Here is a 55,222-nt window from a genome sequence, read left to right as displayed (position 1 = left end):
TCGCGCACCGATCGGCACGATCGAGTTCGCGCGGTACTCCGGCATCATCCTCGCGGGAAGCCCGTTCACCGTCAGCGAGCCGGAAGATCGCAAGTCGGCGACGGAACGACGCGTCGAACGCGAGCTGGCCGCCCTGCTCGACGACGTCGTCCGTCGCGATTTCCCGTTCCTCGGAGTCTGCTACGGCGTCGGCACCATCGGATCCCACCAGGGAGCCCGCGTCGACCGGACGTATGGCGAACCCTCCCAAGCGGTCCGCATCAGCCTGACGGCGGCAGGACGCACCGACGCGCTTCTGCACGAGCTCCCGCCCTCGTTCGATGCCTTCGTCGGGCATAAGGAGGCCATCAGCGAGGTGCCTCCGAGCATCACGGTCCTGGCCAGTTCGCCGACCTGCCCCGTACAGGCGTTTCGTGTGGGCGAGAACGTGTATGCGACGCAATTCCACCCCGAACTCGACACCGCCGCGTTCACCTCGCGGGTGCGCTCGTACGCCGGGCACGGCTATTTCGAACCGTCCCAGGTCGACACCATCATCGCGACCGCTGAGGCCGCGGACGTTCGCGCGTCGCACATGGTGCTCGGCCGGTTCGTCGAGGAGTATCTGGACTCCCGTCGGGGGCATCGCGGGGCGATGCCCCCCGAACCCCCTGCTGGCGCACCGACCTACTCGAAGAGCGCCTGAGCCAGGTACTCACCCCGCCGTACACCTCTCGGCACCGCCCAGAGACCCGAGCCGATGTGCCTGATGTACTCGTTCAGGAGATCGGACTTCAGCGACCGCTGGACGCGCACGAACGCTGCAGGATCGCGCTGGTAGGAAATGAAGAAGAGCCCGGCACCCAACTGTCCGAGAGTATTCGATCCGTCTACGTAGTTGTATCCGCGACGCAGCAAGCGCACCCCAGCATTGTTCGTCGGATGCGCCAGGCGCAGGTGCGAGGCCATGTCGATGGCAGGAGACGCGGTATCCACCGCATCCGCAGCGGTGAAGTCCGCTGCGGCAAATTCATCGCCGCCAGAGAGCGGGCCTCCAGCGAGCTTGGTGCGGCCGATGATCCGCTCCTGCTCCCCCAGCGACGCTCGGTCCCAGGTCTCGATCGTCATCTGGATCTTCCGTGCAACGAGGTAGCTCCCGCCGTTCATCCACGCGGGCGCTTCGCTCCCCGCCCAGACGAACTCGTCGAGCGCCTCCCGCTCCTCCGACATGACGTTCGCCGTGCCGTCTTTGAAGCCGAACAGATTGCGCGGGGTGTCTTGCGCTCGGGTGGTCGACGACGTTCGCCCGAACCCGAGTTGACTCCAGACCAGGTGCGCACTGCCCGCTGCGATGCGGGCGAGGTTGCGAATCGCGTGTACGGCGACCTGCGGGTCGTCTGCGCAGGCCTGCACGCACAGATCACCGTCACTCTGGTCCGGCTCGAGCAAGTCGAAGGCGAAGGACGGCAGCGGCTCGAACGCCTGCGGCAGCCGTGCACGGATACCGTACGGATCGTCGATCCCGTCGCGCGGGTCGAAGAGCGCGCGCCCCACACCGAAGGTGAGCGTCAGATGCGCCGCATGCAGCCCCTCGGCCTCGCCGGTATCGTCAGGAGGCAGCAGCGCATTGTCTGGTTCGCTCCCAGTCCCGATCGAGCGCCCGCTCGTGAGCGACGCAGCGGCCGTCGTCCACTCCTGCAGCAGCGCGACGAGGTCGTCCCTCGTGGTGCCCGAGAGCATGCGGAAGGCCGCGAAGTGCAGGCGATCCTGAGCTGGAGTGGTGATGCCAGCTTGGTGCGCCCCGAAGAACGGGACGACGCTCCCGCCTCCGCCTGCCGCGCCTCCGCCGGTATGCGCGATCGACGCGGCGACCCCACCTGCGGCAGCCCCCGCGGCGAGCCCGGCGACGCCCGCCCCGACGAACCCGAGGAGGTTTCGGCGGGACGGGCGGAGGGGCTCCGCACCGGGCGATGCTTCAGTCATCGTGTCAACTCGCCACGACCGCCGCGGTGAGCTGCGAGAGGGGCTCGCTGAGCGCGTTCAGCTGCGCGGCGAGCTCATTGCGCTCCGACTGCGGCACCGTGTCGTAGAAGACGAAGCCGTCGTCGTAGTCGCCATAGGTGGCGAGCAGGGCGAACATATCCTCGAAGCGCTGGTCCAGTTCGTCGACGAGGTCGGCATGACCATTGGCCACCGCCGTCTCGCGCACGGTATCGAAAGCGACCTGCGCGCCCTCGACGTTCGCCGTGAAGTCGTAGAGGTCGGTATGCGAGAACTCGTTCTCTTCACCGGGCAGTTTGCCATCAGGCGCCGCGATCTCGTCGAGCAGACCTTTGGCGCCCTCGGTGATATCGGCGATGGTCAACGTGAAGTCGGGTGACGAGACCTTCTCCTTCAGCTCCGTGACGTCGGCCACGAGCTTCTCGCCCAGCTCCGCGCGTTCCTCGGGGGTGAGCGGCGTCAAGTCGGGGTCGCCCGGGTAGTCGCCGTTCGCCACAGCGGCATCATTCCAGAGGTCCATCTCGATGCGGTGGAAGCCGGTGAACTCGATTCCCTCCTCGTCGGCGCCTGGCTTGCGGTAGTCGATCTTGGGGTCCAGGTCGCCGAACTGCTCGGCGGTCGGTTCGATGCGTTCGTAGTTGATGCGCGCCAGCGGGAAGAGACGCTTCGCCTCCGCATCGTCCCCCGCAGCGTACGCATCGACGAAGGCTTGCACCTGGGGCAGCAGCTCTTCGCTCTGAGCTTTGACGTACCCCACGTACTGCGCGACGACGGCCTCGTTCTCCGGCGTCGTCTCGAGGGCGTCCCCCGTGACCGTGAACGCGGCCTGCCCAACGCCAGCGCCGATCATCCCGGGCTTGCAACTGGTGTAGTAGTCGCCCGGACCCACCTGCACCGTGAGATCGCGACTCGATCCGGGGGCGATGTTCTCGACCTCTCCGACGATCGTGAGCTGGTTGCTGCCCAGCACGTAGAACTCGTTGACCTTCGATCCGTCGTTCTGCACGCTGAAGGTGACCGTCCCGCTGGCCGCTTCGGCTGCATCGACACTGCAACCGGAGTCGCTCGCCGTAACGGCGATCGCGTCGGCACTCGGCGCGGCGTTCGGCACGCAGCCCGTGAGCAGGAGAGCGCCGGCTGCGACGGCGAGCAGTCCGCCGGAGGCGCGTCGGAGGGTGAGAACGTGTGTCACGGAGTTCCTTTCGAGAGCACAGGCGCCGTTGCGGCGGCCGCGCGAAGCTGACGGGAATGGCGATCCTGGGCGAAGGACGCGCGCAGGAAGAGCGTGAGTGTCGGAACGAGGTACGCGAACCAAGCGATCACCTCGAGTTTGGTCATCTCGGGAGAGAATCCGAAGATCCCCTTGAGCAGCGCGCGGAGGAAACCGTCGGGAGCGATGATGTGCGGAATGCGGAAAGCCCACGCGGCATCACCGAACCATGCGGCGGCGAACGCACCGGCTCCCGGAGGCGCCTCCGCGAACGGCCCGGGCAGCACGCCGGCCTCCTGCAAGTCGTGCACTCCGTACGCGAGCACGCCGGCCGCGAACACGATGAGCAGGATTCCGGACCATCTGAAGAACCTCGTGAGATTGATCCGGATCATCCCCCGGAACAGCGCCCAGCCGAGTACTACGGCGACGACGATTCCGGAGACGGCGATCGCGAATCCCAGCAGCGGTGTGAGCTGACTCGCGCGAGTCGTGGCCCAGATGAACAACGCAGTCTCCAGGCCCTCGCGGCCGACGGAGACGAAGGCGAGCACTGCGACGCTCCAGCCTCCCCCGACAATGGCGCGATCCAGCTGCCCACGGAGCTCCGCGCTCAGGCCGCGCGCGGCCCGCAACATCCAGAACACCATCCAGGTGACCATGACGACGGCGAGGATCGAGAGCGATCCCCCGATGATCTCCTGCGCCTGGAACGACAGACCATAGGCACCGAACGTCAGCACACCGCCGACGATGAAGGACAGCAGGATCGCCGCAGCGACTCCCCACCAGATCTTGCGGGCGACATCCCGCCGACCGAGCTGCGTGACGTACGCGAGCAGCACGCTGACGACGAGCGCCGCTTCGAGCCCCTCACGGAGCCCGATCATCAACGTTCCGACCATCGGCTACGAACCTTCCTCAAAGATAGGACTTGAGTAAGGCTCCCCTTACACGGGGAATTTACCACACATTCATCTGATGTGATGACACGAAAAACGGGCGCGGCCCCAAAGGACCACGCCCGCTCCTAGAGGACGCCGCAACCGGCGACCGCGAACTACTCTGCGAAGTGCGACGACAGGAACCAGCGATCCTTGTCGAGTTCCTGCGCGATCGCGATCACCACATCCTGGCTCACGAGGTCGACGTCGTCGAGCCCCTTCACCGCGGCGTACACCGTTGCGAGCGTCGCATCGATCTGGGCGACGACCTCGCGCACGGTGACCTTCGACTGCTGGAAACCGTCGCTCAACTCGGGGGTGGTCGCGCGCGCCGCGACCGTGCCGAGGCGTGCGTCGACGGGGAGGCCCAGAGCGACGATGCGCTCAGCGACGGTGTCCGCCGCGTTCTGCGCATTCGACACCACGGTGTCGAGGTACTCGTGCACGCCGATGAAGTTCTCGCCTCGAACGTGCCAGTGAGCCTGCTTGCCATTCACGGCGAGCGCGATGAGGTCGTGCACGACGGGGGTCAGGTACTGAGCCACACCGGAGGGACGGTGGAGGTCGCCCTGAGCTGCGGGAACAGTGATCTGCTTAGTAGACATCGAGTGGATCCCTTTCGTTCGTGTGACTGATTACCTTCACATTACGCCGATTTCTCACGTGCGCAAGGAAGGCAAGGCTCCCTTAATACGCCCGGATTTCCCAGATGAAGCGCGGGATTGTCAGCCGATGACGCGGCCGAGCAGCAGCTCCGCGGATCGGCGCGGGCCGGTGAAGAACGGCGTCTCCTCGATCACGTGACGCCGCGCCTCGGTGGCACGCAGCTCGCGCATCAAGTCGACGATGCGCACCAGGTCATCCGCCTCGAACGCGAGCAACCACTCGTAATCGCCCAGAGCGAACGACGCGACCGTATTGGCGAGCACGTCGCCGTAATCCCGTGCTGCCATGCCGTGCTCCCGGAGCATTTTGCCACGATCGGCGTCGGGAAGGAGATACCAGTCGCGGCCGCGCACGAAGGGGTACACGCACAAGAACTCCTTCGGCGCGTCACCGGCGAGGAACGCCGGCACGTGGCCGCGATTGAACTCTGCTGCTCGGTGCACGCCGATGTTCGACCACACAGGAGAGAGGCGCCCCCGGCTCCACTCCCAGAGCGTTCGGTACGCGAGTTGCAGCGCGTCCGTCGTCGGCGCATACCACCAGACGAGCAGGTCGGCGTCGGCCCGGAAGCCGGAGATGTCGTACCAGCCGCGGGTGACGAGCCCGTCGATGCGTTCAAGGGCCGCCAGCACCTCCGGCACGCTGCCCGGCGCTGCCCCCGTGCTCCCTGAAACCCGCCCGTCTGCATGGGTGCGGTGCTCCTTGAACACGGCGTACATCGTGAAGTTCGTCGCTGCATTGATCTCCTCGGCGACGTGCCGGTGGTCGACCTGCGGCCGGGCTCCCTCGTTCATGCGGCTTCCCTTCTGACGTGAGCACTGAGTGCTCGTACTCCTGATCGCTTCCGCCGAACGCCAGGCGCGAGGCTTGGACGCGCGGTATCAGCAGCACGCTATCACTCGGCGCCCTGTACATCTGATGTGGCCACCCGTCCATCGAGACGCGAAACGTTCCACCGCCACGCATATCGGCGCACTCCTCTCCCATTCCGCGTCCGATAGCATTGACCCACCATCCATCCCCTGGTTCCAGAGGTTCGCTATGACCACTCCCGTGCGGGGCTCGCAGAAGGCGCGAGACACCCTCGACTACTTGCGCGAGAAAATCTCGTCGAGCGCGTGGGCCGTCGGCGACCTCATCCCCAGAGAGCCCGAGCTGATGGAGCTCATCGGCGTCGGCAAATCGACCGTGCGCGAAGCGGTTCGCTCGCTCGCCGCCTTTGGAATGCTGGAGACCGTGCCCGGCGTCGGCACGTTCGTGCGTTCGCGAACTCCCGTGAGCACGCTGCTCACCGAATTCCTCGGAGACCACGACCTCGAAGAGGTGCTCGTCTACCGGCGCTCCCTCGAGATCGAGGCCGCTCAGCACGCTGCTGTGCACCGGAGCGAAACGCAGCTCGAGGTGCTGCGCGCCGCGGTCCTCCGCGACGAGCACGCGGAACGAGACGAAGTCATCACGTGCGAGCAAAGCACGACCCCCGGCTCATTCCACCTGCTGGTCGTCGAGGCGAGCGGCAGCAAACTGCTGCTCGACCTGTATCTCGGCGTCATCTCCGTTCTGCAGCGCGCGCGCACGCAGGGCCGGGTGATCCTGGGCACCACGATCGAAACCATGCATCTCGACCACGGCGCCGTACTCCGAGCGATCGAAGCGCGAGACGTGCGCAACGCGGCGCACTCCATGGCCCTGCACGTCGACCGAGACCTCGGACTTCGCACGGACATGCTCGACTTCAGTCAGCACACGGAGCGCGCCGCCTCCCTCATCGGGGCGGGCTACGACCCCGGTGAGATCCCTGCACCCGTGCAGAATCCGCAGGCGGCCGCCGAGCTCGAAATCGATGCGCGCCGCGGCTAAGATGAAACGGTTGCCCAGGGGGCGTTAGCTCAGTTGGTTAGAGCACTGGACTCATAATCCATCGGTCGCGGGTTCAAGTCCCGCACGCCCTACTCCTTCGGCTCCCACTGCGATCGCGGTGGGAGCCTTTACTTGAAGAGGTCGAGACATCTCGGTCCGCTGTTTGCCGATCAGGTCGTAGATCCTCACCTCAAACAGGTCAGACCGAACATTAACCTTCTCGAGTGTCCATCGATTCCCTCCTCCGGCCTTTTTCGCGAGACCTGACCGTGAGCGGGGACCACCACAAAGGTCTCCCCGCCGCGACTTGAATGCGACGAAAATGATGAGGCCAAAGCTCAATCGGCTTCTCGGGCGGCGCGGCGCCTGGCGTTGGAGAGCCAGAAGAACCAGGCGAGCAGCTTCGAGCCGCGTGGAATCGTGTAGTCCTTTTCGATGACGAGCACCATGAACCCGGGGGTGAGCAGGCGCGTGTGGGCAAGGCCGTGCTGCGTGAACGGACCCTCAGGCAAACGAGCAGAGAGTGACATCTGCGTGCTCAAATGAGGCCCGTTTCCTGGGCGAGATGGACCGCGCGGGAGCGGCTGTCGACGTCGAGCTTGGTGAAGATGTGCGCGATGTGGCTTTTCACGGTCGCCTCGGTGACGAACAGGGTGCGGGCAATGTCCTTGTTCGCCGCGCCCGTTGACATCAGGCGCAGCACCTCGAGCTCCCGGTCGGTGAGGCGCGGCAGCGGGTTCCGCATGCCCTGCAGGACTCGCCCTGCGAGATCGGGGGCGAGGAACATGTCACCCTTGGTAGCGCGGTGGATGCCTTCGATGATCACTTCGGGTGCGACGTCTTTGAGGAGGTAGCCCGCGGCGCCCGCCTCGATTGCGCCGAGGACCTCGGCGTCGCGGTCGAAGGTGGTGAGGATGAGCACGGCAGGGGCCGGGTCGAGGGCGCGAAGTGCGGCGGTGGTCTGTACGCCGTCGATGCCGGCGCCGAGGCGGAGGTCGCACAGCACCACGTCGGGGTGGAGGTGGGCGGCGAGGGTGAGGGCTTCTTCACCGGTGGCGGCTTCGCCGACAACTTGCACCGTGTCGGTGTCAAGGACGGCGCGGAGTCCGCTGCGGACGACGGGGTGGTCGTCGACGAGCAGTACGGTCGTGGTCATGGCGTCTCCTCTGCGGTCGGCTCACTGCCGGAAGCCTGCGTCGTGGTGATGTGGTGGATCGGGAGGTGCACCGAGATTGCGGTGCCTTCCCCTGGGGAACTTTCGATGTCGAGGCCGCCACCGAGTTCACGGAGCCGGGCGCGCATGAATCTGAGCCCATAGCTCGACGCCTCCGGTCCGGGTTCGATGCCCTGTTCCCATGCGTGGACGTCGAACCCGGCACCATCGTCGATGAGGTCGAGTCGCACCGTGGAGCCCGAATCGATCAGGCTCATCACGACCCGGCTGGCGTCAGCGTGCAGGCGCACGTTCGCGAGCGCGGACTGTGCGGTACGAAGCAGTGCGACCTCAACCTCGGTGGAGAGGGCGGGGAGTGCTTCATCGACGTGCAACTCGGTGCGGAGGCCTGTTTCGTCCTCTGCGCGGTCGAGCATACGGCGGAGCGCCGCCGCGAGAGCGTTGTCCTCGAGCTCGGCAGGCGCGAGTGCGGCTACGATGCGCCGAACATCGGCGAGGCTGTCGCCGGCGAGTGTCTCGACCTGTTCGAGGGTCCTTGCAGCGTCAACATCCTCTGTGCGGTTTGCGCCGGCGTGGGCGAGGAGCCGGATTGAGGAGAGCGCCTGCGCGATGGTGTCGTGGATATCGCGGGAGATGCGGGTGCGCTCGGCGACCGCGCCCGATTCGCGTTGGACGAGGGCGAGTTCATCTTGAAGATCGGCCATTTCCCGCTGCGCTCTCGTGAGGGAGGCCAGCAGGCGCTCGCGTTCGGCCGCATCCCGGAGGAGTTGGAGGTAGCCGCGGGAAATCCCGAACGCGAAGATCCCGCCGATGAGCGGCCCGAACACGTTCGCGTAGCTCGTGGTGCCGTGATGCAAGACCGGGGCGACGATGACCACCGCGAGCACCAGCCCGGAGAACAGCAACCCCCACGGGACGGGAAGCAAGTGCCCGGCGAGCAACCAGAGCAAGAATGCGATCCACACGAACTCCGCCGACACCGCGACGGACGCGACCCAGATCAATGCGAACCCCACGAGCCACCACACGACGATCTGCCGGGAGCGAGCGCGGGACGGCAGGATCGTGCCGGCCGTGTGCCAGGCGAGAGTCGCGAGCCCCGCGACGACTGCAGCTGGGACCGGCGTGCCGTCGCCGATTGCGCGGATCGCTCCAATCAAGGTGAGGACGGCGGCGATGAGGTGCTGGCCGATCTCCATCGCCCGCATGGTGGGACCGGCCGCTCCCATCGGGTCAGTACGCGTCAGTGACGCGTTCACGAGGTTCATGCGTCAATTCTCCCTGGCCCGGTTTCCTAGGCCACCAGATGCGGTCGCCGACGAGCGTGAAGATCGCCGGAACGATCACCGTGCGCACGACCAGGGTGTCGACGATCACGCCTACCCCGACGATCAGGCCGAGCTGTCCGAGCGTGACCAACGGCAGCACGCCGAGAGCTGCGAACACAGCCGCGAGAACGATGCCCGCACTCGTGATCACGCTGCCGGTATGGGCGATCGCCTCGACCATCCCCTCCCGCGTTCCTCGGACCGCAGCCTCGGAGCGGGCGCGATGCACGAGGAAGATCGTGTAGTCAATGCCGAGGGCGACGAGGAACAGGAACGCCAGCAGCGGCACCTGCAGATCGAGCGCGTGCTGACCGAACAGCACCCGGCTCAGCCACGCACCGGCGCCGATCGCGGCGACCGCGCTGGCAAGATTCACCAGGAGCAACAGCACCGGGGCGACAATCGAACGCAGCAGGATCAGGAGCACGAGGAAACTCACCGCGAGTACGAGCGGTGCGATCAGCCACAGGTCCCTCTGACTCCCAGCGCGTGCATCGAGATCGGTGGCGACCGCGCCGCCCACGACTGCATCCGCTCCCGGCAGCTCGTGCACCGCGACGCGCAGTTCCCGAATCTGGGTGAGGCTCTTCTCGGTGCTCGGTGCGTATTCGCTGGTCACCATGATCTTCGTGAGCGCCGTATCGTCCGTGACGCCGACCGGGTGGGCGCGAACCACACCCTCCACGTCGTTCGTCGCCGTAACCACGGCGACGGCCTCCGCGCTGTTCGCGACGATGAAGATCGGCTGCGCCTCACCAGGAGGGAAATGATCCGACAGAACCTCCAGCCCCGCCGCAGACTCGGACTGCACCCGGAACTTCTCGATCTGATCGAGCCCGACCGAGGTCCCGAACAAGCCGGTTGCCATCACCGCGAGCAGCGCGACCCCGGCAAGGAGACTCGCTACCGGACGCTTCACGACACTCGTCGCGATCTTCCGCCACGCGCCACCCTGTTTGCGGGTGTCGCCCGGATTGGGCACGAACGGCCAGAACACCTTCCGACCGCACACCGCCAGCAGCGGCGGCAGCAAGAACAGGACCGAGGCGAGAGCGATCAGCAGCCCGATTGCGGATGAAATCCCGAGCCCGTGCGTGCCGGGGATCACCGCTAGCACGAGCGTCAGCAAGGCGAGCACGACCGTCACGTTCGACGCCAGGATCGCAGGAACTGTCTTCCGCCATGCCGTGCTGAGCGCTTGCCGGTGGTTCTGCGTCGACTGGAGTTCCTCTCGGTAACGGGAGATCAGCAGCAGCGCGTAGTTGGTGCCTGCGCCGAACACGAGCACGCTGATGATGCCCGCGTCGAACTGCAGGTTCCATGCCGCGCCTGCCGCGGCGGTCAGGCGGCCCGCGAGCCCGTCCGCGAGCCCGACCGCGACGAGCGGGATCAGCCATAGCACTGGCGACCGGTAGGTGACGATGAGGAGGATCGCGACGATCAGGATCGTCACGAGCAGCATCGTGAAGTCAGCGCCCTCGAACGCGGCCGCCACATCCGCGCCGAACGCCGGCCCGCCAGTCACCAGCAGCGACATGCCTACCGGCGTATGGTCGACAATATCCTCGCGCAGTTCTTTGATCACCGCCGCCGTGTCCGTGTTCGTCTCACCGACTTTGATCGGTGTGATCAGGACTGCGGCTTTCCAGTCATCGCTCACCATTGGCCCGGTCGACTCCGCGTCGACATCGGCGTTGGCGTCGAGTACTGGGAGGAGATTCTTGAGATCCTCGACCTCGCCCTCGGAGAACTTCGCGCCGTCATCGCGGGCCGCGACGACGAGCACGGACTGACGGTCCGCGTTCGGGAACTTAGCCATCAACTCACTCGCGCGCGTGGACTCCGCCCCCGCCGGCGCTAGAGCGTTCTGCGCCGGTGCCTTCGCTGATCCAAATACACCGAATAGAGCGACCATGATTAATAGGACAAGGCCGAGCGACACCCACGCCCCTCCCCGCGAGGTTAACCGGTCGGAAAATGATCCATGCGCACGAGAAACTGCCATGCCACCAACTCCACCAGGCACCGTCCGTTACGGCATCGCGAGCAGTATTGAACTAAATCTCAACCTTTTGGATGATGCCTACGACCCCACGAGCCAAGCCTTCGACGATCACCCGAGGCGGTCTCAGCAACTCAATCCTTGCTGAGACCTGAGTGAGCTGCGACGGTGGAGGCACCGTCGCACCGTCCGAGGGGAAGATGAACCAATGCACCTCTACGAATTCATCCTGCCGCACTCATGGCAGGTGTGGGCCAAAAACAAAGAAAACGAGTTCTACAAATTGCGCGACGTCACTCACGCTTGAATCATCGATTCTCGTATACAGTCAGGTGAATGACCATTATTGAGTCGTTCCCGAATGTATCCACTCGTAATTGCTGACCCAGAGGCCAGGGATCGCCTCACTGTCATCAATGTGCGTGAACCCCAGCCCCTCATAGAGCGCTCGAGCTCCCTGGTTCTGACGACCGGTGGAAACAGTGGTTCGAAGAGCGATCGTCAGGACCTTCCGCACGAGCTCTGTACCGATCCCCCGGCGATGACACTCCGGGTCTACGATCAACCGGTGAATGACGACCTCGCCATGGTCGGCGCGAAAACCGAGCGCGCCTCGTATCGTCCCATTGTCGTCACGATCGAAGATCCAGAGAAGGTCCGCAGTTCGGAGCTCAGCTTCCGTCTCGCGAAGAACCGGAATACGATCGTCTCCGATGAGCTCGGCCTCAACGAGATAGGCGATCCGCTGAAGACGCATGAGAGCAGTGACGTCAGAGTCTGCCAACGGCAATCCGGGCTGTTCCATGACACCAATCCTTGCGAACATTGAGCGAGCAGCGAATCCAACCGTATGCGGACAATTTCTGGATCGACCTCGCCCGAAGCCTCACCTGCTGACAAGAGCATCCACGAGCAAGTAGAGAAGAGCGGCCGTGGTGACGGCGAGTGGCGCCATCGCCACTGCTTTACGCGATGGACTCCAGTTACGCCTTCTCAGCATCATCGCGAGCAACGCACACGCGCAGATGGCGCCCCATGCGGATACGTTCAGCTGCAGCGAGCCGTTGCTCGGGTTACGCATCCATCTGAACAGCAACTCAGTGGCCAGCACCAACACCCAGCCAGCGAACATCACAGTAGTGAAGGTGACCCACCAACGAGGTTTGCTCGTTGGGCCGCCGACTTCTTGCGGATCATCAGTCATGAGTCCACGATACGCGTGGCGCGAACGAGCGTCATTCACCACCATTCTCGAACCCTGCATCAGGCGTCATGGTTCGCGTCGCATCTCCATTGGATCGTCCCCTATGCGCGACCCCAAGAGATTCATGTTGAAACGCTATCGTCCACGACCGGCCACTCTCAAAGAGACCGCAAACCACCATTGTGGGTCAGAGCGATAGCTGCGCCTCACGCACGAACTTGCGGTGCCAGGGGGTTTTGCCTGCATTGTGCCGAGAGGCAGCGCGGATAGCGAGCTCGACGGTTCTGGGCAGACGAACGTCCGGCCACGCAACCGACTCCGACTGCCGGCTCTCCCAGTGCGGTCGCGACGTGAGATATAGCGCGAAGTCCGGTGCGGCAGCGTCGTCGACGGGGCCGCTTCTCAGCCCGCGCCGACGTACCAGTCGACCGCATGACAGAGTGGTCAGGTCGCTCAACCCAGCCGCCCACGGTTTCATAGGCACGTCGTCGCATCGACGTTCACTATCCGGCCGCCCCCGCGTAGCGGAGATCGCGGGCATAGTCCTGCTGGCGCAGATCGAGGGCCTGCCGAACCTGCTCGGGAGCGTCATCACCGATGAGCACCCGAAGTCTGCGGTCATCGGTTGCGGACGCCCGTTCGAGGATTGCCATCGCGGCATCGCGTGGGGCCGTTCCGCCGGCCGGCTCTCCCCCTGATGGCCAGGGAACCTCTGCCGTCCCGAACGTCTCGATCCGCTGCGCCTCGTAGGCGTCCAACGGTGCGCTGAATCGCATGCTGGCGCCAGCCCAGTCGGTATCGAGGGCTCCTGGCTCGATCAGTGAGACGCGGATGCCGAAGCGTCCAACCTCGCCGGCCATTGCCTCGCTGAACGCTTCCAGTCCCCACTTGGTGGAGTTGTAGAGCCCGAGCATCGGCATCGTGCCGACCGCGCCCACGCTGGAAATCTGGACGATGTGCCCGACACCCTGGCGTCGCATGACGGGGATCACAGCCTGGCTCAGCCAGAGCGGGCCAAGGAGATTCGTGTCGACGATCGCGCGGGCGTCGTCCTCGGTCGCCTCTTCGATCGCGCCAATCAGGCCATAACCGGCGTTGTTCACGAGCACGTCGATTCTTCCGAGCATGTCGGCGGCGCGCAGCACTGTGGCGCGTGCCGCCGAACGATCCCGCACATCGAGGTTCAGCACCGTCATGCGGTCGTGTTCGGGTAGCGCGCTCTCTCCCCTGACGGTCGCGACGACGGCGTGCCCGGCTTCCAGGGCAGCGTCGACGAGGGCGCGGCCTAGGTGTAGTGTCCGGGGAGGTTGCTCGATAACCGCGTGGCTGGCGGGAGCTTCCCGATGGCTGAGTGTGGCCGGTGTTGATTGTAGTAGTGCAGCCACGCCGGTAGCGCTTTCCTGCGTACTCGTTCGGATGAGTAGTGGCGACTGTAGGCCCACCCGTCCGCGAGCGTGCGATGAAACCGCTCGATCTTCCCGTTGGTCTGCGGCCGGTAGGGGCGGGTTCGTTTCGGGGTGATGCCCATGTCGTTGCATGCTGTCCGCCACGCATGCGACCGGTAGGCGGATCCGTTGTCAGAGAGCACCCGTTCCACCCGGACGCTTCGGTCCTTGAACCAAGACACGGCCCGTTGCAGCACCCCGATCGCGGTGACTGCACGCTCGTCATCATGGATCTCCGCATACGCGACACGAGAGTGGTCATCGATCACGGTATGCACGTAGGCGTGCCGCATCAGTACGTCACGAGAACGACTTCGGTCTTTTCCGGGCGTCGCGGCCCGGTTTCTGCCGCCCTGCACCCGTCCGACCGTGCGCCAACCACCACCGTCGGGGATGTTGCCCAGTTTCTTTACATCGACATGGATCAGTGAGCCCGGATACGCGTGCTCGTATCTCCTTGCTGGTTCCCCGGTTCTGCGGTCGATGTGGGAGAGCCGGTTCAAGCATTCTCGCACGAGTACTGCGTGGACGGTCGAGGACGGCACGCCGGTGAGCGCGCAGATCTCGACTGGGCCGAGCCGGCGCGTGGTCCGCAGATGAATGATCCTTCGCACGAGGGGTCGTGCAGTCTGATTTGGGTGCGTGAGGGGACGTGAAGAACGATCAGCCATACCGGTCTCGCCAAGTTCGATGTAGCGGCGAGCCCATTTCTGGGCGGTCGGCCAGGCGACATGGAAGTAGTCAGCGGCGTGAGCGATCGCCCAACCGTCGTCCACGATGAGTTGGGCGATGTGTAGTCGTTGGCGCGGAGTGAGGGCTGCATTAGCGTGGGACACGAGAACCTCCGGGGGTTAGAGCGGCAGTGGTAGCAGCTCCACTCTGCCCGGAGGTTCTCGTCTGTGTCACGGGGTCCAGATCACACAACCTCCCCGGACACTACACCTAGACCGCGATTGGCTCCGGTAATCATCCAGGTCTGCAATGAAGTCATGCGCCGAGCGTACCGCGGAACTGGACGCACCGTCTCGTTAGCTCGAGTATCGTATGGGCATGGCCCGCGATCGAACCCGCACGAAGGTGCATGCTGCCGCGCTGTCGCTGGCTCTCGACGAGAGCGCGGCCGGGGCGCTCACGATGGAGGGAATTGCTGGTCGAGCGGGCGTCAGCAAGCAGACCGTGTACCGGTCGTGGCCGTCGACCGGGGCAGTCCTGTTCGATGCACTCCTAGCGCGCAGCGCCGACGAAAGCGGCCGCGTGTCGGTGCCGAACTCTGGTGACCTAGCGAGCGACCTCCTGGGGCTGGCTACCGGCATGATCGCAGCGCTGACCGATCCGATCGAGGAGGCTTTACTGCGCGCCGTCACGGCCGACTTGCAATCGGATGCTGCACTTGCCGGGCAGTACCGAGAGCTGCTGTTGGGGCCTCAACTGAGCGCTATCTCCGCTCGGATTGACGAGGCCGGGGTGCCGGCATCGGGCGACGTCGCGGAGCTGTTCGTCGGCCCGATCTTCTACCGCTGGTTGCTTCGCACTCGGCCGTTCGATTCGGAATGGGTCAGTGCTCACGTAAGGCGCATCCTTCGGAGCTGTGAACCGTAGCGGGCATCTGGCCACCATTTGCGGGACGCGGCGGCAGCCTCGTATGATCGAGAGGTGCATTTGTTGTTCCTCTGACGGCTGAGATAGGCCCACCGCGCTCGTTGAGTATTCCGAGCCTGCGGCGGCCGCTCGTTCTCGACCCTCCGTGGGTCGCCGTCATCAGCGTGCCCTGACAGCCCTTCGTGGGCTGGCTGGTGCGTCGTCTCGAAGGATTCGAATGCTCACCTCAACCAATCATCTATCGGCGCGCCAGCGCGCCCAACTCATCGCCACCGACATATCGGTGATGCGCGGAGCGACCCGCGTTCTCAACCACGTCGACCTCACCGTGACGCCTGCCTCTCGGCTCGCGATCGTCGGGGAGAACGGGCGCGGGAAATCCACGCTGCTCCATGTGCTCGACGGCACGCTGACCCCTGATGCCGGCACGGTGCACCGCACCGGCACGCTCGCGGTCGCGGAACAGCAAATGTCCGCGGACGTTGACCGCACCGTTGGCCAGGCCATCGCGGAAGCGATCGCCGAACCACTCGCGGCTCTGGCGTCCCTCGACGACGCCGCTCGTGCGCTCTCGGCCGGTGGAGTCGGCGATGATGAGCGTTACGCGGCCGCGTTGGAGCATGCCGAAGTGCTCGATGCCTGGGACGCCGAGCGGCGTGTGCGAATAGCGCTCGACGCCCTCGATGCCGAAACCGATTCGGCCAGACTGCTCGCTGACCTCTCTGTGGGGCAGCGGTATCGGGTGCGTCTGGCGTGCCTGCTCGGCGCTGATCATGATTTCCTGCTGCTCGACGAGCCGACGAATCACCTCGACCGATCCGGCCTCGAGTTTTTAAGCTCGCAGCTCCGAGCCCGTGCGGGCGGGGTCGTCATTGTCACGCATGATCGCGCGCTGCTCTCAGACGTGGCAGAAACCATCGTCGACCTCGACCCCACTCCCGACGATCGAATGCGGGTGTACGGCAATGGGTACGCCGGGTATCGCGAGGGCCGACAGGCTGAGCGCGAAAGATGGGAACAGGAATACGGGCGGCAACAAGCCGAGCACGTCCGACTGCAGGACAGTCTCAGCTCCGCACAGAACCGCCTCGTTTCCGGGTGGCGGCCCGAAAAGGGCACCAACAAGCACGGCCGCGCGACCCGTGCCGGCGGGCTCGTGCAGAGCGTTCACCGCCGGCAAGAACAGCTCGAAGCGCACGCCATCACGGTGCCGCACCCGCCCCTGCACTTCCGGTTCCCCGACCTGCCGACCAGGACGGGCGCGGTGCTGCTGAGCGCAGAGCGCGTCAGCGTCGCCGGCCGCCTGGCGCATCCGGTGTCGTTCTCGCTCTCGCACCGCGGCCGCCTCGTCGTGACCGGTTCGAACGGGGCCGGTAAATCGACCCTGCTCGCCATGATCGCAGGCGAGCTGCGTCCCGATACGGGTGCGGTGCGGATACCACAGAGCGTCCGTCTCGGCTTCCTCCGACAGGAAACGGATCTGCCGCTGCAACGGCGGGCGAGCGAGGTCTACTCCGTCCACGTCGATGCTCTCGTTGCGGCGGGGACCCTGGCCGCCACCGAAGCGGTCGGGCTCTCGCAGCTTGGCCTCCTACGCGCTCGGGAGTCGAGCAAACGCATCGGTGAGCTGTCGATGGGGCAGCAACGCCGGCTCGACCTGGCGTTGGTGCTCGCGACGAAACCACACGTCCTCCTGCTGGATGAGCCCACCAACCATCTGTCGATCGCGCTCGTCGACGAACTCACCGACGCCCTCGGAGCGACGCAAGCGGCTGTGGTGCTCTCCACCCATGACCGGCAGCTCCTCCGCGACGTCGTCGACTGGCCCCCGCTGCGCCTTCGCGCGATGACTGAGAGTGAGGCACGCGCATGAGCCGAAAGAACCCTGGCGCCCTCCGTGCGCTGCGACCCCTCGCGACCCACGACTACCGGCTGTTGTTCGCAGCCGTCGGGATCGAGGTATTCGGCACCGGCCTGCGGATGATCGTCATCGTGCTCCAGGTGCTCGCCCTCAACGACAGCCCGTCGGCGTTGTCCGCCGTCGCCACGGGGATGAGTCTCGGGCTGTTCGCGTTCTCGATTCTCGGCGGGGTCGTCGCTGACAAGTTCTCGAAACGGCGCATCATCATCACCCTGCAGGGGTGCTCCGTCGTGGTGATGGCCGCCGTCGCAGCCCTGTCCCTCACCGGAACGATCGAGCTGTGGCACGGCCTCGAAGGCGCGCTGCGCCCCTCGAGCGGACGAGGGATCGGCCGAGCGCTCGGAGGGATCATCGTCGGCGCGTTCTTCCACGTGATCGGAGCGGCGATCGTAGCCGCGTCCTACGCGGTCGCCTTCGTCATCGTGCTCTTCCTGAGCCGGCACGACGAGATGGCTGACCCCGCGACGCCTGCCGAGAAAACGAACGTGTGGGGCGACCTGCGCGCAGGCGTCCGGTACGTCGCCGCACTCGGTGGCTGCTCTGGACACTCATCTTCGGATCATCGCTCGCACTCATCATCCAAGGGCAGATCGAAGTGCTCCTGCCGTTCCTCACCCGCGACCGATTCGAGGACGTGGAGGCGACGTTCGGGATTCTCCTGGCAGCGCTCGGGATCGGCGGCGCGTTCGGCTCGCTCGTCGTCTCCTCGCTGAAACTGCCACGCCGCTACCTGAGTTTCATGATCCTCTGCCGGGGCGGCGGCACCCTCCCCCTCGCCCTACACGGAACGTCCGACAACCTCTGGATCATGCTGGCAGCACTATTCATCGTCGGCGCAGCAACCGGCGCGCGTGTTGTCATCTGGGGCACGCTGCTGCAACGCCTCGTGCCCCCCGACATGATCGGTCGAGTCGCGAGCCTCGACTTCTTCGTCTCAATCGCGTTCATGCCCGTCTCCATTGCCCCCGGCGAGGAGCGCAGAACTCGACGCCGGATAACCGGTCGCATCGTCGAAATCAAGGCGAGTGGATTCGGCCCGTGCAGACCGTACACTCGAAGCCCAGCCGCATCGGAATCCGGCGTTGGACAGCCGTCACATCGGACGCTCCGCTGCGCGAACGACACCCTGCAATGAAATGCCGAACGAAGGAGCCCGAGAATGAATGACCAGCAACCGGCGGAAGACAGCGCGCCCGAGCTCGATGAGTCGAGTGCATCCGACGTCGATGCGATCGCGGGCATCGCCGTGGAGGTGCGCGACACCGCGGGCGCGTCTCACGCCGATGACATCGAAGCGATGCTGCGACGGCGACTCGCGGAGTCGTCCGTCGAGGTGAGCGAAGACGATGTCCAGAACCTCGTACAGCAGATCCGCGAGGGCGACTGACGCGACTGCCCACCTCGGGCTCGGCTGGGCGCGCGTTGATAGGGTGACGGCATGGCTTCTGCGCGTACTCGAATCTGGTCCATCAGTGCTGCGGCACTCGTTCTCGGGCTCAGCGCCTGCTCCTCAGGAGCCCCGTCATCGAGCGAACAGCCCGCGGATGGCGGGGTCGATCCGATCGAGATCGTGTCGCAGCCTGAAACAGTCGGTGAGCCGATCAGCCTCGACCTGCCTCTCGACAACTCGGGAGCGTTCGCGTTCGATCAGTGGCCGTCGGCATGCGCATTCGCTGACGAGACGACGCTCTCGGCGATCTTCCCGCAATCCGATGAGATCGCGCAGTCGGGCACCGATCGGTCGCTGTCGATCCTGCAGGTCGGTGCGGCGGGCACGCGGGAGGTCACCGTACCCGAGGCCGACTGCACCACAAAGGTCGGCTTCCCCGTGGACGAGCTCAGGGCTTCCGACCAGAGCGTCGTGTTCTTGCTCACCGCGAATGTCGAGGCGGCTGGCGATGCCGAATTCGTGGAGCGGAACGCGACCCCGAAGAGCGGTGACGAGGTGCAGGTCGGTGACGCGACCTGCGTCGTAGCTCCGAGCGGGCTCCGGTACGACTGCGCAACGCCGCAGATCGCATTCAGCGTGACGCTCGACGCGCGCCCGTACGGCCAGTACTTCGGTGAGAGCGAGAGCAGCTACGTGGTCGACGGCGAGGAGCAGGTGTACTCCGACGACGTGGATGCGTTCCTCACCATGGCTCAGGAGAAGATCCTGCTGCCAGTGGTGACGGCGAACGTCAACCGGCTGGCCTGATCGAGACCTCGCACCGTTCCGCATCGCGGTTTCGCCGGACGGGCACCCCAGCCGGACGATGATTGCAGTTCGCGAGAGGAAGATGCCGTGAAGATCACCGTGAGTCTCCAAGTCACGCTCGACGGCGTCGCGAAGGCGAATGGCGGGAACAACGAGGTTGTCGATCCTGGTTTCACGCGCGGCGGCTGGGCGCTCCCGCTCGGTGATGCAGAGAGCACTCGATCCATTCTCGAGACATGGAGACGTCCCGACGCGTTTCTCCTGGGCCGCAAGACATTCGACATGTTTTCGGCTTACTGGGGTGTACGCGCGGACGACGGTGGATTCGGTGAGGCGATCTGCTCGACGCCCAAGTACGTCGCCTCGAACACGCTGGTCGACCCCGGCTGGGGGCACACGACCGTCATCTCTGGCGATGTCGTCGCACAGTTGCGCGAGATGAAGGCCCAGCAGAGCGGAGAACTGCTCGTGGTCGGCAGCGTGCAACTTGTCCGTCACTTGCTCGAGAGCAAGCTCGTGGATGAGCTGAATCTGGTTCAGTTTCCCGTCATCGTCGGCGAGGGCGAGCGCCTGTTCCCACACGACGGGTCCGACTTCGGACTCGAACTGCTCGAGGCCCAGGTGTTCGGCACCGGAGTCATCGACCTGACATACCGCGTGCTGGGCCCGCCCGAGTACGCCTGAGCGGAGCTTCCAGCGAGTAGCAGTGCCGGATCGACAGAGTCAGTCATTCGAAGCGGGCCGGCCGCCCGTCTCACACCGGGAATGATGTGAGAGGCCGACCGGCCGAACTGCATCGACGCGATAGCCAAGGAACAGCTCACATGGCGCGCGAGGGTGGATGTCAGCTGGAAACGACTGGCACCCGTTGTGCTGAGCGTGCTCGCGCCACCGCTTCGGACGGAATCACCAGCGTCGGAATCGTGGCGTGGTGGAGCACATTCGACGAGGTGCTGCCGAGGACGGTGGCTGAGAAACCGCGCAGTCCGCGACAACCGATGACGATGAGGTCCGAATCGAGCCTGCCGGCCGCGTCGAGGATGGCTTCATAGGCACTCGCGACGGTCGAGGACACGAGCGGCTCGGCGAGCAGCCCCCGTGCCACGGCGAGCTCAGCGCCTTCCGCAGCGATCGTCTCGGAGGCGTCGAGTGCCGCCCGATCGAGTGCGTCGAGCGTCTCCAGGGCTGTGTGACCTTGGAGGTGCGCGGCGAAGGCAGATCAACAGAAAACAGGAGCGCGGGATCTCACATCTCGCGGAGCTTCCGCCTCAGGAACGAACGAGGCGGTTGATCGCGTCGGTGGCTTCCTTGATCTTCTCCAGGCCGGCGTCGTCGCTGAGCTTCGCTGCATCGAGGACGCAGTGCTTGAGGTGATCGTCGAGCAGGCCCGTTGCGACTCCTTGCAGGGCACGGGTGAGCGCGCTGACCTGCGTGAGGATGTCGATGCAGTACTTCTCCTCATCGATCATCTTCGCGATGCCGCGCGCCTGGCCCTCGATGCGCTTCATGCGCTGCAGGTACTGATTCTTGTCGTCGATGTACCCGTGGTGACCGGCACTGAGGTCGTTCTCCGATGACATGGAACTCCTTCTTACTGCCGTTCCAGAATGGAACGTGTACTGGCTGCGGGGGTGAGGTCAGTGCGGCGCAGCAGTAGCGCGTTGAGCGCGACCACGATCGTCGACAGCGACATCAGAATCGCACCCACGGACATCGGGAGCACGAAACCGACCGAAGCCAGAATACCGGCCGCCAGCGGCACCGAGAGGAGGTTGTAACCGGCCGCCCACCACAGGTTCTGCTTCATCTTCCGATACGCAGCCCGGCGATGAGCGCGTCGTACGGCAGCCGCGCACCAGTGGTGAGCTGCACCGTCCGGGCAGAGGGATGCACGTCGACGACGGTATCGGCGACGACTTCGACCTGTGGGAGAGGAAGCGCGATGAGATCCGGAGGCGTCGGCCCCAGTGCCACGCCGCTGATGAGCATCCGCGTGTAGGGAGCCTCACCCGTTTGCGTCACCAGCGTCACGCGTACGTCGTCTCGGGCGGCGAGACCGCGCGCGGCGGCGGCCCCGGCAGCTCCTGCGCCGAGAATGAGAATGTGGGGCGAAGTGGTCATCTGGGGAGCTCCTGAGCGTCATGCGGAACGGTGCCGGTGTCATGCGCACGGCGCGCGACGGCATCCGTGGCTTCGGTGATCTTCACGTCGGCGGAGGCCCCGGCGACGACGGCGACGAGAACGCCGCGACGCCGGTGGCCGCCCCGCGCGCGGGCGAGATCTATGCCATGTTCGCGGCGAACTTCGCGGGATCCGCGTCGAACGCGGGGCCGCAGCCGGCGCAGCAGAAGTAGTAGCGCTGACCTTCGAAGTCGCGGAACAAGCCGAGGCTCTCGGCGGCCTGCTTGCTGACGGGGCTCCCGACCATGACCGGGCAGGTGGTCAGGTCGTCAGCGCCACCGCCGAGAAGGTTGTCGTGGCCGGTGCTCGTCGCGGCCGGGTTCGATGAGCTGGTGCTGCAGCAGCCGGAGGCCGCCTGGGTGTCGTTTGCCATGATGGGTTGTTGCCTTTCGTATGAGTGCCGATTGGAATGGTTCCGAATGCTACTGCGCAGTGATGCTTCTGAACCCGCGCAGTCGGAGGCTGTTGCCGACGACGAAGACGCTGGAGAACGCCATCGCCGCACCGGCGAGCATGGGATTGAGCATGCCCAGGGCTGCGACCGGAATGGCAGCGATGTTGTAGGCGAACGCCCAGAACAGGTTCGTCTTGATGGTCGAGAGGGTCTTCCGAGACAGCCGGATCGCATCGACGGCGGCCCGCAGGTCGCCGCGCACGAGGGTGATGTCTGATGCCTCGATCGCCACGTCCGTGCCGGTGCCCATCGCCAACCCCAGATCGGCCTGAGCGAGCGCGGGGGCGTCGTTGACGCCGTCACCGACCATCGCCACCGTCCTCCCCTCCTGCTGCAGCCGGACGATGACGTCGACCTTGTCCTTCGGGAGGACTTCGGCGATGACTTCATCGATGCCGACCTCGGCCGCGATCTGTCGAGCGACAGCTTCGTTGTCACCGGTCAGCAGCACCGGGGTCAGGCCGATTTCCTTGAGGCCCCGGATCGCTTCAGCGCTGGTCGGTTTGACCGTGTCTGCGACGACCACGATGCCGCGAGGCTGCCCATCCCAGCCGACAGCGACGACCGTCTTGCCCTCGTTCTCCGCGCGCGCCTTCGCCCGCGCAACCCCTGGGGAGAGGTGCTGCGACCAATCCGCGAGCAGCGACTCGCGTCCGACCACCACCGGAATGCCGTCGACGAGTCCCTGCACCCCCTTCCCCACGACGTTCGTGAAGTCCTCCGGAGTCGGCAGCGCGCCAACCTCCTGAGTGGCGGCCTTCGCGATCGCCTGCGCGATCGGGTGTTCGGAGGCGTCCTCGAGCGCGCCCGCAAAGCGGAGAAGATCCGCACGCTCCACGCCCGACTCGGTCGCGACGTCGACAAGAGCCATCTTGCCGGTGGTGACGGTACCCGTCTTATCGAGCACTACCGTGTCCACCTTGCGCGTCGATTCCAGCACCTCCGGGCCCTTGATGAGAATGCCCAGTTGGGCGCCTCGTCCGGTGCCGACCAGCAGCGCGGTCGGGGTCGCGAGGCCGAGCGCGCACGGGCACGCGATGACGAGGACCGCGACAGCTGCGGTGAACGCGGCGGTGACCGGGAACCCGGCGCCCAACCATGCACCGAGAGCGACAACAGCGATGACGATGACGATGGGCACGAACACGCCGGAAATGCGATCGGCGAGGCGCTGAACCTCGGCCTTGCCGGTCTGGGCGTCCTCGACGAGCTTCGCCATCTGCGCGAGCTGCGAGTCCGACCCGATGCGCGTCGCACGCACGACCAGACGACCGCCGGCATTCACCGTCGCGCCCGTCACCGGGTCGCCCTCGCCGACCTCGACCGGTACCGATTCTCCGGTGAGCATGGACGCGTCAACGGCGGAAGTGCCCGAAACGACGATGCCGTCGGTGGCGATCTTCTCCCCCGGGCGAACGACGAACGCGTCACCGACCTGCAGTTCGGAGGTCGGAATCTTCACCTCGGCACCGTCACGAAGCACCGCTACTTCTTTCGCACCAAGTTCCAGCAGGGCACGCAAGGCCGCCCCTGCTTGGCGCTTGGAGCGCTTCTCGAAGTAACGACCCGCGAGGATGAACATCGTGACACCCGCTCCGACTTCGAGATAGATGTTCGCCGCTCCGTCGGAGGGCGCGATCGTGAACTCGAACGGATGGGTCATGCCGGGCACACCGGCGGTGCCGAAGAACAGCGCGTACAACGACCACAGGAGCGCGACGGAGGTGCCCATGGAGATGAGCGTGTCCATTGTGGCGGTCCCGTGTTTGAGGTTCGTCCAGGCCGCCCGATGGAAGGGCCAGGCCGCCCAGATGATGACCGGTGCAGCCAGCGCGAGCGATGCCCACTGCCAGTAGGTGAACTGCAAAGCGGGAATCATCGACATCGCGATCACCGGCACCGTCAGCAGGATCGATCCGATGAGGCGGTGCCGCAGCTGGGTGAGCTCCGTGTCCTCCCCATCCGACGCGGGCTCCGACGCACCCGCCGGTGCGTGCTTCAGCTTGGGCAGAGCGGCCGTGTAGCCGGTTTTCTCGACCTCAGCGATCAACAATGCCGGGTCGTACCCTTCGGGCACTGAGACTTTGGCCTTTTCCGTGGCGTAGTTGACCGTTGCCTCGACGCCGTCGAGCTTGTTCAGCTTCTTCTCGATCCGGTTCGCGCAGGAGGCGCAAGTCATCCCCCCGATCTCCAGCTCGAAGCCGGGCCCGCCTGTTGGGGGCGCTGATGTACTCATCGTCTTCCTTCCTTGAGCATTGTCGTCGCGGTGGCCGGACCCAACGGGTCAGTGGCCGTCGGCATCGTCCGAATGGGTTTCGTCACTCGCGCCGTGCATCTCCCCGCGGCCGGCATCGACGACGAATTCGGCCGTGTGCACGGTTCCATCGACTTGGAAGTCGAAGTAGAGGAGATAGCGGCCTGCAGTGGGCGCCTCGGCCATGAATCCGATTTCAGGGCCTGCCGTGCTGCCAACGCGAGGCGCGTCGCCCTGAGCGTGGACGTGCAGATACGCCAGATCCCCATCGCGAAGCGCGACCAAATGGCCGGATGCTCCGAGGTACGGCTCGAGCGCAGTGACCGGCTTCCCGTCGCGTGCTACGGAGACCGTGACATCACTCGTGGTTCCGGCGGTGAGATCTCCGTCGAGGGTGACGTCGAAGCCGTCGACCTCTGCAGTGCGCCGCACCTCTGACGTGACGGGAGCGAAGGTGCCGGCGACCTCTACCGTGCGCGTCAGCGTGACTCCCTCTGCTCCCTCCGTCGCGGGGGTGAAGTCGGCATAGACACGGTACGTGCCGGCAGAATCCCATGTCCACGGCAGAGACCATGTCCCGGTGGCCTCATCGAGTTGCGGGTGGACGTGACGGAACTCGGCGCCGTCCGTGCGGACGACGATGAGGTGCAGGTCTTTTTCGTGCGCTTCAGCGAATTCTGTGACCGCTTCACCCGAGAGTGTCTGCACCTGAAAGCTCAGCTCACCTCGTGCGCCGACGGCTCCTGGCGCGGCTATCGGCGCGAGCACGAAGCCGCCCGCTTCGATGGAGACGCCGTTCGGGGTGCTCTCTTCCGTCTGCGCCTCGTTCGCACTCTTGCCCGCATCATGCTGGTTCATTTCGCCTCTATCCGTCCACCCTGCAACAACACGGTCTGGAATGACGGCTCCGGCGGCCGCGAAAGCACCGCCGAAAGCCACTGCTAACCCCGCACCGTAGAGCGCGAGGCGTGCGCCGGCACGCATCAGGCTCTCACCGCCGTGTAACCGGCCTCCGCGACCGCAGCAAGCACCTGCGCGTCGTCGATCTCACCCCGACCGGACACGACGAGCTCGCCCGTCTGTGCGCTGATCGCGATCTCCTCGATGCCGGGGATCTCCTCGACTTCTTCTCGAATCGACATCTCGCAGTGTCCGCAGGTCATGCCGGTCACTTGGTAACGGTTCACATTCATCGATTGCGCCTCCTCATTTTATACCCCCATGGGGTACCAATACGGCTCACAATATACCCCCTATAGGTATATTGCAAGGCCGCGTGCGGCTCGTCGTCGCATCGAGTATCGGGAATCGGCCGTTGGCGAGCGTGCCCTATTAGACGGGCCGTAGCGAGTCAATGGCGCGGTCTCCAGGCGTCCTCGTCTCCGAACAGTCAACCCCCGGTTGACATCGTCCCGACATCGACTCGCCTAGCGTCGAAGCATGACCGTGAATCCTCTCTCCCCCGCCCTTCCGGCTACCCGAGGATCCTGCCCTCTCGACGACGGTGTACAGAATCGTCCAAGAAGCGTTCACGAACGCGCTGCGCTACTCCATCGGAGCCACACGAGTAGAGGTCGGTATCGACGTCGCGGGCAGCACCCTGACGGTGCTGGTTGCCGACGACGGGCTCGCCGCCCCTCAAGCGGGCCGGGCTCCGAGTCAGGGCAGCGGCCGGGGTGTGCTGGGCATCGCTGAGCGTGCCGCGACGTACGGCGGCAGCAGCGCGGCAGGTCCATGCCCCGGCGGTGGTCGGCAGGTGCACGCGACACTGCAGACACCGCATGTGCATGCGCGGTTCGCCGCGCATGCGGATCCGCTCGACCAGCTCAGTCCACGGGAACGCGACGTCTTCGCGTGCATCACCGCCGGCCTCTCGAACAGCGAGATCGGCGAGGCCCTCCACCTCTCTACGGCCACGGTGAAGACGCACGTGAACCGGATATTCGCCAAGCTGCATCTGCATGACCGCGTCCATGCGGTGATCCTGGGGTATGAGCTGCGCGGGAGGCGAGCACCGTAGCGGCGAAACCCGGCGGGCGGGCTACGGTGCGGCGGCGGGGGCCGGGGCGTCGATCGCGAGCTTCACGCCGATGGCTCCCAGCAGGGTACCCGTGACCCATTTCTGCCATCGCATCCACGTGGGCTTGCGCTGCAGGACCGTGGCGACTGAGCCGGCGGCGACGATGATCGCGCCGTTGATCGCGACGCCGACGAGAATCTGGATCGCGCCGAGCTGGAAGCCCTGTGCGACGACGCTGCCGGCGCTGGGGTCGATGAACTGCGGGATGAGCGCGAGGTAGAGGATCGCGACCTTCGGGTTGAGGAGGTTCGTCAGCAGACCCATGCGGAAGAGCTTGCCGAATGAATCGCGTGGCAGGTCTGCGGTCTCGAACAGGGATCTGCCTCCCGGGCGAATCGTCTGGAAGGCGAGCCAGAGCAGGTACGCGGCTCCGGCGACCTTCAGCGCGATGAACAACCAGGGAACGACGAAGAACACTGCGGCCAACCCGAGATTCGCCATCATCATGTAGACCACGAAGCCGACGGCAGTCCCCGAGAGCGACATCATCCCGGCACGCCAACCCTGGCTGATGCTGCGAGAGACCAGGTACATCATGTTCGGTCCGGGGGTCAGTGCAAGCCCGAGCTCGACGAGAGCCATTCCGGCAGCTGCCGACAACGAGATCATGCGCGATCCTCTCGTGACTCGGGCTGGGCGAGCGTTTCCTCCGTGCCGCACTGCGCCCAGTCTCCCATTCCCGAGCATGGGTCGCACGGGGACGGGGATATTTGCCTCACGGCCGGATGAGCACCTTCAGCGTCTCGCGCGAGTCCATCAGGCGGTACGCTTCGGCGATCTCATCGAGAGGCAGTTCCCGATCGAAGACTCTGCCGGGATCGATGGTCCCATCGAGAACCTGCGGGAGCGCCGCCTCGATATACGCCCGGACGGTCGCGGGCCCGCCCGTCAATGTCGCATTCTTGCCGAACAGCGATCTGAAGCCCACGGGCGCTTCTTCGTATTGGGGGACGCCGACGCGGGAGATCGTGCCGCCTGGGCGCACCACGCCGTACGCCTGCTCATACGTCGGCATGTGGCCGACGGCTTCGAGGACGACGTGCGCGCCCTCCCCGCCCGTGATCTCGATCACCCGTGCGATGCCCTCTGCTCCCCGTTCCGCGACGATGTGCGTCGCGCCGAACTCGCGCCCGAGGGCGGTGCGGTCTTCGTGCCTGCCCATGAGGATGATCGTCGCTGCTCCCATGAGACGGGATGCGAGCACCGCGGAGAGACCGACGGCGCCGTCACCGATGACGACGACCGTGTGTCCCGTCGCGACTCCGCCGGTGCGAGCGGCGTGGTACCCCGTGAGGTACACGTCGGAGAGCGTCAGCAGTGACGGCATCAGCGATTCTTCCGTTCCTTCGGGGATGACGACCGCGGTGCCGTCAGCTTGAGGAACGAGCAGCTTCTCCGCCTGCGTCGCCGAGGGTGCGCCGTCGAAGAAGCCGCCGTGCAGGCACGAGGTGGTCACGCCGTCGCGGCAGAAGGTACAGGTGTTGTCTGACCAGGCGAACGGGACGATCACCGTGTCGCCCACCTGCACATGTTCGACCGACGATCCGACCTGCTCGACAACGCCGATCGCCTCGTGCCCCATCCGCCGCCCCCCGGGAGTCTCCTCCAGAGAGTGATACGGATGGAGATCGGATCCGCACACGCAGGCATAGGTCACCCGGATGATGGCGTCGGTCGGGCGTTGCAGCGTGGGTTCGGGAACTTCGACGACACGGTCGTCGCCGGCAGTGAACATCAGGGTGGCTCGCATGAGCGGTCCTCTCGTGTGGGTGGTGAGGCGGGGTGAGGCTGCGCCGCAGTCGCGGATGAGTCGTTGTGCAGCAGTGCCAGTGAAGCCTGCTCTCCGCCGCGGGGGAAGGCTCTGGCGAGAGGTGTACTACTGGTGCATCCTTCGCTGCGTCCGGGCGTCCTACTGTGGACGGTATGGACAACAAGGCCGAAGTGCGCGAGTTCCTCATGTCGCGGCGTGCACGCCTCTCACCTGCGGATGTCGGGCTGACGGCTGGGTCGAATCGGCGAGTCGCCGGGCTTCGCCGGTCCGAAGTGGCGATGCTCGCCGATGTGAGCGTCGAGTACTACGCGAAGCTCGAACGTGGAGATATCGCCGGCGCGTCCTCCGCCGTGCTGGAGTCACTCGCCGAAGCCCTGCTGCTGGATGCCACTGAACGCAGGCATCTCCTCGATCTCGCTCGGGCGGCCGACGGCATTCCGGCGTCAGGACGCCCGCGCAGGCACACCGCCGCGCAGCAACCCGCTCGCCTCGCGCTCCAGCGCACGCTCGACGCGATCACCGGCGGCCCCGCTTTCATCCGCGACCGTCACCAGAACCTCATCGCGACGAACGACTTCGGCGCAGCGTTCTACTCACCTGTGATCGGAACCGGCGGGCGAACTCCGAATCTGGCGCGCTTCCAGTTCCTCGACCCGGCATCGCGCGACTTCTATCCGGACTGGGACCTGTTCGCACAGATGTGTGTCGGGATCATGCGCGTCGAGGCCGGCCGCGACCCGCACGATCGAGCTCTGCAGGACCTGGTCGGAGAACTCTCGACGCGGAGCGAGGCCTTCGCCCAGCTCTGGTCGAGGCACGACGTGCGCACCCATGGGAGCGGCAGCAAACGCTTCCACCATCCGCTCGTCGGCGAGCTCACACTGCTCTACGAAGAGCTCGCGGTCACCTCCGACGAGGGCCTCAGCCTCATCGTCTACACCGCAGAACCCGGGTCGGCTTCCGATGAGCGGCTGCAACTCCTCTCGAATTGGAACGCCGTCCCTCCCGCTCCCCAAACGCCCAGCGACGCAGACGCCGGGCAGAGACCTGCTCACTGGTCTGGAGACCCCGAATGAATCTGAACGAACTCCTCAACGCGCTCGATTCGGGCGAGATCATCGCCGGCGGTTCGCCCGGGCACGCGGCCATGCATGAGGCCAGTCAAGCGTCCCTCCGCATCGCAGGTGAGCTCAATACCGGCTACCACCCTCCAGCGCGGGTGAGAGCGCTGCTTGCCGAGCTGACCGGATCGCCCATCGACGAAACCGTGACGCTCTTTCCGCCGTTCACCGCTGATTTCGGCAGGAACATCAGGCTCGGCAAACGCGTGTTCATCAACTCGGGCTGCCGTTTTCAGGACCAGGGCGGGATTTCGATCGGAGATGACTGCCTGATCGGTCACAACGTCGTCATCGCGACCCTGCAGCATGACGTGGCGCCCAGTCGACGCAGCGATCTGATCCCGTCGCCCGTCATCATCGGGAGGAACGTGTGGTTGGGTGCCAACGTCACGGTCCTTCCAGGGGTCTCGATCGGCGACGATTCCGTCATCGGCGCCGGTTCTGTGGTGACCGCCGACGTGCCCGCGGGAGTCATCGCCCTGGGCTCCCCCGCGCGCGTCGTTCGTGCCGTCGACGAGTACGTGCAGGGGTAGCGGGTGCCGGTCGCGCGAGCTCCGTTGGCAGTGCTGCTGTGCAGCGCTACCGCTCGTTGGGGAGGAGTTCGGCGATGAGGGTTTCGATCCGTGCGCGGATCTCATCCCGAATCGGGCGCACCGCCTCGATTCCGCGGCCTGCGGGATCGTCGAGCTGCCAATCCTCATAGCGCTTGCCCGGAAAGATCGGACACGCGTCCCCGCAGCCCATGGTGATCACGACATCGGATTCCTGCACCGCTTCGGGGGTCAGCACCTTCGGAGTCGCCGTCGACATGTCGACACCGACTTCACTCATCGCCGCAACGGCCGCCGGGTTGATGGAGTCGGCGGGCGCAGACCCAGCCGATCTCACCTCGATGCGCCCGCGCGCGAGGTGATCGAGGAAGGCGGCCGCCATCTGAGATCGCCCGGCGTTGTGCACGCACACGAACAGAACGGATGGCTTCGCTGGGGTGTGAATCATGCTTGCGCCTTCGGTCGAGTGGAGGTGGGAGACGGCGGAGCATACGCTCGGCGCGCGTCGTTCACGGCGTCTTCGGGCTCCGCCGGTGCGGTACCGAGGAGACGATCAGGATCCGTCCTGAACTGCCGCGACCGCTTCGATCTCGACGAGCTGATCGTCGTAGCCCAGAACAGTCACGCCGAGAAGAGTGCTCGGAACATCATGGTCTCCGAATGCGTCACGGACGACTTCCCACGCCGCGACCAGGTCGGACTGCTGCGCCGAAGCGACCAGGACGCGAGTGCTGATCACGTCTCGAATATCTGCACCGGCCTCGGCGAGCGCGACCTGCATGTTCTCGATGCACTTGGCGGCCTGCGCCGCAACGTCACCGATCCCTGCCGTCGTTCCGTCCGCCTGCAGCGGGCAGGAACCCGCGAGGAAGATCAATCGGGCATCTGCCGGTGCGGTCGCGGCGTATGCGTACTCAGCGGCATCGGAGAGCGAGGAGGATCGGATCAGGGTAACTGCTCGGGGCACGCCAGACCTTTCGGGTGGGAGACGGTTCGACCCATCTTCGCAGGTCTGAGCACTCGTCAGCGAACGACGAAACGCCGATGCGCGGTGCGCGCACGGGCGCCCTGCAGGAGTGACCGCGCCCCGATGCTGCACGCCGGTACGACAATCCCGACCAGGGCGCCAGCGGCAACGTCGTGCAGGTAGTGGACGCCCTCGAGAAGGCGCCCGGCTGAGACTACCGCGGCTATCGCTATCGCACTCAAGGCGCTGCTCACGCTGACGCTTGCCACCGCTATCACCCATACGGCGGCGAATGCGAGGGTCGCGTGATTCGACGGGAAGGAGTAGTCGGTGACCTGGCACGAACGGCCGTCAAGAGTATCGGTTCATCGCATGTAGAGTCTGAGACATGTCGAGCCCGAAATCGGATGAGTCGGGGGTTGCCGGTCACACCGCCAGCCCCGTGCACCACGAATAACGACGCCGACGCTGCGCGCAGGTGCATGTCTGCTCGACCCCGGGGCGCTGGCCGCGGTGACAAGAAGCCCATTTCTTGATCCCTCACCTCGGAGTCTTCATTGCCGTTCGCTCTCTACATGCTCGCCCTGGCCATCTTCGTCATGGGCACCTCAGAATTCATGCTGGCGGGGTTGCTCCCCGCCATTGCGACTGATCTCGACATCCCAGTCGGCACTGCTGGCCTCCTGACCTCCGCGTTCGCAGTCGGGATGGTGATCGGCGCGCCGCTGATGGCAGCCCTGGCTCGCCGCTGGCCGCCTCGACTCACCCTGCTCGTCTGCCTCCTCACCTTCGCCACGTGCCATGTCGTCGGAGCGTTGACGCCGCACTTCTCGCTGCTTGTGCTCACCCGAGTACTCAGCGCGCTCGCCAACGCTGGCTTTCTCGCCGTGGCGCTGGGCGCGACTGCCGCGCTGGTGCCGAAGCATCGCACCGGACGCGCCGTATCGATCCTGCTCTCCGGTACAACGATCGCGACTGTGGCCGGAGTCCCCGCCGGAGCTCTGCTCGGCGCGGCACTGGGCTGGCGTGCGACGTTCTGGGCGGTCGCCATCCTCTGCGCTCCCGCGGCCGTGGGGGTCGCGCGAGGGATCGCGAATCGCCCGCCGCAGCCCACCGCTGCGTCGATCTCGCCCAGCCTCCGGGCGGAGCTCGCCCTGCTGTCGACGCCGCGACTCCTGCTGCCCATGGTGCTCGGGGCGTTGATCAATGGTGCGACGTTTGCGGTGCTCACGTTCCTCGCACCCCTGGTGACGGAAACGGCGCAGCTGTCCGAGATCTGGGTTCCCGTCACCCTCGTGATGTTCGGCATCGGATCGTTCATCGGGGTCGTGACCGCTGGACGCTTCTCGGATCAGCGCCCCCGTGCCGTCCTCGCCATCGGCGGGCCGCTGCTGGTGATCGGGTGGGTCGCCATGGCATCGATGGCCACGCTCCCGGTGGTGCTGGTGTCTCTCGTGCTCGCGCAGGGGGCGCTCTCGTTCGCGGTCGGCAGTACGGTCATCGCGCGCGTTCTCTCCGCGGCCGCGCAAGCGCCGACGATGGGCGGCGCGTACGCGACTGCAGCGCTGAATATCGGTGCCGCAACGGGACCGATACTCGGCGGCGCTGCGCTCGCGGCAGGGACGGGCGCGCTTGGTCCCGTATGGATCGCCATAGCGCTGACCGGCAGCGCCCTCGTCATCTCCCTGCTGTGGACGCGCGGCCGCTTCGACCTCTAGCGCCGCCTGAAACCGTTTCCGATCATCCATGCGAGCGGCACGATCGATGCGAAGAGGAGAACCGTGCTCAGCGCAGCGTCGGCGTCGCGGATCAGCGCACCGCTGATGAGGACTGACCCGAACAGTATGGCGGGCGTCTGGCTCCGGCCGGTCGTTCCGGCGCGGGTCAAGCGCTGTTCGAGCTGCGGCGCGCGTATTTCGAGGTCGCCACCGTCGATCCGGTCGAGTGTGGTACCGATTCTCGAGGGGAGCAGCATGAAGGCGCGTGCTGCGTCCAGCGCACGACTCGCAGCATCCGCGATGACGTTGCCGCGCTCCTCACGGATGAGCTGTTGCGCGTAGGGCTCGATGGCATCCCAGAGATTGAACTTCGGGTCGAGGGTGCTGCAGACGCCCGACGTGAGCGAGATCGCTCGGATGATGAGCAGAAAGTTCTCGGGCAGCTGGAACGGGAGCGTGCGGATCACATCGCTGAACTGATGGCCGAAGTCACGGAACTCGCGCGGGTCGACATCTCGGAGTTCGGCGAACCCCATACCTCCGAATCGCGCGAACAGCTGCGTCATGGCCCGCTCGAGCTCGGAGGCGTCGGCGTTGGGCAGCAGCACCCCCACCTCGCGCATCGCTGCCACGAGTCCGCGACCGTCTCTCGTCGCAGCTGCGATCAGCAGTGATCGCAGAGCGCCGCGCGTTCCCGCTGGCACTTCGCCCATCATGCCGAAATCGATGAACGTCAGTCGCCACTCCCCCGGCTCAGCGTCATCTCGCGGTGTGACGAAGACGTTGCCCGGGTGCGGGTCGGCGTGGAAGAAGGCATGCGTGAACAGCTGATCGAACATCACCGTCGCGAACCGCAGCGCGACGTCGTGCGGGTCGATGCCGGCCGCTCTGAGCGCGTCGACATCTGAGATCTTGATCGCAGAAACATCTTCGAGCGTGAGCACGCGTCGGCTCGTCCGCTCCCAGACGACTTCGGGAACGGCGACGCCGTCGTGCGCCGCGAAGTTCTGACGGAAGCGCTCAGCATTGGCGGCCTCCTGCAGGTAGTCGATCTCCTCGAGACTCGTCACTGCGAACTCTTCGACGAGCGCCGGCATATCGACCCGGCGGGAGACCAGCCGCACGTGACTCAGCCACCGACCGACTTTGCGGAGCGCCGCGAGGTCGACCGCGACGATGCCGTCGATCCCGGGACGCTGCACTTTGAGCACGGCTCGGGAGAATCCGACGTCGGCTGCGAGGGCGGGGGCGAGGATCGCGGCGTGGGCCTGGCCGAGCGAAGCTGCGGCGAGCGGCGCGGATTCGACCTCCGCGAACACTGTCGCGAGCGGCACGCCGAGCTCCCGCTCCGCGAGATCGCGGATGTCTGCGAACGCCTCGGCAGGCACCTCGTCTTGCAGTCCCTCCAGCTCAGCCGTGATCTCGGGCGGAAGAACGTCGAGCCGAGACGACATGAACTGACCCACCTTGATCATGAGTCCGCCGAGCTCCACGGCGAGGCCGTGGAATGCCCGGGCGAACCGGCGCATGCGGCGCGGGCGCGTGCGCTCGGTGATCCGCTGCAAGCCGATCCGCGGGAGCACCAGCTCGTACCACCACGCGTGAGCGAGATGCCGCGATGCGAAGCGGAGGATGCGTCGATAGCGGACCTGATCGATCTCGGTCGGAAGGTCGCCGCGCCAGGCGTCGAACGACACCCCGCTCAGCCCTGGGCGAGGATGCTGTACAGGCGTCGACGCGTCTCTTCGAGCGCCTCGACCGCTTCGGAGATCTGTTCCGTGCTCCCCGATCGACCGACCTGGGCCGCCGCCTGCGCCAGTTCGAATCCTGCTTGCGCGAGGGCTCCGTGGCGCTTGGGGGCGCTCTCCGAAGCCGTGTCCCACGGAGCTTTCGCCTCGCCTGCGGCCACGGCTTCGCCGCCCGCGTCCGTGAGCGCGTACGTCTTGCGACCGTTCGACTCCTCTGCGGAGATGAGGCCTTCATCGGCGAGCATCTGCAACGTCGGGTACACCGATCCAGCGCTCGGCTTCCAGGAGCCGCCGCTGCGCTGCTCGATCTCGCGGATGATCTGGTAGCCGTGCATCGGTTCCTCGGCGAGCAGCGACAGCACTGCGGCGCGCACGTCACCGCGCGCCATGCGTGATCCAGCGCGCTTCTCGAACCCGGTGCGGAGCTGATCCATCGCCTCCCACAGCGACTCCCCCGGTGATCCAGAGCCGAATCCGAATGAGTTGAATGACTGATGCATGGCGTCCTCCGTGTCTGTCGTGCGGCGTTCGTGAGCGATAGTCAACAACATACGCCGACATGCTGAACGATACATGTCAAGCTGCACATCGCAGGCTACGCCGCATCGCGCTTGGGCGACTTCCGGGGCGACGTGCGCTTCTTCGGGGCGCTCTTTCTCTCGGTCCGCTTCTTCGCCGTGGTCTGCTTTCCAGTCGTGGCCTTGCTCTCGCTCCGCTTCGGCGTCGCCTTCCTCGTCGTCTTCTTCGCCCCACCGCCGGCTTTCGCACCGGCACCGGCCGCCCCACCACTCGATTTCGCGCCGGCCGCCCCGCCGCGTCCGCGCTTCTTCGACGCCCGTGAGCGCTGCACGCTCTCCTTCAGCGCGGCCATGAGGTCGATGACCTCCGCGTCGCTCCCCTCGTCGTCCTCAGAAGTGCCGAACGTGGCATCGGTATCCAGCGCGTCTCCCTCGGCCAGCTTCGCCTGGACGAGTTTTCGCAGCTCTTCCTGATACTCATCGTGAAAGTCGGTGGCGTCGAAGTCTCCTGAGAAGCTCTTCACGAGCGCTGCAGACAGCTGCAGCTCTTTCGCCGTGATGCGGACCCGCTCGTCGAGCTCCGGGAAGTCGGCTTCTCGAACCTCATCGGGCCAGAGCAGATTCTGCACGACGAGCACATCGTCGCGGACTCGGAGAGCGGCGATGCGGGTCTTCTGACGCAGCGCGAACTGCACGATCGCAGTGCGATCGGTCTGCTCGAGCGTGCGCCGCAGGAGCACGTAGGCCTTCGACGACTTTCCGGCGGGTCTCAGAAAGTAGCTCTTCTCGAACATGATGGGGTCGAGCTGGTCGGTGGGCACGAACTCGACGACCGAGATCTCGCGGTTGCGCTCCTGCGGGATCGCATCGAGCTCGTCCTTCGTCAGGACCACCGTCTCATCGTCCTCGACATAAGCGCGATTGATATCGGCGTACTCGACGGTCTCGCCGCATACCTCGCAGCGCCGTTGATAGCGGATGCGCCCGCCGTCACGCGCGTGCACCTGGTGCAGTTCCACGTCGTGATCCTCGGTCGCACTGAACAGTTTCACCGGAACATTGACGAGCCCGAAGGTGATCGCCCCGGTCCATATGGCTCTCATACGTACAGTAGAGCCGAATCGAGTGTCAACGGGCTACGCCTTGTGCCTCGGCGGAGGAATGCTGTAGCCATGGCCGCTGCACAGCACACCGTGCGCATCGACGGGCGCTCGATTCGGTTGTCGAACCTCGACAAGGTGCTGTATCCGGCGAGCGGCACGACGAAGGGCGAAGTGCTCGGGTACGTCAGCGCGATCGCGGAGACGATGATCCCTCACTGCCGCGACCGCGCGGCGACGCGCAAGCGATGGCCGGACGGCGTGGGCGAGAACGGCGACGCCGGCAGCTTCTTCCAGAAAGACATCGGCGAAGACGCTCCCTCCTGGGTGGCGACTGGCAGCATCGATCATCGGGACCACCGCAACGCGTATCCGCTCGTGAACGACGAATCGACGCTCGTCTGGCTGACCCAGCTCGCAGCACTTGAGATCCATGTGCCCCAGTGGAGGTTCACCTCGACTTCCTCCTCTCCGCGCGGCGAAGGGCCGAGCACCCGGAGCGACCCCGACCGCATGGTGCTCGATCTCGATCCCGGCCCGGGAGTCGATCTGCGGCAGTGCGCACGGGTGGCTGTTCTCGCCCGCGATATCCTCGCCGGGATGGGGCTCGATGCGGTGCCCGTCACCAGCGGCAGCAAAGGAATACACGTGTACGCGCCGCTGGATGGCACGCAGACCTCGGAGGATGTCTCCGCCGTGGCGCGCGAGCTCGCGCGCGCGCTCGAGAAGGATCATCCCGATGAGATCATCAGCAGCATGAAGCGGGACCTGCGCCGCGGCAAGGTCTTCGTCGATTGGAGTCAGAACAACGCCAATAAGACCACGATCGCACCGTATTCGCTCCGCGGACGCGCCCGGCCCATGGTCGCCGCGCCGCGCACGTGGCGCGAGCTCGCGTCGCCGCACCTGCGCCACCTCGACTTCCGGGAGGTGCTCGATCGCGTCGAACGGCGGGGCGACCCGCTGGCGGACCTCACCCGGTCGAGTTCCTCGGTGCGCACATCCGAGCGTCTCGAGCTGTACCGTTCGAAACGAGACGCGAAGCGCACACCTGAACCCGTACCGGAAGCGGTGCGCCGAGGCGAGCGGCAGGAGCGCGCAGCACGCGGCGACACCGGGGACGACGCCGGTGCATCGGTCTTCGTCATCCAGCGTCACGAGGCCAGGCGCCTGCACTTCGACTTCCGCCTCGAGCACGACGGCGTGCTGGTGAGCTGGGCGCTCCCGAAGGGAGTGCCGACCGACCCGAAGCAGAACCACCTCGCGGTGCCGACCGAGGATCATCCGATGGAGTACCGGCACTTCGAAGGCACGATCCCGAAAGGCGAGTACGGGGCGGGCACCGTTCGAATCTGGGACTCCGGAACCTTCGTCCTCGAGAAGTGGCGAGACGACGAAGTGATCGCGACCCTCACTGGCACTGCGGCAACGGGCATCGGCGGTACGCGCACCTACGTGCTGTTCCGCACGCAACTCGATCCCCCGCAGTGGATGATCCATCTGAAGGCAGACACAGGATCGGCGAAACCCCGTCCGACGCAGCGTCGCGCCCCCGTCAGCGCCCCGCTGCCCACCGCGGTGCATCCCATGCTCGCCACGCGATCCTCTGCCGCCGAACTCGACCGCCTCGACGCCGACGACTGGTCGTTCGAGATGAAGTGGGACGGGATGCGAGCCATCGTCACGATCGATGGCGGTGACGTGACCATCACCAGCCGTTCCGGACGGGACGTCACCGAGAGCTTTCCGGAGCTCCTCGCGGTCGCCGACACCGTCGGGGCCGACTCAGCCGTCATCGACGGAGAAATCGTGGCTCTGGGCACCAGCGGGGCGCCGAGTTTCTCGAAACTGCAGGAGCGCATGGGCCTGACGGGCGCTCGCGAGATCGCAAGGGCGCGGCGCTCGGCGCCGACGCGGTATCTCGCCTTCGACGTGCTCGCGATCAACGGCACCGACAGCCGCACGCTCCCCTACGAGGCGCGTCGTGAACTGCTCATCGACGCGCTCGGCCCCGAACCCGATGCCGCGGAGGACCAGGCTGACGCCGTCGTCGTGTCGGTACCGCCGGCGTTCGACGGGGACGCAGGCGCTGCGCTGCGCGCGAGCGAGCAATTCGGCCTCGAGGGTGTCATCGCGAAACGACGTTCGAGCCCGTACCGGACCTCGACGAGATCGCAGGACTGGCTCAAGGTGCCGCTCTTCGAGACCGCCGAGGTCGTCGTCATCGGGTGGCGGGAGAGCGAAGCCGACCCGACGGGCTTCGCGTCGCTCCTCATCGCCGTTCCGGAAGCGGGGGGTCTGCAGTACGCCGGCCGCGTCGCGAGTGGATTCACCGCCGCCGAGCGTCGCCGCGCGCGACGGCGGCTCGAGGCGAGCGAACGACGGGACCCGGCGATCGACGTGCCGGGCGACGCTCGCCGCGAAGCGCACTGGGTCGCACCGGAGTCTGTCGGAGAGGTGACCTACAGGGAGCGCACGCCCGAGGGACGTCTCCGTCACGCGGTCTGGCGAGGATGGCGGCACGACCGCGACGCATCGGAGTTCGTCGCCGACCCGTAGACTCGTACGTTATGGCAATGGGATCGACGATGCACACGTTCGAGGTGGACCTGGCCGACGTAGATCGGAGCGTCTACGAGCAGTTCACACTCCGCGTCGCGCGGCATCCCTCTGAGACCGAGTCATTCATGATGACGCGCATCGTGGCGTACTGCATGGAGTACACCGAAGGGATCGTATTCGGCGGTGGCGTGTCGACCACCGACGAACCGGCGGTGCTCGTGCGGGATCTCACGGGTGCGCTTTCCGCATGGATCGAGGTCGGAGCGCCCGACGCCGCGCGCGTGCACGGCGGGAGCAAATCGGCGGAGCGCGCGGTCGTCTACACGCATCGCGATCCCGAGAAGGTGCTTGCGAACTGGCGAGGCAAGACCATCCATCGCGGCGATGCGATCGATCTCTTCGCCGTGGACCCCGCCCTCGTCTCCGAATCGGTCTCGGCGCTCGAACGACGGAACACGCTGACGGTGTCGCGCACCGAGGGCCAGGTGTATCTCGACCTGAACGGTGTGAACATCGCAGGATCCATCGTGGCGCACCGCCTCGAATAGACGACTCCCGCGCGCTCAGATGATGATCGTCGCGGAGCCCGGGTCGACCCGTCTCGGCTTCGACGCACCCCAGATGACGGCGACGCCGACAGCGGTCAGCACGATTCCGCCGACGACCGCAGCGATCGAGAGCGCCACGCCCGGCCAGATCAGCGCGAGAACGCCGCCGACGACGAGCACGGCGCCGGGCACGATGCCGATGCTCGGGCGACTCCGCGCGAACTTCATTCCGACGGCGAGCCAGAGCGCTCCGAAGGCGATCATGCCGAACCCGGCGAAACTGACGAGCGCGCGGGCCGTGGCGCCGGTGAAGGCCATCGCGACCACGCCCGCGACGATCAGCAGAATGCCGCCGATCGTGCCGCCGCGGGCGAGCAGGACCGTACCATTGGCGATCAGAGCGGATCCGAAGAGCACGACGAGGATCCAGCTCGCCGAGAAGAAGGGCCAGACGACGAGGCCGAGCCCGATGAGCGCCACGATCGCACCGATCGCGATGACCGTTCCCTTCGGAGAGGCGCGGCGGGCGCTGCCCGGCCCGCTCGAACCTGCGCCCATCGGCACTGGCATGTGGGGCTGGGACACGGAGACCTCCGAGATCGACTGAGTGTGTGAGCGGGCGGCCACCGGAGCTCGTGCCGGAACCGCACCCATCACTCCACTGTACGTCGCCCGCCTTCGGATTCTCCAGGCATATCGTCGGTGATCGCCAGCGGCGTAGGCCGTCGCGCAGCGGGAGGCGGCAACGGCAGAATGGTGATGATGATTCGTGAAGACTTCTCCCGGCCGGCCCTCGAGGTCGCCCCGCAGGTGCTCGGCGCCCGGCTGAGCGCGCACTCCGCCGACGGTTCGGTGACGATTCGAATCACCGAGGTGGAGGCGTATCACGGTTCGGGAATGCCTGGAGTGCACGATGCCGGTTCGCACGCGAGAAACGGGCGCACGGAGCGCAACGCTTCGATGTTCGGCCCACCGGCGCACGCGTATGTGTACTTCAGCTACGGCATGCACTTCGCGCTGAACCTCGTGTGCTCTCCGGAGGGCATGGCCTCCGGAGTGCTCGTGCGCGCCGGGGAAGTCGTCGCCGGCGCGCAACTCGCCGCGCAGCGACGCACAGCCCGACGACCGGGAGCGGAGATTCGACCCGTGCATCTCGCACGCGGACCGGGCAATGTCGCCCAGGCGCTCGGCATTCGCCGTGAGTCGCACGACGGCCTGCAGCTCTTCGCAGACCCGTTCAGCCTCGAACTCCCCGAGCACCCGGCACCCGAGATAGCCGCCGGACCGCGCGTCGGCGTCGCCGGCGATGCCGGCGGTCCTGACTTCCCCTGGCGATTCTGGCTTCCCGGGGACCCCACCGTCTCCGCGTTTCGACCGGGCAGAGGCGCGCCGAAACCGACGAGACCGCTCTAGCGCGTCTCGTCCGGGTCGGGCTTCACCAGTGCTGCGAGCGCTGACGCGCCGGTCTGGGGGTGGAACTTCGCGAGCCCGACGACGCCGATGATGGCCACGGCACCGGATGCGATGAACGCGACGATGGCCCAGCCGGGCGCCCCGGCCGCTTCGTCGAGCACGACGATGCCGATGAGCACCGCGACGATCGGATCGATCACCGTGAGTCCCGCGACGACGAGATCGGGCGGCCCCGATGAGTAGGCGTTCTGCACGAAGACGAGGCCCAGCAGCGCACCCGCGAGCAGGGCGGCCACGCAGGCCCAGGTGAGCCATTCGAACTCGCCCTGCTGCAGCCGTCCGATCACGGACTTCGCGAATGTCGCCACGAATCCGTAGAGCACCCCGGCTCCCACGATGTAGATGAGCGCGACGCCTCGGTGGCGGAAGATGATGGTGAGCACGGCGATGACCCCGAACACCACCCCGAATGTGATGAGGATCTCGATGAGCTTGCTGTCGGTCACGGGCTGATCCGAGGCGGTGAAGGCCGCGATGCTCACGAAGACGACGATGCCGAGCACGGCGAGGCCGATCGACGATTTCACGCGCTTCCCGAGCTTCACGCCGCTGACGCGCGAATTGAGGATCGACGTGATCACGAGCCCGACCACGCCGATGGGCTGCACGATGATCAGCGGGGAAAGCGAGAGCGATCCGATCTGGAACACGACCGCGAGGCCGAGCAGGAGAGTTCCGACGACCCAGGACGGGCGTCGGAGGAGGCTCGCGACGTGATGCAACGACAGCCCCGCGCCGGCGCTCTGCCCGGTGATCCGCTCGACCTTGTTCAGACCGCGCGACTGATACTGCGCTCCGAATGCGAGCAGTGCGGCACCGACGAGGGCGAGCGGAATGCCGATGAACTGCCTCGGGTCGAGCGAGGTCATTTCGGAGACTGCGTCGGTGAGACCGAGACCCCCCATGTGCCGGGCGATGTCAATCAGGCTCGAATGCACAGGTCCACCCTAGCGCTTGCGCGTCGGTTATCCGTCGTCGCCGCGCATCAGTTCGACGAGACGCGCCGCAGCGCGCGGCACTTCATCGTTGACGATCACCTCGTCGAATTCGTCGGCCGCGGCGAGCTCCACCTTCGCGGTTTCGAGGCGCCGCTCTCGCTCCGCCTCGTCTTCGGTGCCGCGCCCCACCAGACGCTCGACGAGCTCGTCCCAGCTGGGAGGAGCGAGAAACACGAGTCGAGCCTCGGGCATGCTCGCGCGCACCTGTCGCGCCCCCTGCAGATCGATCTCGAGCAGCATGAGCGCTCCGCGCTCGGCGGCCTCGAGCACCGGTCGCCGCGGGGTGCCGTAACGCGACTGATTGTGCACCGTCGCCCACTCGAGCAGTTCGTCTGCGGCGAGCATCCGATCGAAGCCTTCGTCATCGACGAAGAAGTAATGCCTGCCGTGCTCCTCACCCGGGCGAGGAGCACGCGTCGTCGCGGAGACGGAGAGCTGCACCTCTGGGTAGTGCTCGCGAATGTAGGTGGCGACGGTCCCCTTGCCGACCGCCGTCGGCCCCGCGAGCACGGTCAGCGGCGGCCTGGGCCCGATGCGGCCGCTGCCCGTGCGTTCCCGCACGAACGACTCGAGACGGTCGCGCTGCAGTTTGCCGAGGCCTCCGAGCCGCTTGCGTTCGGAGATGCCCAGTTCTTCCCGCACACGTTCGGCTTTGACCGAGCCGATGGCCGGGAACGACAGCAGGAAATCGGTGATGCGCAGCGACGCAGCCGGTGTGTCGGGGAGGCGGGATTGCTCGAGCACGCGGAACGGCGAGACCTCGCCCGAACGCAGTCGCCGTTTCAAGTCGGCACGCGCCTGTCGTGCTGCGATCGCAGCACGGTTCGCCGCCACACGATCCACCTCTGGCATCGTCCGAGCAGTCGTCACCGTGTCACTCCCTCGTCGTCTACATGTGCGTCCAGTGCGCAATGCGTCATAGCCTAGGCTGGTTCGCCGCTCAATGCGAAGCGAACCGCTGCTGCACGCTCGCGAATCCGCTCGCTCAGCCCGTTCGGCCCCCCGTTCAGTATGCTGCGCGACTCGTTTGCGAGGAGCGCGTGCTCGATGCCCCCGAAGATGGCGCCGGCTTCTTCGATACGTGCCCCCTGATGCCCGAATCCGGGTGCGAGGACGGGGAGCGCCGGTCCCGTTGGGCGCTCAGTCGTATCGATTCCGAACGCTGCGAGATCGAGCGTCGCGCCGAGCACGACGCCGACACTGCCCACTCCCCCTTCGCCGCAGTGCGCTGCGTTCCAAGCCGTCGCGTCTTCCACCATGGCCGCAGCGACGCTGCGACCATCGGCGCGTCGGGCCTGCTGCACCTCAGCCGCCTCCGCGTTCGAGGTGGCTGCGAGCACGAACAGGCCCTTCCCGTCGCGCTCCACGCGTTCGAGCGCCGACGTGAGCGTCCCGAACCCCTGATACGCGACCACCGTCATGGCGTCCGCCTCGAGCGGCGACCCCGGTGCCAGCCAGGCGTCGCCGTACGCCGCGAAGCTCGAGCCGATGTCGCCGCGCTTCACGTCGGCCACCACGAGCAGGCCGGCGGCTCGCGCGTCCTCGAATACGCGCTCGAGTGCCGCGAACCCCGCGGAGCCGAAGCGCTCGAAGAACGCGATCTGCGGCTTCACGCAGGCGGCGACGCCGGCGGCTGCCGCAACGACGTCGCGCCCCATGCGCTCGGCGCCTGCGGCGTCGTCACCGACTCCCCAGTCAGCGAGCAGCGGGCCGTGCGGGTCGATGCCGGCGCACAGGTGCCGGCCCGCGGCGAACTCCGCCGCGAGCCGGTCTCCGAACGAACGGTGCGTCATCGAGCGGCCAGAGCGGCGTCGCGGTCGATCTGGTACTCCTGCAGCGACTTCACATCGAACCCGCTCCGCTGCGCGGAGATCGCCCCGACCGCAGCTGAGAGCTCCGAGACGGTGGTGAAGATCGGCTTGTCCGCCGCCACCGCCGCCGCACGGATCTCATACCCGTCGGCCCGGGCTGAGCTGCCCGACGGCGTATTGATGATCATGTCGATCTCGCCGCGGTTGATGAGATCGACGATCGTGTCGCCCTCGGCGACCGCGCTGTGCTTGCGCACGACCTCAGAGGCGATGCCGTTGCGGCCGAGCACCACCTGGGTGCCCTGCGTGGCCAGGATGCGGTAGCCGAGCTCCTGCAGTCGGAGCGCTGGCAGCACGATCGAGCGCTTGTCACGATCGGCGACCGAGAGGAACACCGTCCCGCTCTCGGGCAGTGCACTGCCCGCAGCGGCCTGGCTCTTCGCGAACGCTGTCGGGAAGTCGCGGTCCATGCCCATGACCTCTCCCGTCGAGCGCATCTCGGGTCCGAGCAGCGAATCGACCACCAGTCCCTCGTGCGTGCGGAAGCGCTTGAACGGCAGCACCGCCTCCTTGACCGCGATGGGCGCGTCGATGGGCGCGCGCGAACCGTCGCGCTCGGGCAGCAGGCCCGATTCGATCAGTTCGGCGATCGTCTCGCCGGCCATGACCCGCGAGGCGGCCTTCGCCAGCGGAATGCCGAGCGCCTTCGAGACGAAGGGCACGGTGCGCGATGCGCGCGGGTTCGCCTCGAGCACGTACAGCACGCCCTGGCCAATGGCGAACTGCACGTTGAGCAGCCCGCGCACGCCGATACCCTCGGCGATGCCGAGCGTCGCCTCGCGCACGCGCGCGATCTGGTCGTGGCCGAGCGTCACGGGAGGCAGCGTGCAGCTGGAGTCTCCCGAGTGCACGCCGGCCTCCTCGATGTGCTCCATCACCCCGCCGACGTACAATTGCTCTCCGTCGAAGAGCGCGTCGACATCGATCTCGATCGCGTCGTCCAAAAACCGATCCACGAGCAGCGGATGGCCCGGTCCGACAAGAGCGTGGCCCTCGATCCGGCCGAAGTACCCGCGGAGCGATTCGGTGTCGTACACGATCTCCATGCCGCGGCCGCCGAGCACGAACGACGGGCGCACGAGCACGGGGTACCCGATCTCCTCGGCGATGCGGATCGCCCCCTCCTCGTCGATCGCGGTGCCGTTGCGCGGCGCGAGCAGACCGGCGCGGTCGAGGATGCGGGAGAACGCGCCGCGCTCCTCCGCGAGATCGATCGCTTCGGGGGTCGTGCCGAGGATCGGGATCCCCGCGTCCTTGAGCGGCTGCGCGAGACCCAGCGCCGTCTGGCCCCCGAGCTGCACGACCACGCCGAGCAGTTCTCCGGACGCCTGCTCGGCGTGGATGACCTCGAGCACGTCCTCGAGCGTCAGCGGCTCGAAGTAGAGGCGATCCGAGGTGTCGTAGTCGGTCGACACGGTCTCGGGATTGCAGTTGATCATGATCGTCTCGTACCCGGCTTCGGAGAGCGCGAACGAGGCGTGCACGCAGGAGTAGTCGAACTCGACCCCCTGCCCGATGCGGTTGGGCCCCGAGCCGAGAATGACGATCTTCTTGCGATCGCTCGCCGCGACCTCGGTCTCGAAGTCGTAGGACGAGTAGTGATACGGCGTCAGCGCGGGGAACTCGCCCGCGCAGGTATCGACGGTCTTGAACACGGGGCGCAGTCCGAGTCCATGGCGCAGGCCTCGGATCTCCGACTCGGAGACACCGCGAAGCGACGCGATCTGCACGTCGGAGAAGCCGTGATCCTTCGCCTCTCGCAGCACGTCGAGTGTGAGCTGCGGTGAGCGCTGCACCATCTCGGCGACCTCGTTGATCAGCTGGATCTGGTCGAGGAACCAGGGATCGATCGAGGTCGACTCGAAGACCTGCTCGATGGTCGCGCCGAGCCGCAGCGCCTGCTGCACGTCGACGATGCGGCCGTCGGTCGGGCGCTTGATCGTCTCGAGAATGTCATCGACGGTGCGCGACTCATCCCCCCAGTGGAACGAGGAACCGCGCTTCTCCAGCGAGCGCAGCGACTTCTGCAGCGCCGTGGTGAAGTTGCGGCCGATCGCCATGGACTCGCCCACCGACTTCATGGTCGTCGTGAGAGTGTCGTCGGCGGCCGGGAACTTCTCGAATGCGAAGCGCGGCGTCTTCACCACGACGTAGTCGATCGACGGCTCGAAACTCGCCGGCGTCTTCTGCGTGATGTCGTTCGGGATCTCATCGAGACGGTACCCGAGGGCGAGCTTCGCGGCGATCTTCGCGATCGGGAATCCCGTGGCCTTCGACGCGAGCGCCGAGGAGCGGGAGACGCGCGGGTTCATCTCGATGACGATGATGCGGCCCGTCGCGGGGTCGACGGCGTACTGGATGTTGCAGCCGCCGGTGTCGACGCCGACGCGACGGATGATGTCGATGCCGATGTCCCGCAGCTTCTGGTACTCGCGGTCGGTCAGCGTGAGCGCGGGTGCGACGGTGATCGAGTCGCCGGTGTGCACGCCCACGGCATCGACGTTCTCGATGGAGCACACGACGACCGTGTTGTCGGCCGTATCGCGCATGAGCTCGAGCTCGTACTCCTTCCAGCCGAGGATCGACTCTTCGAGCAGCACTTCGCTGGTGGGGCTGTAGTGCAGGCCGTCGCCCGCGATGCGGATGAGGTCCTCTTCGGTGTAGGCGAAGCCTGAACCGAGGCCGCCCATCGTGTACGACGGGCGCACGACCAGCGGGTACCCGAGATCCTTCGCGAACTCCTTCGCTTCTTCGAGCGTGTGCGCGATGTGGGAGCGCGCAACCTCTGCCCCCGACTCGATGACGAGGTCCTTGAAGATCTGCCGATCCTCACCGCGCTGGATCGCCTCGACCTTCGCCCCGATGAGTTCGACGCCGTGCTTCTCGAGGATCCCGAGATCGTGCAACTGGATCGCGGCGTTGAGCGCGGTCTGGCCGCCCAGCGTCGGCAGGATCGCGTCGGGGCGCTCCTTGATGATGATCGATTCGATCACCTCAGGAGTGATGGGCTCCACGTAGGTGGCATCGGCGAAGTCGGGGTCCGTCATGATCGTCGCCGGGTTCGAGTTCACGAGGATGACGCGCACGCCCTCCTCGCGGAGCACGCGGCAGGCCTGGGTGCCGGAGTAGTCGAACTCGACCGCCTGACCGATGACGATCGGGCCTGAGCCGATGACGAGTACTGAGTTGATGTCTGAACGCTTGGGCATCGGGTCAGGCCTCCTGGGCGTGTGCGCCGGTCGAACGGGTGGAGCGGCTCGAGACCAGCTCGCGGAAACGGTTGAAGAGGTAGAAGGCGTCGTGCGGGCCCGCGGCCGCCTCCGGGTGGTACTGCACCGAGAACGCCGGGATGTCGAGGCATTCGAGCCCCTCGACGACCTGATCGTTCAGGCTGAAGTGGCTCACCTGCACGCGGCCGAAGCCCTCAGGCGCGTCGATCTCGCCCTCGATGGGGGCATCGACGGCGAAGCCGTGGTTCTGAGCGGTGATCTCGACGCGACCGGTGCGCTTGTCGAGGACGGGCTGGTTGATGCCGCGATGACCGAAGGGCAGCTTGTAGGTGCCGAACCCCAGCGCACGGCCCAGCAGCTGGTTGCCGAAGCAGATGCCGAAGTAGGGCACCCCGTCGCGCAGCAGCTCCCGGAGCACGTCCACCTGCAGATCGCTCGCGGCGGGGTCGCCCGGTCCGTTCGAGTAGAAGAGCGCGTCGGGAGCGATCGCGCGGATCTCCTCGAGCGACGTCGATGCCGGCAGCACCGTCACGTCGAAGCCGTGCTCGGAGAGGTAGTGCACGGTCGCGCGCTTGATGCCGAGATCGAGCACCGCGATCGATCCGACGCGATCCACCCCTGCTGCGGCCGGTACGTCGTAGCGCTGGGGCGTCGTGACGAGCTCCGACAGGTTCTTGCCGGCCATCGGTTCCTGCGCGCGCACCAGCGCGAGCTGCTCATCATCGGAGAGATCGAAGTCGGCGCCGGAGAACACCCCGGCGCGCATCGCGCCCGCGGATCGGATGTGACGGGTGATCGCGCGCGTGTCCACGCCCGAGATGCCGACGACTCCGTCCTCGACGAGGTCCTCGTCGAGTGAGCGCTCGGCTCGGAAGTTCGACACGCGGCGCGCGGGATCGCGCACGATGAATCCGGCGACCCAGATCTTGCGCGACTCCATGTCGTCGTCGTTCGCGCCGGTGTTGCCGATGTGCGGGGCCGTCATGAGCACGATCTGCCCCGCGTAGGAGGGGTCGGTCAGCGTCTCCTGATACCCGGTCATTCCGGTCGAGAAGACGACCTCGCCGAGCGTGCGTCCGGTCGCCCCGTATGCGCGCCCCAGGTATCGTCGCCCGTCTTCGAGTACCAGCACTGCCTTGCCCGTCGGCACTGCAGCAGCCGGGGGCGCGGTGACGCCCTGGGGCGCCACGGCGTCGTTCGCCGTCGCTTCGGTCGTGTTCGTAGTCACGCATCCTCCTGGGTGGTGTGGGAAGTGGAATGGGTGTGCGGGCCGGTGGCGAGCGGAGTCTCACCGGCGGGGATGATCTGGGCGACGGCATCGGCGAACCTCAACTGGTCGGCGGCCTGCGAGAACCTGAAGCTCGACTCGACCTCCGACCCGTCGGCCGCGCGCCACTGGAGGAGCGAGAGGCCGTCGCGCTCGACGGCCTTCCCGACTCGTCGACTTGCGACGCCGCTGCCGAGCAGCCGCTCGGCCGGCAGGTGCACCTCCGGCTCGCCGGTGACGGCGATGGTGGCGCCGTCGGTGCGCAGTGTGAGGTCGGCGAAACCCTTGAACTGCAAGCCCGGGATCGACAGACGATCGAGCGGTGCGCCGACCGGCGTCGTCGAGACGTAGCTGACTCCCGGGAAGGTGCCGAGCACCATTCCCACGAGAGCATCGCCGTGCTCGGCGAAGGCGCGGTGCCGACGTGCTCGACCGCGCCAGCCGAGCCACATCGCCAGCAGTACGAGCGCGGCGATGGCGATCATCAGGAAGGCGAAGCCGGTGCGGCTCACTTCACGCCTCCGAGCTGGTGTGCGGCAGCAGCGACGGTCTCCGGCGCCACCACCCGACCGTCGTCCACCGTGAGGTACCCGCGTCGCAGAGTGTATGCCACCCGCCCGGGCAGTTCCATGCCGAGGAACGGCGAGTTCACGCTCTGGCCGCGCAGATGGTCGGCCGAGAACGTACTCATGCCGGACGGGTCGACGAGCACGATATCGGCTGGCTGCCCGACCTCGATCGCCGTCGGGTGCCCCTGGAGGCGTCCGATCTCCGCCGGACGCTGCGAGAGCAGCGCTTCGAGCTCGGCCCAGCTCGCGTTGGCCTCCTGCACGAGTGTGAGCAGCGCGATCGGCAGCGCCGACTCGAGGCCAACCATGCCGAAGGCCGCGGCATCCCATTCGCAGTCCTTCGCTTCGACGGGGTGCGGGGCGTGATCGGTCGCGATGATGTCGATGATGCCGTCGGCGACCGCAGCGCGGAGGGCAAGCACATCCTCCTCCCGACGGAGGGGAGGGTTCACCTTGTAGCGCGCGTCGTAGCTGCGAGCGAGTTCCTCGGTGAGGATCAGGTGGTGCGGCGTGACCTCGGCGGTGACCTGCACTCCGCGGGCCTTGGCCCAGCGGATCACCTCGACCGACCCGGCGGTCGAGAGATGGCAGATGTGGAGCCGCGCGCCGATGTGCTCGGCGAGGAGCACGTCTCGCGCGATGATCGACTCTTCGGCGACCGCCGGCCACCCCTTGAGACCGAGTTCGCTCGAGAGTGCCCCTTCGTTCATCTGGGCGCCTTCGGTGAGACGCGGATCCTGCGCGTGCTGGGCGATGACGCCGTCGAAGGTCTTCACGTACTCGAGCGCCCGTCGCATGAGCAGCGGATCGTGCACGCACTTGCCGTCGTCGGAGAAGACCCGCACCGCGGCACGCGAATCGGCCATCGCGCCGATCTCGCTGAGACGCTCGCCCGACAGATCTTCCGTCACGGCGCCGATCGGGCGCACCGTCGCGTATCCCGCCGCGTCTCCGAGCGCCTGCACCTGCTCGACCACGCCCGCCGTGTCCTGCACCGGCAGCGTGTTCGCCATTGCGAAGACGCTCGTGAATCCGCCTGCCGCGGCGGCGCGCGTGCCCGTGAGCACGGTCTCCGACTGCTCGAAACCCGGCTCACGAAGATGCGTGTGCAGGTCGACCAGGCCCGTCAGCGCGACGAATCCGTCGGCTTCGATGACGCGCTCCGCGTCTCGCGGTGCGAGCCCGCCGGCCGCCTGCGTCGCGCGCTCGACGATCACGCCGTCCGCGATGCGCAGATCGACAGCGGCGGCGTCACTCACCTGCTGCCCACGCTCGGTCAGCGCCGCGGCGAGGCGCGCCCCGCGGATGAGAATCCCGTTCGCCGGGTTCGTGTGCGTCATGCTTGCTCCGTTCGCTCGCCGGAAAGTAGAAGATACAGTGCCGCCATCCGCACGGAGACGCCGTTCGCCACCTGCTCGAGCACCGTCGAACGGTGCGAGTCGGCGGCGCCGGAGGAGATCTCGAGGCCTCGGTTCATGGGGCCCGGATGCATCACGATCGCGCGATCCTGCAGACCGGAGAGCCGGGTGTCGTCGAGTCCCCACACGCGGGCGTACTCGCGCTCATTCGGGAAGAACGCCGCGTGCATGCGCTCGCTCTGGATGCGGAGCATCATCACGACGTCCGGCTGCTCCTCGCGCAGGGCCGTATCGAAGGAGTGATGGACGGTGACCGGCCACGTGCGGGCGCCGTAGGGCAGAAGCGTCTCGGGAGCGACGAAGCTCACGTGCGCGCCGAGGGCGTTGAGCAGCCAGAGATTCGATCGCGCCACTCGGGAATGGGCGATGTCTCCCACGATCACCACGGAGACGCCGTCGAGGTCGCGGCCGCGGCTCGCCTCACCGCTCTGCGACGCACCGAAGAGGCGGCGCCGCATCGTGAACGCGTCGAGCAGTGCCTGCGTCGGATGCTCGTGCGTGCCATCGCCCGCATTCAGCACGCCGGCATCGATCCAGTTGCTCGCGGCGAGCTTGGCGGGGGCGCCGGAAGCGGGGTGGCGGATGACGACGCCATCAGCGCCGATCGCCTGCAGCGTCTGCGCAGTGTCTTTCAGCGACTCCCCCTTCGAGACGGAAGAACCCTTCGCGCTGAAGTTGATGACGTCGGCGCTGAGCCGCTTCGCCGCCGCTTCGAACGATATGCGTGTGCGCGTCGAATCCTCGAAGAAGAGGTTCACCACGGTCTTGCCCCGCAGCGTCGGCAGCTTCTTGGTCTCACGCTGCTGCGTCGCCGCCATCTCCTCAGCGGTGTCGAGGATCAGGATCGCCTCATCCCGAGAGAGGCTGCGCGTATCGAGCAGGTGCCTCATGCGATCGGCTCCGTGCTCGCTCCGGGCTCGGCGCTGGCATGGGCGTCGCCGCTCGCGTGGACGTCGACTCGGTCCTCCGAGGTGATCGTGACCTCGTCGCTCCCGTCGTGCTCTTCGAGGCGCACCGCGATGCGCTCGTGCTTCGCGCTCGGCAGATTCTTGCCGATGTAATCGGCGCGGATCGGAAGCTCGCGGTGGCCGCGATCGATGAGCGCCGCGAGGCGCACGGCCTGCGGGCGGCCGTGGTCGTTCAGCGCGTCGAGCGCGGCGCGCACGGTGCGACCGGAGTAGAGCACGTCGTCGACGAGCACCACCGTCGCTCCGTCGACGCCCGCCGCCGGCATCTCCGTCGGGCGCGGGGCCCGCGTGGGATGCTGGGCGAGGTCGTCGCGGTACATCGTGACGTCGAGGCTGCCGACGGGCACGTCATGGCCCTCGATGCGCGAGATGATGTCGCCGATGCGCCTGGCGAGCAGACTTCCGCGAGTCGGAATGCCGACGAGAACGAGCCCGTCGACGCCCTTGTTCGCTTCGATGATTTCGTGCGAGATTCGAGTCAGCGCGCGCGAGATCTCAGCACGTTCGAGTACTGTTCGCGTTCCCATAACCGAGCCCCCCTTCCCCGCCTCACGGGACGGAACTTAAAGAAAAGCTTGCAACCGCTCCAGTCTATCGCATGCGAGGCGGTGCTTCGTCTCTGCGGCATCAGTCGACCCTCGGCGTTGTGCAGTGCACGCACCATCAGCGTTCCGCACGGACGGGTGGGTGGTCACTTGCTTGCCACACGCGGATAGCAGCGCGAACCGTTCCCGCGGTTCGTCGCCCCCACATGCCTGAATGCCCCGGACGCGAGAGCTCATCCCCAGAGTTCGGGGCCCGACGTCGCTCGGCGCGCGCGAACGCACAAACTGTGCAGATGCCTCGTTCAGACACTCCACGACTTCCCGCGGGCGGCGTGACACGCTCGTCGCTGCTGCTCAACGCCGGCTGGTCGCGGCATCAGCTGGACCGAGCCGTCGGTGCAGGGCTGCTCACTCGGCCGAAGAAGGGTTGGCTTGCGCGCCGAGATGCCGATCCGGCACTCGTCTACGCCGCGACTCATGGCGTCATCATCAGTTGCGTATCCCAGGCGAAACGGCGAGGCCTGTGGGTGCCTCACCACGATCGGTCGCATGCGGCCGTGCGCGTACCCGGGAGAACCGATGCCGGGAGCACTGTCCTCCATTGGCGGGCGCCCCTGCTGCAACGCGAACCGCACTCGCTCGAAGATCCCATCGAGAACGCGCTCGACCTCGTGGCGCATTGCCTGCCGTTCGAAGACGCGGTGGCCGTCTGGGACTCGGCCGCCACCCGCGGGATCATCACGAGGCAGCGAATGGCGCGTCTCCCCCTGCGGGGGTCGGCGCGCGCGGTGCTCGCCGCCCTCGACCCGTTCGCTGATTCAGGGCTCGAAACCTATGTGCGGCTGCGCACCAAGTGGCTTCGCGTCCGGTGCGTCTCGCAAGCCTGGATCGCGGGACATCGCGTCGATCTCCTGTTCGGGGATCGCCTCGTACTCCAGATCGACGGCGGCACTCACGTCGGACCGCAGCGGACCCGCGACAACGAGCACGACGCCCAGCTCCGATTGCTCGGATACACGGTCATCCGAGTGGGGTACTTCCAGGTAATCGATGACTGGCCCGCAGTCCAGCACCTGCTCGTGGAGGCGATTGCGCAGGGCCTTCACCGCGCCGCGGCGCACTGACGGCGGGCGCGCGACCCTCCGGACGCGAGGAATCCGCGTTCTGCAAGCTCGCTGCGTTGAACGATAGCTTGCGGAACGCGGAAATCTTGCGCAGCGCGGCGTCGGGCGTCAGGCGTCGGCGTGATCCGCGATCTTGCCGAGCACGCCGTTGACGAAGCGACCCGAATCGTCGGTCGAGTACTCCTTGGCGAGTTCCACCGCCTCGTCGATGGCGACCGCCGCCGGCACCTCCTCGTTGAAGAGGATCTCCCAGGATGCGAGCCGCAGCAGCGCACGGTCGACGTGCGGCATGCGCTCGAGCGTCCACCCCTGGGCGTAACTCATGATGAGCTCATCGATGCGATCACGATGATCGGTGACCCCGTCGACGATCTCACGCGCGTAGAGCCAGGATGCGGCGCGATCGGGTTCGCTCGACGCGCGCTGCGCCTCGGCGTTCACGATCACCGCGATCGACTCGTCACGCAGGTCGGCCTGGTACAACATGTCGAGGGCGCGCTTGCGCGCCTTAGTACGTGCAGACACCGAGGACTAGTCGTTGACACGGCCGAGGTAGTCACCCGTGCGGGTGTCGACCTTGACCTTCGTGCCGGTCTCGAGGAACAGCGGGACCTGGATCTCTGCACCGGTCTCGACAGTGGCGGGCTTCGTTCCGCCGGTCGAGCGATCGCCCTGCAGACCCGGCTCGGTGTACGTCACTTCGAGCACCACCGACGACGGGAGCTCGAGGTACAGCGGGTCGCCCTCGTGCAGCGCGATCTGCACCTGAAGGTTCTCGAGCATGAACTTCGCGGCGTCGCCGACGACGGCGCCGGAAACGGTGAGCTGATCGTAGTCGGACTGGTCCATGAAGACGTAGTCTGCGCCATCCTGGTACAGGTACTGGTAATCACGACGGTCGACGTTCGCGGTCTCGATCTTCGCACCAGCGTTGTAGGTCTTGTCGATGATCTTGCCCGAGACGACGTTCTTCTGCTTCGTGCGAACGAACGCGCCGCCCTTGCCCGGCTTCACGTGCTGGAACTCGACCACGCTCCAGAGCTGGCCGTTCTCTTTGATGACGGTGCCGTTCTTGATGTCGTTCGTACTGGCCATGCAGTGATTCTCCGGATTCTATAAAGTTCGAGCGCCTGAATACGCGCCGAACCAGCATACATGCCGCGCTTTTTGCATGCTTTGCACAATGGCGAGGTTTCAAGCTTGACGATCCCTCTAAGCTCTCCCCCATGCACATGTTCTTCCGCACGCTCTGGCACCAGTGGTTCGTGGGTCGGCGCGGCCCGAAGCTCGGCTTCGAGGGCGTCTCGCGTTCGCGTTTCCGCGTCTGGCCCACCGACCTCGACATCCTCCGCCATATGAACAACGGCAAGTACCTCTCGATCATGGACGTCGCACGCTTCGATCTGATCCAGCGCAACGGGGTCTGGCAGCTGTTCGCGCGCGAACGCTGGTACCCGGTGGTCGTCGGGCAGACGATCTCGTACCGCAAGTCGCTGAACCCGTGGCAGCGGTTCTGGATCGAGTCGCGCATTCTCGGCTTCGATGACCAGGCGGTGTACATGGAGCAGCGCTTCGTCCGTCCCGACGCGCAGCGCCGGCCCGACATTCATGCTCGGGCCGTAGTGCGTGCCCGGATCCTTCGCCGATCGGGCGGCGTCGTGCCCGTCGCCGAGATCATCGAGAAGAGCGGAGCCGACCCGAGCAAGCTCATCGTCCCCGATGACGTGCTCGCCTGGGGGCGATCCACGCGACTTCCGTCCACTCGCATCGACGCCATCAGCGTCTGGGAGTAGCGGCGCTCACGCCAACGGAGTGCGCGCACCGAGATGCGGCCCCTGGTTCCCGACCTCCCGGCAGGTGATCCGGATCGCCCGTTCGCTCTCGTCGTACACGTGGCGGGCCGCGAGACGCCCGCCGGCGAGCGATCCCTCCAACCAGGTGAAGCTCGCCGCGTCGATGAGGGGAGATCCACTCGCGACCAGCATCAGTTGGAGCATGAGCACCTCGGGCAGCGTCGCATGGGGGCCGTGCGAGAACCCGAGCCCGAGCACCGGTGGCCGCGCACCCGAGGGCACCAACCGCAACGTCCACGCCCGCCCCTGCGCACGTACCGCGGGGATGCCGGGCGGCGGGGTGTCGAGTGCGTCGAACTCCCGTTCGGCCTCTGTCGCGAGCAGCAGCGGCGAGTCCCCGGTCGAGCCGATGGCGAGCGGTGCACTTCCCTCGTGCGGTGCGTCAGGGAGCGCCACGGCCGCGCGTTGGAACGCGGTCTTCCAGACGGCAGCTCCGCATCCGAATGGCGTCGGCACCGCGGTGAGCGAGGGATCGGCCGCCAGCGCGCTCCCCAGTCGTCCGATATCGGTCCCGGCATCGACGAACGCCTCGATCTCCGGCATCTCGATGTCGAGCCACCCGCAGGCGATTCGGGCTGATGCGAAATGCTGCTCAGCGCGACGCGCTCCCTCCGGCTCCGCGACGTCCGCGAATCCCGCGTGCGGCATGAGCCTCGCCGCTGCAGCGTCGAGGCTCGCATCGAGCGACGCCGCGGCGCTCGGCGCTGCGTGGCGGGTCGCGGCTGCGTCGAGTTCGCTCGCCAAGTCAGGAAACAGCGCGCGAATGAGCTCGACGCGATCGTTCGTTCCGTGCCGATCGAAAGGCT

58 protein-coding genes, 1 tRNA gene and 3 pseudogenes (2 of these 62 cut by a window edge) are annotated in these 55,222 nt (G+C 66.4%); 20 read left to right on the top strand and 42 right to left on the bottom strand.

Going from position 1 to position 55,222, the window contains the following annotated elements:
- Positions 1 to 685: the 3' portion of a glutamine amidotransferase gene (locus ABFX18_RS07160; RefSeq protein WP_249290712.1), read on the top strand. Its footprint begins 119 nt before the window's first position; 685 of the gene's 804 nt are visible here — the last part of the coding sequence; its start codon lies beyond the left edge, outside the window; it ends in the stop codon at positions 683 to 685.
- Here ABFX18_RS07160 and efeB read toward each other — a convergent pair.
- The 5 genes from efeB to hemQ form a co-directional block, all read right to left on the bottom strand.
- The gene (efeB, locus tag ABFX18_RS07155; protein ID WP_346057865.1) at positions 667 to 1,962 is read right to left on the bottom strand and encodes an iron uptake transporter deferrochelatase/peroxidase subunit; all 1,296 of its coding nucleotides are present in this window, start codon (positions 1,960 to 1,962) and stop codon (positions 667 to 669) included. The two genes, ABFX18_RS07160 and efeB, sit on opposite strands and share 19 nt — an antisense overlap.
- A gap of 4 nt (positions 1,963 to 1,966) precedes the next feature.
- A complete protein-coding gene (gene efeO, locus ABFX18_RS07150; protein WP_346057864.1) occupies positions 1,967 to 3,172 on the bottom strand; it encodes an iron uptake system protein EfeO in 1,206 nt (401 codons plus the stop codon).
- Complete coding sequence (efeU, locus tag ABFX18_RS07145; RefSeq protein WP_346057863.1) at positions 3,169 to 4,095, bottom strand: iron uptake transporter permease EfeU; 927 nt, start codon at positions 4,093 to 4,095, stop codon at positions 3,169 to 3,171. Before efeU ends, efeO begins: the two co-directional genes overlap by 4 nt.
- Before the next feature lie 155 nt (positions 4,096 to 4,250).
- Entirely contained in the window at positions 4,251 to 4,739 is a 489-nt protein-coding gene (locus ABFX18_RS07140) for a Dps family protein (RefSeq protein ID WP_090148718.1), read from the bottom strand.
- Between the two features lie 120 nt (positions 4,740 to 4,859).
- Positions 4,860 to 5,594: a hydrogen peroxide-dependent heme synthase gene (hemQ, locus tag ABFX18_RS07135; protein ID WP_090148715.1), complete on the bottom strand. Its 735-nt coding sequence runs from the start codon at positions 5,592 to 5,594 to the stop codon at positions 4,860 to 4,862.
- A gap of 247 nt (positions 5,595 to 5,841) precedes the next feature.
- Here hemQ and ABFX18_RS07130 point away from each other — a divergent pair, with 247 nt between their 5' ends.
- Positions 5,842 to 6,657 (top strand): FadR/GntR family transcriptional regulator, encoded by an 816-nt coding sequence (locus ABFX18_RS07130; RefSeq protein ID WP_346057862.1) that lies wholly within the window; start codon positions 5,842 to 5,844, stop codon positions 6,655 to 6,657.
- Positions 6,658 to 6,675: 18 nt separating this feature from the next.
- Positions 6,676 to 6,749, top strand: a tRNA-Ile gene (locus tag ABFX18_RS07125).
- Positions 6,750 to 6,995: 246 nt separating this feature from the next.
- On the opposite strand, the gene ABFX18_RS07120 is transcribed toward ABFX18_RS07125, so the two are convergent.
- The 5 genes from ABFX18_RS07120 to ABFX18_RS14255 form a co-directional block, all read right to left on the bottom strand.
- Positions 6,996 to 7,187 carry a hypothetical protein gene (locus ABFX18_RS07120; protein ID WP_346057861.1) on the bottom strand — a complete coding sequence of 64 codons (192 nt, stop codon included), beginning with the start codon at positions 7,185 to 7,187 and terminating at the stop codon, positions 6,996 to 6,998.
- A gap of 8 nt (positions 7,188 to 7,195) precedes the next feature.
- On the bottom strand, positions 7,196 to 7,813 hold the full coding sequence (locus tag ABFX18_RS07115) for a response regulator (protein WP_346057860.1): 618 nt from the start codon (positions 7,811 to 7,813) through the stop codon (positions 7,196 to 7,198).
- Positions 7,810 to 9,099 carry a sensor histidine kinase gene (locus ABFX18_RS07110; protein ID WP_346057859.1) on the bottom strand — a complete coding sequence of 430 codons (1,290 nt, stop codon included), beginning with the start codon at positions 9,097 to 9,099 and terminating at the stop codon, positions 7,810 to 7,812. Before ABFX18_RS07110 ends, ABFX18_RS07115 begins: the two co-directional genes overlap by 4 nt.
- Positions 9,065 to 11,164 (bottom strand): MMPL family transporter, encoded by a 2,100-nt coding sequence (locus tag ABFX18_RS07105; RefSeq protein ID WP_346057858.1) that lies wholly within the window; start codon positions 11,162 to 11,164, stop codon positions 9,065 to 9,067. Before ABFX18_RS07105 ends, ABFX18_RS07110 begins: the two co-directional genes overlap by 35 nt.
- A 340-nt stretch (positions 11,165 to 11,504) precedes the next feature.
- Positions 11,505 to 11,807, bottom strand: coding sequence for a GNAT family N-acetyltransferase (locus ABFX18_RS14255; RefSeq protein WP_428833650.1), 303 nt, complete (start codon positions 11,805 to 11,807; stop codon positions 11,505 to 11,507).
- Between ABFX18_RS14255 and ABFX18_RS07100 the strand changes: the two genes are divergently transcribed.
- Positions 11,730 to 11,990, top strand: a complete 261-nt coding sequence (locus ABFX18_RS07100) for a hypothetical protein (RefSeq protein WP_346057857.1) — start codon at positions 11,730 to 11,732, stop codon at positions 11,988 to 11,990. The two genes, ABFX18_RS14255 and ABFX18_RS07100, sit on opposite strands and share 78 nt — an antisense overlap.
- 57 nt (positions 11,991 to 12,047) lie before the next feature.
- Here the strand turns inward: ABFX18_RS07100 and ABFX18_RS07095 are convergent, their stop codons facing one another.
- The 3 genes from ABFX18_RS07095 to ABFX18_RS07085 all read right to left on the bottom strand — a co-directional run bounded on the left by ABFX18_RS07095 (position 12,048) and on the right by ABFX18_RS07085 (position 14,646).
- Positions 12,048 to 12,365, bottom strand: a complete 318-nt coding sequence (locus tag ABFX18_RS07095; protein ID WP_346057856.1) for a hypothetical protein — start codon at positions 12,363 to 12,365, stop codon at positions 12,048 to 12,050.
- Between the two features lie 503 nt (positions 12,366 to 12,868).
- The gene (locus tag ABFX18_RS07090) at positions 12,869 to 13,627 is read right to left on the bottom strand and encodes an SDR family NAD(P)-dependent oxidoreductase (protein ID WP_346058017.1); all 759 of its coding nucleotides are present in this window, start codon (positions 13,625 to 13,627) and stop codon (positions 12,869 to 12,871) included.
- Positions 13,628 to 13,650: 23 nt separating this feature from the next.
- Positions 13,651 to 14,646 carry an IS481 family transposase gene (locus tag ABFX18_RS07085; RefSeq protein WP_346057855.1) on the bottom strand — a complete coding sequence of 332 codons (996 nt, stop codon included), beginning with the start codon at positions 14,644 to 14,646 and terminating at the stop codon, positions 13,651 to 13,653.
- Between the two features lie 214 nt (positions 14,647 to 14,860).
- Between ABFX18_RS07085 and ABFX18_RS07080 the strand changes: the two genes are divergently transcribed.
- The 7 genes and pseudogenes from ABFX18_RS07080 to ABFX18_RS07050 all read left to right on the top strand — a co-directional run bounded on the left by ABFX18_RS07080 (position 14,861) and on the right by ABFX18_RS07050 (position 20,211).
- The gene (locus ABFX18_RS07080) at positions 14,861 to 15,409 is read left to right on the top strand and encodes a TetR-like C-terminal domain-containing protein (RefSeq protein ID WP_346057854.1); all 549 of its coding nucleotides are present in this window, start codon (positions 14,861 to 14,863) and stop codon (positions 15,407 to 15,409) included.
- A gap of 217 nt (positions 15,410 to 15,626) precedes the next feature.
- Positions 15,627 to 17,282 (top strand): ABC-F family ATP-binding cassette domain-containing protein, encoded by a 1,656-nt coding sequence (locus ABFX18_RS07075; RefSeq protein ID WP_346057853.1) that lies wholly within the window; start codon positions 15,627 to 15,629, stop codon positions 17,280 to 17,282.
- A pseudogene (locus ABFX18_RS07070) lies at positions 17,279 to 17,557 on the top strand (MFS transporter); the annotation flags it as partial. The gene ABFX18_RS07075 and the pseudogene ABFX18_RS07070, both read left to right, overlap by 4 nt.
- Positions 17,558 to 17,817: 260 nt before the next feature.
- A complete protein-coding gene (locus tag ABFX18_RS07065) occupies positions 17,818 to 18,465 on the top strand; it encodes an MFS transporter (protein WP_346057852.1) in 648 nt (215 codons plus the stop codon).
- Positions 18,466 to 18,489: 24 nt separating this feature from the next.
- On the top strand, positions 18,490 to 18,717 hold the full coding sequence (locus tag ABFX18_RS07060; protein WP_336661970.1) for a hypothetical protein: 228 nt from the start codon (positions 18,490 to 18,492) through the stop codon (positions 18,715 to 18,717).
- 51 nt (positions 18,718 to 18,768) lie between these two features.
- Positions 18,769 to 19,527, top strand: a complete 759-nt coding sequence (locus ABFX18_RS07055; protein ID WP_346057851.1) for a hypothetical protein — start codon at positions 18,769 to 18,771, stop codon at positions 19,525 to 19,527.
- A gap of 87 nt (positions 19,528 to 19,614) precedes the next feature.
- Positions 19,615 to 20,211: a dihydrofolate reductase family protein gene (locus ABFX18_RS07050; protein WP_346057850.1), complete on the top strand. Its 597-nt coding sequence runs from the start codon at positions 19,615 to 19,617 to the stop codon at positions 20,209 to 20,211.
- Positions 20,212 to 20,371: 160 nt separating this feature from the next.
- Here ABFX18_RS07050 and ABFX18_RS07045 read toward each other — a convergent pair whose 3' ends face one another.
- The 8 genes and pseudogenes from ABFX18_RS07045 to ABFX18_RS07010 form a co-directional block, all read right to left on the bottom strand.
- A complete protein-coding gene (locus ABFX18_RS07045; protein WP_346058016.1) occupies positions 20,372 to 20,710 on the bottom strand; it encodes a universal stress protein in 339 nt (112 codons plus the stop codon).
- Positions 20,711 to 20,795: 85 nt separating this feature from the next.
- Complete coding sequence (locus ABFX18_RS07040) at positions 20,796 to 21,107, bottom strand: metal-sensitive transcriptional regulator (RefSeq protein WP_090148682.1); 312 nt, start codon at positions 21,105 to 21,107, stop codon at positions 20,796 to 20,798.
- 11 nt (positions 21,108 to 21,118) lie between these two features.
- Positions 21,119 to 21,352 (bottom strand): annotated as a pseudogene (locus ABFX18_RS07035) (heavy metal translocating P-type ATPase); the annotation flags it as partial.
- Positions 21,331 to 21,648, bottom strand: a complete 318-nt coding sequence (locus ABFX18_RS07030) for an FAD-dependent oxidoreductase (protein WP_346057849.1) — start codon at positions 21,646 to 21,648, stop codon at positions 21,331 to 21,333. The pseudogene ABFX18_RS07035 and the gene ABFX18_RS07030, both read right to left, overlap by 22 nt.
- Positions 21,649 to 21,808: 160 nt before the next feature.
- Complete coding sequence (locus ABFX18_RS07025; RefSeq protein ID WP_346057848.1) at positions 21,809 to 22,081, bottom strand: YHS domain-containing protein; 273 nt, start codon at positions 22,079 to 22,081, stop codon at positions 21,809 to 21,811.
- A gap of 49 nt (positions 22,082 to 22,130) precedes the next feature.
- Complete coding sequence (locus tag ABFX18_RS07020) at positions 22,131 to 24,398, bottom strand: heavy metal translocating P-type ATPase (protein WP_346057847.1); 2,268 nt, start codon at positions 24,396 to 24,398, stop codon at positions 22,131 to 22,133.
- Positions 24,399 to 24,446: 48 nt separating this feature from the next.
- Positions 24,447 to 25,274: a hypothetical protein gene (locus tag ABFX18_RS07015; RefSeq protein ID WP_346057846.1), complete on the bottom strand. Its 828-nt coding sequence runs from the start codon at positions 25,272 to 25,274 to the stop codon at positions 24,447 to 24,449.
- 125 nt (positions 25,275 to 25,399) lie between these two features.
- The gene (locus ABFX18_RS07010) at positions 25,400 to 25,609 is read right to left on the bottom strand and encodes a heavy-metal-associated domain-containing protein (protein WP_336661964.1); all 210 of its coding nucleotides are present in this window, start codon (positions 25,607 to 25,609) and stop codon (positions 25,400 to 25,402) included.
- A gap of 311 nt (positions 25,610 to 25,920) precedes the next feature.
- On the opposite strand from ABFX18_RS07010, the gene ABFX18_RS07005 reads away from it, so the two are divergent.
- Positions 25,921 to 26,436 carry a LuxR C-terminal-related transcriptional regulator gene (locus ABFX18_RS07005; protein WP_346057845.1) on the top strand — a complete coding sequence of 172 codons (516 nt, stop codon included), beginning with the start codon at positions 25,921 to 25,923 and terminating at the stop codon, positions 26,434 to 26,436.
- A 21-nt stretch (positions 26,437 to 26,457) separates the two neighbouring features.
- On the opposite strand, the gene ABFX18_RS07000 is transcribed toward ABFX18_RS07005, so the two are convergent.
- Together ABFX18_RS07000 and ABFX18_RS06995 are read right to left on the bottom strand one after the other, a co-directional pair.
- Positions 26,458 to 27,105, bottom strand: a complete 648-nt coding sequence (locus tag ABFX18_RS07000; RefSeq protein WP_346057844.1) for a LysE family translocator — start codon at positions 27,103 to 27,105, stop codon at positions 26,458 to 26,460.
- A gap of 106 nt (positions 27,106 to 27,211) precedes the next feature.
- Positions 27,212 to 28,246, bottom strand: a complete 1,035-nt coding sequence (locus ABFX18_RS06995; protein ID WP_346057843.1) for a zinc-binding dehydrogenase — start codon at positions 28,244 to 28,246, stop codon at positions 27,212 to 27,214.
- Between the two features lie 173 nt (positions 28,247 to 28,419).
- Here ABFX18_RS06995 and ABFX18_RS06990 point away from each other — a divergent pair, with 173 nt between their 5' ends.
- Both ABFX18_RS06990 and ABFX18_RS06985 read left to right on the top strand, forming a co-directional pair.
- Positions 28,420 to 29,343 carry an MmyB family transcriptional regulator gene (locus ABFX18_RS06990; protein WP_346057842.1) on the top strand — a complete coding sequence of 308 codons (924 nt, stop codon included), beginning with the start codon at positions 28,420 to 28,422 and terminating at the stop codon, positions 29,341 to 29,343.
- Complete coding sequence (locus ABFX18_RS06985; RefSeq protein ID WP_090148659.1) at positions 29,340 to 29,921, top strand: DapH/DapD/GlmU-related protein; 582 nt, start codon at positions 29,340 to 29,342, stop codon at positions 29,919 to 29,921. Before ABFX18_RS06990 ends, ABFX18_RS06985 begins: the two co-directional genes overlap by 4 nt.
- Positions 29,922 to 29,967: 46 nt before the next feature.
- Here ABFX18_RS06985 and ABFX18_RS06980 read toward each other — a convergent pair whose 3' ends face one another.
- The 3 genes and pseudogenes from ABFX18_RS06980 to ABFX18_RS14250 all read right to left on the bottom strand — a co-directional run.
- Positions 29,968 to 30,387 (bottom strand): arsenate reductase ArsC, encoded by a 420-nt coding sequence (locus ABFX18_RS06980; RefSeq protein WP_090148656.1) that lies wholly within the window; start codon positions 30,385 to 30,387, stop codon positions 29,968 to 29,970.
- A 105-nt stretch (positions 30,388 to 30,492) separates the two neighbouring features.
- Positions 30,493 to 30,906 carry a Rid family hydrolase gene (locus tag ABFX18_RS06975; RefSeq protein WP_090148654.1) on the bottom strand — a complete coding sequence of 138 codons (414 nt, stop codon included), beginning with the start codon at positions 30,904 to 30,906 and terminating at the stop codon, positions 30,493 to 30,495.
- A 56-nt stretch (positions 30,907 to 30,962) separates the two neighbouring features.
- Positions 30,963 to 31,226: pseudogene (locus ABFX18_RS14250) on the bottom strand (phosphatase PAP2 family protein); the annotation flags it as partial.
- A gap of 237 nt (positions 31,227 to 31,463) precedes the next feature.
- On the opposite strand from ABFX18_RS14250, the gene ABFX18_RS06970 reads away from it, so the two are divergent.
- Positions 31,464 to 32,624: a Cmx/CmrA family chloramphenicol efflux MFS transporter gene (locus tag ABFX18_RS06970; protein ID WP_346057841.1), complete on the top strand. Its 1,161-nt coding sequence runs from the start codon at positions 31,464 to 31,466 to the stop codon at positions 32,622 to 32,624.
- Here ABFX18_RS06970 and ABFX18_RS06965 read toward each other — a convergent pair.
- From ABFX18_RS06965 to ku, 3 genes are all read right to left on the bottom strand, one after another.
- Positions 32,621 to 34,321: an ABC1 kinase family protein gene (locus ABFX18_RS06965; RefSeq protein WP_346057840.1), complete on the bottom strand. Its 1,701-nt coding sequence runs from the start codon at positions 34,319 to 34,321 to the stop codon at positions 32,621 to 32,623. The two genes, ABFX18_RS06970 and ABFX18_RS06965, sit on opposite strands and share 4 nt — an antisense overlap.
- Positions 34,322 to 34,326: 5 nt before the next feature.
- Positions 34,327 to 34,872 (bottom strand): PadR family transcriptional regulator, encoded by a 546-nt coding sequence (locus ABFX18_RS06960; protein WP_090148643.1) that lies wholly within the window; start codon positions 34,870 to 34,872, stop codon positions 34,327 to 34,329.
- A 95-nt stretch (positions 34,873 to 34,967) separates the two neighbouring features.
- On the bottom strand, positions 34,968 to 35,993 hold the full coding sequence (ku, locus tag ABFX18_RS06955) for a non-homologous end joining protein Ku (RefSeq protein WP_211648254.1): 1,026 nt from the start codon (positions 35,991 to 35,993) through the stop codon (positions 34,968 to 34,970).
- 69 nt (positions 35,994 to 36,062) lie between these two features.
- Here ku and ABFX18_RS06950 point away from each other — a divergent pair, with 69 nt between their 5' ends.
- Positions 36,063 to 38,549, top strand: a complete 2,487-nt coding sequence (locus tag ABFX18_RS06950) for an ATP-dependent DNA ligase (RefSeq protein WP_346057839.1) — start codon at positions 36,063 to 36,065, stop codon at positions 38,547 to 38,549.
- A gap of 11 nt (positions 38,550 to 38,560) precedes the next feature.
- Positions 38,561 to 39,100, top strand: coding sequence for a YaeQ family protein (locus tag ABFX18_RS06945; protein WP_346057838.1), 540 nt, complete (start codon positions 38,561 to 38,563; stop codon positions 39,098 to 39,100).
- A gap of 15 nt (positions 39,101 to 39,115) precedes the next feature.
- Here ABFX18_RS06945 and ABFX18_RS06940 read toward each other — a convergent pair whose 3' ends face one another.
- Entirely contained in the window at positions 39,116 to 39,685 is a 570-nt protein-coding gene (locus ABFX18_RS06940) for a DUF308 domain-containing protein (protein ID WP_346057837.1), read from the bottom strand.
- A 177-nt stretch (positions 39,686 to 39,862) separates the two neighbouring features.
- Between ABFX18_RS06940 and ABFX18_RS06935 the strand changes: the two genes are divergently transcribed.
- Entirely contained in the window at positions 39,863 to 40,513 is a 651-nt protein-coding gene (locus ABFX18_RS06935; RefSeq protein WP_428833640.1) for a DNA-3-methyladenine glycosylase, read from the top strand.
- Here the strand turns inward: ABFX18_RS06935 and ABFX18_RS06930 are convergent.
- The 9 genes from ABFX18_RS06930 to pyrR form a co-directional block, all read right to left on the bottom strand.
- Positions 40,510 to 41,511, bottom strand: coding sequence for a DMT family transporter (locus ABFX18_RS06930; protein ID WP_336661945.1), 1,002 nt, complete (start codon positions 41,509 to 41,511; stop codon positions 40,510 to 40,512). The two genes, ABFX18_RS06935 and ABFX18_RS06930, sit on opposite strands and share 4 nt — an antisense overlap.
- 27 nt (positions 41,512 to 41,538) lie before the next feature.
- Positions 41,539 to 42,423 (bottom strand): guanylate kinase, encoded by an 885-nt coding sequence (gene gmk, locus ABFX18_RS06925; protein ID WP_200330954.1) that lies wholly within the window; start codon positions 42,421 to 42,423, stop codon positions 41,539 to 41,541.
- Between the two features lie 71 nt (positions 42,424 to 42,494).
- Positions 42,495 to 43,364, bottom strand: a complete 870-nt coding sequence (gene pyrF / locus ABFX18_RS06920) for an orotidine-5'-phosphate decarboxylase (RefSeq protein WP_346057835.1) — start codon at positions 43,362 to 43,364, stop codon at positions 42,495 to 42,497.
- Positions 43,361 to 46,651 (bottom strand): carbamoyl-phosphate synthase large subunit, encoded by a 3,291-nt coding sequence (carB, locus tag ABFX18_RS06915; protein WP_346057834.1) that lies wholly within the window; start codon positions 46,649 to 46,651, stop codon positions 43,361 to 43,363. The genes pyrF and carB overlap by 4 nt, the downstream gene beginning before the upstream one ends.
- 4 nt (positions 46,652 to 46,655) lie before the next feature.
- The gene (carA, locus tag ABFX18_RS06910) at positions 46,656 to 47,861 is read right to left on the bottom strand and encodes a glutamine-hydrolyzing carbamoyl-phosphate synthase small subunit (protein WP_346058015.1); all 1,206 of its coding nucleotides are present in this window, start codon (positions 47,859 to 47,861) and stop codon (positions 46,656 to 46,658) included.
- Positions 47,862 to 47,896: 35 nt separating this feature from the next.
- Positions 47,897 to 48,451, bottom strand: coding sequence for a PH-like domain-containing protein (locus ABFX18_RS06905; RefSeq protein ID WP_346057833.1), 555 nt, complete (start codon positions 48,449 to 48,451; stop codon positions 47,897 to 47,899).
- Entirely contained in the window at positions 48,448 to 49,848 is a 1,401-nt protein-coding gene (locus ABFX18_RS06900) for a dihydroorotase (protein WP_346057832.1), read from the bottom strand. Before ABFX18_RS06900 ends, ABFX18_RS06905 begins: the two co-directional genes overlap by 4 nt.
- A complete protein-coding gene (locus ABFX18_RS06895) occupies positions 49,845 to 50,816 on the bottom strand; it encodes an aspartate carbamoyltransferase catalytic subunit (RefSeq protein ID WP_346057831.1) in 972 nt (323 codons plus the stop codon). The genes ABFX18_RS06900 and ABFX18_RS06895 overlap by 4 nt, the downstream gene beginning before the upstream one ends.
- Entirely contained in the window at positions 50,813 to 51,421 is a 609-nt protein-coding gene (gene pyrR, locus ABFX18_RS06890; RefSeq protein ID WP_211648242.1) for a bifunctional pyr operon transcriptional regulator/uracil phosphoribosyltransferase PyrR, read from the bottom strand. Before pyrR ends, ABFX18_RS06895 begins: the two co-directional genes overlap by 4 nt.
- Before the next feature lie 311 nt (positions 51,422 to 51,732).
- Between pyrR and ABFX18_RS06885 the strand changes: the two genes are divergently transcribed.
- Positions 51,733 to 52,563 (top strand): endonuclease domain-containing protein, encoded by an 831-nt coding sequence (locus tag ABFX18_RS06885; protein ID WP_346057830.1) that lies wholly within the window; start codon positions 51,733 to 51,735, stop codon positions 52,561 to 52,563.
- Between the two features lie 108 nt (positions 52,564 to 52,671).
- On the opposite strand, the gene nusB is transcribed toward ABFX18_RS06885, so the two are convergent.
- Together nusB and efp are read right to left on the bottom strand one after the other, a co-directional pair.
- The gene (nusB, locus tag ABFX18_RS06880) at positions 52,672 to 53,088 is read right to left on the bottom strand and encodes a transcription antitermination factor NusB (protein WP_090148616.1); all 417 of its coding nucleotides are present in this window, start codon (positions 53,086 to 53,088) and stop codon (positions 52,672 to 52,674) included.
- 6 nt (positions 53,089 to 53,094) lie between these two features.
- Positions 53,095 to 53,658, bottom strand: a complete 564-nt coding sequence (efp, locus tag ABFX18_RS06875) for an elongation factor P (protein WP_090148613.1) — start codon at positions 53,656 to 53,658, stop codon at positions 53,095 to 53,097.
- Positions 53,659 to 53,789: 131 nt separating this feature from the next.
- On the opposite strand from efp, the gene ABFX18_RS06870 reads away from it, so the two are divergent.
- The gene (locus tag ABFX18_RS06870; RefSeq protein WP_346057829.1) at positions 53,790 to 54,356 is read left to right on the top strand and encodes a thioesterase family protein; all 567 of its coding nucleotides are present in this window, start codon (positions 53,790 to 53,792) and stop codon (positions 54,354 to 54,356) included.
- Positions 54,357 to 54,362: 6 nt separating this feature from the next.
- Here the strand turns inward: ABFX18_RS06870 and ABFX18_RS06865 are convergent, their stop codons facing one another.
- On the bottom strand, positions 54,363 to 55,222 hold the 3' portion of the coding sequence (locus tag ABFX18_RS06865; RefSeq protein WP_346057828.1) for a hypothetical protein. It continues 4 nt past the right edge of the window; the window shows 860 of its 864 coding nt (coding positions 5-864); its start codon lies beyond the right edge, outside the window; its stop codon occupies positions 54,363 to 54,365.

The sequence above is a fragment of the Leucobacter alluvii genome (assembly GCF_039530485.1).
GTDB lineage: Bacteria > Actinomycetota > Actinomycetes > Actinomycetales > Microbacteriaceae > Leucobacter > Leucobacter alluvii.
This window is presented reverse-complemented; position numbering and strand designations above follow the sequence as displayed.

Excerpts from the sequence above, each read along its gene's own strand:
- ABFX18_RS06945 (WP_346057838.1), top strand. The coding sequence starts at position 38,561 with ATGGCAATGGGATCGACGATGCACACGTTCGAGGTGGACCTGGCCGAC.
- ABFX18_RS07000 (WP_346057844.1), bottom strand. The coding sequence starts at position 27,105 with ATGATCTCGTTGTCGGCAGCTGCCGGAATGGCTCTCGTCGAGCTCGGG.
- pyrR (WP_211648242.1), bottom strand. The coding sequence starts at position 51,421 with ATGGGAACGCGAACAGTACTCGAACGTGCTGAGATCTCGCGCGCGCTG.
- ABFX18_RS06960 (WP_090148643.1), bottom strand. The coding sequence starts at position 34,872 with ATGCATCAGTCATTCAACTCATTCGGATTCGGCTCTGGATCACCGGGG.
- ABFX18_RS07130 (WP_346057862.1), top strand. The coding sequence starts at position 5,842 with ATGACCACTCCCGTGCGGGGCTCGCAGAAGGCGCGAGACACCCTCGAC.
- ABFX18_RS06900 (WP_346057832.1), bottom strand. The coding sequence starts at position 49,848 with ATGACGCACACGAACCCGGCGAACGGGATTCTCATCCGCGGGGCGCGC.
- ABFX18_RS07080 (WP_346057854.1), top strand. The coding sequence starts at position 14,861 with ATGGCCCGCGATCGAACCCGCACGAAGGTGCATGCTGCCGCGCTGTCG.
- ABFX18_RS07120 (WP_346057861.1), bottom strand. The coding sequence starts at position 7,187 with ATGTCACTCTCTGCTCGTTTGCCTGAGGGTCCGTTCACGCAGCACGGC.
- ABFX18_RS06995 (WP_346057843.1), bottom strand. The coding sequence starts at position 28,246 with ATGCGAGCCACCCTGATGTTCACTGCCGGCGACGACCGTGTCGTCGAA.
- ABFX18_RS06990 (WP_346057842.1), top strand. The coding sequence starts at position 28,420 with ATGGACAACAAGGCCGAAGTGCGCGAGTTCCTCATGTCGCGGCGTGCA.
- ABFX18_RS07055 (WP_346057851.1), top strand. The coding sequence starts at position 18,769 with ATGGCTTCTGCGCGTACTCGAATCTGGTCCATCAGTGCTGCGGCACTC.
- ABFX18_RS06985 (WP_090148659.1), top strand. The coding sequence starts at position 29,340 with ATGAATCTGAACGAACTCCTCAACGCGCTCGATTCGGGCGAGATCATC.
- efeB (WP_346057865.1), bottom strand. The coding sequence starts at position 1,962 with ATGACTGAAGCATCGCCCGGTGCGGAGCCCCTCCGCCCGTCCCGCCGA.
- pyrF (WP_346057835.1), bottom strand. The coding sequence starts at position 43,364 with ATGACGCACCGTTCGTTCGGAGACCGGCTCGCGGCGGAGTTCGCCGCG.
- hemQ (WP_090148715.1), bottom strand. The coding sequence starts at position 5,594 with ATGAACGAGGGAGCCCGGCCGCAGGTCGACCACCGGCACGTCGCCGAG.
- ABFX18_RS07095 (WP_346057856.1), bottom strand. The coding sequence starts at position 12,365 with ATGACTGATGATCCGCAAGAAGTCGGCGGCCCAACGAGCAAACCTCGT.
- ABFX18_RS06895 (WP_346057831.1), bottom strand. The coding sequence starts at position 50,816 with ATGAGGCACCTGCTCGATACGCGCAGCCTCTCTCGGGATGAGGCGATC.
- ABFX18_RS07140 (WP_090148718.1), bottom strand. The coding sequence starts at position 4,739 with ATGTCTACTAAGCAGATCACTGTTCCCGCAGCTCAGGGCGACCTCCAC.
- ABFX18_RS07015 (WP_346057846.1), bottom strand. The coding sequence starts at position 25,274 with ATGAACCAGCATGATGCGGGCAAGAGTGCGAACGAGGCGCAGACGGAA.
- gmk (WP_200330954.1), bottom strand. The coding sequence starts at position 42,423 with ATGCCAGAGGTGGATCGTGTGGCGGCGAACCGTGCTGCGATCGCAGCA.
- ABFX18_RS06980 (WP_090148656.1), bottom strand. The coding sequence starts at position 30,387 with ATGATTCACACCCCAGCGAAGCCATCCGTTCTGTTCGTGTGCGTGCAC.
- ABFX18_RS07020 (WP_346057847.1), bottom strand. The coding sequence starts at position 24,398 with ATGAGTACATCAGCGCCCCCAACAGGCGGGCCCGGCTTCGAGCTGGAG.
- ABFX18_RS07110 (WP_346057859.1), bottom strand. The coding sequence starts at position 9,099 with ATGAACCTCGTGAACGCGTCACTGACGCGTACTGACCCGATGGGAGCG.
- efp (WP_090148613.1), bottom strand. The coding sequence starts at position 53,658 with ATGGCCAGTACGAACGACATCAAGAACGGCACCGTCATCAAAGAGAAC.
- ABFX18_RS07010 (WP_336661964.1), bottom strand. The coding sequence starts at position 25,609 with ATGAATGTGAACCGTTACCAAGTGACCGGCATGACCTGCGGACACTGC.
- ABFX18_RS07105 (WP_346057858.1), bottom strand. The coding sequence starts at position 11,164 with ATGGCAGTTTCTCGTGCGCATGGATCATTTTCCGACCGGTTAACCTCG.
- ABFX18_RS06870 (WP_346057829.1), top strand. The coding sequence starts at position 53,790 with ATGCACATGTTCTTCCGCACGCTCTGGCACCAGTGGTTCGTGGGTCGG.
- ABFX18_RS07030 (WP_346057849.1), bottom strand. The coding sequence starts at position 21,648 with ATGACCACTTCGCCCCACATTCTCATTCTCGGCGCAGGAGCTGCCGGG.
- ABFX18_RS06935 (WP_428833640.1), top strand. The coding sequence starts at position 39,863 with ATGATTCGTGAAGACTTCTCCCGGCCGGCCCTCGAGGTCGCCCCGCAG.
- ABFX18_RS06950 (WP_346057839.1), top strand. The coding sequence starts at position 36,063 with ATGGCCGCTGCACAGCACACCGTGCGCATCGACGGGCGCTCGATTCGG.
- efeU (WP_346057863.1), bottom strand. The coding sequence starts at position 4,095 with ATGGTCGGAACGTTGATGATCGGGCTCCGTGAGGGGCTCGAAGCGGCG.
- ABFX18_RS06885 (WP_346057830.1), top strand. The coding sequence starts at position 51,733 with ATGCCTCGTTCAGACACTCCACGACTTCCCGCGGGCGGCGTGACACGC.
- ABFX18_RS07075 (WP_346057853.1), top strand. The coding sequence starts at position 15,627 with ATGCTCACCTCAACCAATCATCTATCGGCGCGCCAGCGCGCCCAACTC.
- ABFX18_RS07025 (WP_346057848.1), bottom strand. The coding sequence starts at position 22,081 with ATGGCAAACGACACCCAGGCGGCCTCCGGCTGCTGCAGCACCAGCTCA.
- ABFX18_RS07040 (WP_090148682.1), bottom strand. The coding sequence starts at position 21,107 with ATGTCATCGGAGAACGACCTCAGTGCCGGTCACCACGGGTACATCGAC.
- ku (WP_211648254.1), bottom strand. The coding sequence starts at position 35,993 with ATGAGAGCCATATGGACCGGGGCGATCACCTTCGGGCTCGTCAATGTT.
- carB (WP_346057834.1), bottom strand. The coding sequence starts at position 46,651 with ATGCCCAAGCGTTCAGACATCAACTCAGTACTCGTCATCGGCTCAGGC.
- ABFX18_RS07115 (WP_346057860.1), bottom strand. The coding sequence starts at position 7,813 with ATGACCACGACCGTACTGCTCGTCGACGACCACCCCGTCGTCCGCAGC.
- ABFX18_RS07060 (WP_336661970.1), top strand. The coding sequence starts at position 18,490 with ATGAATGACCAGCAACCGGCGGAAGACAGCGCGCCCGAGCTCGATGAG.